We start from the raw sequence: 53,593 nt of genomic DNA on the forward strand, positions 1-53,593 counted from the left end.
CCAGGGACCCAATGATTAACAGTCATTTGCTCTACCGACTGAGCTATCGCGGAACAACGATGCGTATCCTACTGTTTACAAAGGGGAAGTCAACCCCGTGGAAGCGCTTCGATGACCTCGACGATCGCATTGGTCACGTGGTCGAGGTTGTGCTGATTCAGCGCCGCGACGCAGATCCGGCCGGTGCCGATCGCGTAGACGCCGAAATCGGTACGCAGACGCTCGACCTGCTCGGCGCTCAGGCCGGAGTAGGAGAACATGCCGCGCTGCGCACTGACGAAACCGAATTCCTGCAGGGCGCCCTTGGCACGCAGCTGCTCGACCATGGCCAGGCGCATCTTCTGGATGCGGCTGCGCATTTCGCCCAGTTCCTGTTCCCAGAGCGCGCGCAGCTCGGGGCTGCTCAATACGCTCGCGACCACGGTGGCGCCGTGGGTCGGCGGGTTGGAATAGTTGGTGCGAATCACCCGCTTGACCTGTGAAAGCACGCGCGAGGCTTCTTCGCGGTTGTCGGTGACCAGCGACAGCGCGCCGACGCGCTCGCCGTACAGTGAGAAGGACTTGGAGAAGGAGCTGGAGACCAGGAACGGCACGCCGGCGTCTGCGAACAGGCGCACCGCGGCTGCGTCTTCCTCGATGCTGTCGCCGAATCCCTGGTAGGCGATGTCCAGGAAGGGCACATGGCCGCGCGCCTTGATCACCTCGAGCACCTGCTCCCAGTCCGCGAGGTCGAGGTCGACCCCGGTGGGGTTGTGGCAGCAGGCGTGCAGCACCACGATCGAACGGGGCTGGAGCGCGTTGAGGTCCTCGAGCAGGCCCGGCAGATCGATGCCATGGCTGGCCGCCGCGTAGTAGCGGTAGTTCTTCACCGGGAAGCCGGCCGACTCGAACAGGGCGCGGTGGTTTTCCCAGCTGGGGTCGCTGATGGCGACGGTCGCATCCGGCAGCAGCCGCTTGAGGAAGTCGGCACCGACCTTCAGTGCACCGGTGCCGCCCAGGGCCTGGGTGGTGACGACGCGGCCTTCGGCCAGCAGCGGCGAGTCTTCGCCGAAGATCAGCTTCTGCACGAGGGCGTCGTAGGAGGCGATGCCGTCGATGGGCAGGTAGCCGCGCGGGGCCTGTACCGCCAGGCGTGCCTTCTCCGCTTCGGCGACGGCCCGCAGCAGGGGAATCCGACCTTCCTCGTTGTAGTAGACGCCCACCCCGAGATTGACCTTGTTCGGCCGTGTATCGGCATTGAAGGCTTCGTTGAGGCCCAGGATCGGGTCGCGCGGCGCCATTTCGACAGCAGAGAACAAACTCATGGTGGGAGGGCTCGAAGAGAAGAGGAAAGGTGACGGAGCAGCACCCTCGCTTCGGCGCTAGGGCGGTGCGCAAACGGGGCGGTATTATAGCGATCAAGTTCGCCCGCCGCGACATGCCGCCGGCGATTATCTGATCGATTGGGGCCTGGCCGGGGGCGGCTGTGCTTCTCGTTCGTCGCCATGTGTCTTGCCCGCTGCGTCGCTGATTCCTGGCGCGGTGTGGCCATCTCAACGAGGTCGATATGTCCCAGTTCGAACTGGTCACGCGTTTCAAGCCGGCCGGCGATCAGCCGGAAGCCATCCGGCAGATGATCGAAGGTATCGAGGCCGGTCTGTCCCACCAGACGTTGCTGGGGGTAACCGGCTCGGGCAAGACCTTCAGCATCGCCAACGTCATCGCGCACGTGCAGCGGCCGACGCTGGTGCTGGCGCCAAACAAGACGCTCGCCGCGCAGCTCTACGGCGAGTTCAAGGCATTCTTCCCGAACAATGCGGTCGAGTACTTCGTTTCCTACTACGACTACTACCAGCCGGAAGCCTACGTACCCTCGTCGGACACCTTCATCGAGAAGGACGCCTCGATCAACGATCACATCGAGCAGATGCGCCTGTCGGCGACCAAGGCGCTGCTGGAGCGGCCGGACGCGATCATCGTCACCACCGTGTCGTGCATCTACGGCCTGGGCAGCCCCGAGACGTACCTGAAAATGGTGCTGCACATCGACCGCGGCGATCGTCTCGACCAGCGCGCGCTGCTGCGGCGGCTCACCGACCTGCAGTACACCCGCAACGAGATGGATTTCGCCCGCGCCACCTTCCGGGTGCGGGGCGACGTGATCGACGTGTATCCGGCCGAATCGGACCTGGAAGCGATCCGCATCGAGCTGTTCGACGATGAAGTGGAGAGCCTGTCGGCCTTCGATCCGCTCACCGGCGAAGTGATCCGCAAGCTGCCGCGCTACACCTTCTACCCCAAGAGCCATTACGTGACGCCGCGTGAGACGCTGCTCGACGCCGTCGAGCGGATCAAGGAAGAGCTCAAGGGGCGGCTCGAATACCTGCGCTCGAACAACAAGCTGGTCGAGGCCCAGCGGCTCGAGCAGCGCACCCGTTTCGATCTGGAAATGATCATGGAACTGGGTTACTGCAACGGCATCGAGAACTACTCGCGCTACCTGTCGGGGCGCGAGCCCGGGCAGGCACCGCCGACCCTGTACGACTACCTGCCGGCCGATGCGCTGCTGGTGATCGACGAGTCGCACGTGAGCGTTCCCCAGGTCGGCGCCATGTACAAGGGCGACCGGTCGCGCAAGGAGACGCTGGTGGAGTACGGCTTCCGTCTGCCCTCGGCGCTGGACAACCGGCCCATGCGCTTCGACGAGTGGGAGGCGGTCAGCCCGCAGACGATCTTCGTCTCGGCGACCCCGGGGCCCTACGAGGCCGAGCACGCGGGACGGGTGGTCGAGCAGGTCGTGCGCCCCACCGGTCTGGTCGATCCGCAGATCGAGGTGCGCCCGGCGCTGACCCAGGTCGACGACCTGCTGTCGGAGATCCGCAAGTGCGTTGCCAACGAGGAACGCGTGCTGGTCACGACCCTGACCAAGCGGATGGCCGAGGATCTGACCGACTACCTGGGCGATCACGATGTACGCGTGCGCTATCTGCATTCGGACATCGACACCGTCGAGCGCGTCGAGATCATCCGTGACCTGCGGCTCGGCACCTTCGATGTGCTGGTGGGGATCAACCTGTTGCGCGAAGGTCTGGACATGCCCGAGGTGTCGCTGGTGGCGATTCTCGATGCCGACAAGGAAGGCTTCCTGCGCTCGGAGCGTTCGCTGATCCAGACCATCGGGCGGGCGGCCCGGAACCTGAAGGGGCGGGCGATCCTCTACGCCGACAACATGACCGGGTCGATGCAGCGTGCCATCGACGAGACCGAACGACGCCGCGCCAAGCAGATCGCCTTCAACGAGGCCCATGGCATCACGCCCCAGGGCGTGACCAAGGATGTGCGCGACATCCTCGAGGGCGCCACGGTGCCCGGTTCGCGCAGCAAGAAGCGGCGCGGCGAGGCCAAGGCGGCGGAGGAGAGCGCGCGCTACGAGAACGAGCTGCGCTCGCCGAGCGAGATCACCAGGCGCATTCGCCAGCTCGAGGAAAAGATGCTCTCGCTGGCGCGCGATCTCGAGTTCGAGGCCGCGGCCCAGGCCCGCGACGAGATCCACAAGCTGCGTGAGCGGCTGTTGCAGGTCTAGGGCGCCTGTGGAGCGAGCGGGCGGGTGCCTGTTACCATCGCGGCTTTACGGCGCCGCCGACGGGGCGGTGCCTTCCCGCTGTCGATCCAGAGAATCCAATGACCACCGTTCGTACCCGCATCGCGCCTTCGCCCACCGGTGACCCCCACGTCGGCACGGCCTACATCGCCTTGTTCAACCTCTGTTTCGCCCGTCAGCACGGCGGGCAGTTCATCCTGCGCATCGAGGATACCGATCAGCTGCGCTCGACCCGTGAGTCGGAGCAGCAGATCTATGACGCCCTCCGCTGGCTGGGTATCGAATGGGACGAGGGCCCGGACGTCGGTGGGCCGCACGGGCCGTACCGGCAGAGTGAGCGGGGCGAGATCTACAAGCGCTACTCGGACGAACTGGTCGCCAAGGGTCATGCCTTTCCCTGCTTCTGCAGCGCCGAGCGTCTCGACCAGGTGCGTGCCGAGCAGATGGCCAACAAGGAAACCCCGCGCTACGACGGCCATTGCATGCACCTGGCGCCGTCCGAGGCGCAGCGCCGCATCGCGGCCGGCGAATCCCATGTCATCCGCATGAAGGTGCCGAGCGAAGGCGTCTGCCAGGTCCAGGACATGCTGCGCGGCACCGTCGAGATCGGCTGGGACCGCATGGACATGCAGGTGCTGATGAAGGCCGACGGGCTGCCCACCTACTTCCTCGCCAACGTGGTCGACGATCATCTGATGGGCATCACCCACGTCCTGCGCGGCGAGGAGTGGCTGCCGTCGGCGCCCAAGCTGATCAAGCTGTACGAATACTTCGGCTGGGAGCAGCCGCAGCTGTGCTACATGCCGCTGCTGCGCAACCCGGACAAGAGCAAGCTTTCCAAGCGCAAGAACCCGACCTCGGTGACCTTCTACGAGCGGATGGGCTTCCTGCCCCAGGCGATGCTCAACTACCTGGGGCGCATGGGCTGGTCGATGCCGGACGAGCGGGAGAAGTTCACCCTGGACGAGATGATCGAGCATTTCGACATCAATCGCGTCTCGCTGGGCGGGCCGATCTTCGACATGGAAAAACTCTCCTGGCTGAACGGCCAGTGGATTCGCGAGCTGAGCGTCGAGGCCTTTGCCGGCGAAGTGCAGAAGTGGGCGCTCAACCCCGACTACCTGATGAAGATCGCCCCCCACGTGCAGGGCAGGGTGGAGACGTTCAGCCAGATCGCGCCGCTGGCCGGGTTCTTCTTTGCCGGGGCACTGCCCCTGGACGCCTCGCTGTTCGAGCACAAGAAGCTCGATGCCACCCAGGTGCGCCAGCTCATGCAGCTGACGCTGTGGAAGCTGGAAGCGCTGCGCCAGTGGGACAAGGAGTGCATTACCGGCTCGATCCAGGCGGTGGCCGAGCACCTGCAGCTCAAGCTGCGCGACGTCATGCCGCTGATGTTCGCTGCCATCACCGGCCAGGCGAGTTCGGTGTCGGTGCTCGATGCGATGGAAATCCTCGGGCCGGACCTGACGCGTTTCCGGCTGCGTCAGGCGCTGGAGCTGCTCGGCAGCGCATCGAAGAAAGAAACCAAGGAGTGGGAAAAGCTCTTCGCCTCCATCGCGTGAGCGACGAGCGGTCGGTTCGCTGGAAATCACCGCTGAGGTGCCGGGCGTTTCGTTAAGTATTTGTTCTGCTGCCAAAAATCTTTTGCGCGTTGGAAAAAATATCATTGACACTGCCCGGGTCCGACCCTAATATGCGCCCCGTCCTTGAGATGGGGCTATAGCTCAGCTGGGAGAGCGCTTGCATGGCATGCAAGAGGTCGACGGTTCGATCCCGTCTAGCTCCACCAAATCTCGGATAACGAATTGCCACCAACCCGCCTGCCGGCGGGTTGCGTTTCAGAAGGGATTGCGTCCCCTTCGTCTAGTGGCCTAGGACACCGCCCTTTCACGGCGGTAACAGGGGTTCGAGTCCCCTAGGGGACGCCACTTTTCGCAGTGCTTGCACTGCACGTCGAGAGACGTAAATTCGGGGCTATAGCTCAGCTGGGAGAGCGCTTGCATGGCATGCAAGAGGTCGACGGTTCGATCCCGTCTAGCTCCACCAATTCCACGGTGCGTCCGGCGGTAATGGATGCATCTCGAAGGTTTCGTCCCCTTCGTCTAGTGGCCTAGGACACCGCCCTTTCACGGCGGTAACAGGGGTTCGAGTCCCCTAGGGGACGCCAGTTTTATTTGCCCGTTTTGGGTGCCAAAGGGTCATTTCTCACGAGATGGCCCTTTTTGTTTTGCCTGCGATTCAGGCGGTCGAGGGTGTCAGGTATTCGCTGCCTTTATCGACGGCCCTCGGACGCTGCGGGTTTGCTAGGGTAGGCCGATCGGGCGGGACATCGCCGGGGCGCGCGGTCTGTTCCGTGGCGCTCTCGCGCCGCTTCCGACGCCACGACCGCTCACATATCTGCACGCGAGGTTCGCATGATCTTTCAGAAGGCCGACGGGTTCATCATCGACATCGAAGTCGGCGCCGAGCATATCGATGGGCTGGGACATGCCAACAACGCGGTCTACGTGTCATGGCTCGAACGCTGCGCCTGGGAGCATTCCCAGCATCTGGGGCTGGGGCTGGACGATTACCGGCGCCTCGACCGGGCCATGGCGGTGCTTCGCCATGAGATCGACTACCTGGCGGCAGCCTATGAAGGGGACCGGTTGCAGCTGGCGACCTGGATCGTGGATTCGGATCAGCGCTTGAAGATGAAGCGCAGCTTCCAGCTGGTTCGCCCGTCGGACGATGTGACGCTGGTCAGCGCGCTGACCACCTTCGTCTGCATCGAGCTCTCCAGCGGCAGGCCAAGGCGGATGCCACCGGAGTTCGTCGAGGGATACGGCAAGGCGCTGGTCCAGCCCTATCCGCTGGAGTTGTGAAGCGCTAGCCGCCACCCTGTTCGGGGCGCTTCGCGTCGCTCTCGCGGCGCTGCTGGGCATCCTCGCGCCAGTCCTCCTGGACCTCGTTGCGCATCTTGGTGCTCACCCCGTCGGGGTCGCGGTCATGGACGTCGACATCGCGGTCGGTGTGGGTTTCCTGCATAGCGCTGCCCTGGGTCTGGGTGCCGCTGCCCTGCTGAGCGAGCAGCTCGCTGGAAAAAGAGGCCGCTAGGACAAGCGCGCCAAGCTTTATCATGTTCATGGTCGATCTCCTGACGCGGTGACGAAGAGGACGCGTCTATTTAACCGACCCGGGCAGTCAGAAATTGTTCGTTCCACCCGATCAGGTCTTGCGCAAGCTTCGATGACGCAGCGAAAAATCATTCACGTCGATTGCGATTGCTTCTACGCGGCGATCGAGATGCGCGACGACCCGAGCCTGGCGCAGCGCCCGCTGGCCGTGGGCGGCTCGGCCGACCGGCGTGGGGTGATCTCGACCTGCAACTACGAGGCACGCGCCTTTGGCGTGCGTTCGGCCATGGCCTCGGCGCATGCCCTGAAGTTGTGTCCTGACCTGTTGATCATCAAGCCTCGCTTCGAGGCCTACCGGGAAGCCTCGCAGGAAATCCACACGATCTTTCGCACCTATACCGACCAGATCGAGCCGCTGTCGCTGGACGAAGCCTTTCTCGACGTCAGCGGATGCGAGCATTTTTCCGGCAGTGCGACACGCATCGCCCAGGACATTCGCCGACGGGTCTGGCAGCAGTTGCGCATCACGGTGTCGGCGGGCGTGGCGCCGAACAAGTTTCTCGCCAAGATCGCCAGTGACTGGAAAAAGCCCGACGGCCTGTTCGTCATCACGCCCGATCAGGTGGACGATTTCGTGCGCGTGCTGCCGGTGGCCAAGCTGCACGGCGTGGGCAAGGTGACGGCGGAAAAACTGTCGAGGCTGGGAATTCGGGACTGCGGCGATCTACGCGAGTGGAAACGGCTGGACCTGGTACGCGAGTTCGGCGCCTTCGGCGAACGGCTCTGGGGGCTGGCGCGGGGGATCGACGAGCGTCCCGTTCAGGTCGAGAGCCGGCGCCAGTCGGTGAGCGTCGAGCAGACCTACGATCGCGACCTGCCCGACCTCAACGCCTGCCTGATGCGCCTTCCCGAGCTGCTGGGCGATCTGGAGAAGCGTCTGGCGCGGCTGGACAGCGGTTACCGGCCGGGCAAGCCGTTCGTCAAGGTGAAGTTCCACGACTTCACCCAGACCACGCTGGAGCAGAGCGGGGCGGGGCTCGCGCTCGAAGACTACGCCTCGCTGATGGCCACCGCCTTCGCGCGCGGCGGCAAGCCGGTGAGGCTGCTGGGGGTCGGGGTTCGGCTGGTCGATCTGCGTGATCGCTTCGAGCAGCTGCGGCTGTTTTGAGCGGGAACGAAAAGGGCCGCATCGAGCGGCCCTTTCGCATTGCGATAAAAGAGGGGAATCCCCGGCCTGCCTGTACCAAGGTCCCCGAAACTGGTTACAGGTCCTAATGCAGGGGTTGTGCCAGTTTCGTTCGGATGGGGAATCAATCGAGCCTTGAGGCCTGTGGATCGTCCGCAGGCCCCGGCGTTTGGCGTTTGCCCCTGTCCGGGCGGCGACTGAGCGGTGCTCGCGAGCCGACATGGGCAGGGATGGCGCTTCGTCCAGCGGCTTTCAGGGGGCTTGCTGAGGCGCCTGGATGGCGCAGCGGCTCATGGGAATGCGCGAGAATGGCGCACGTCACTCCTCGGCCGGCCACAGGCGGATGGGGGCGCCCTGGGCGGGCCACAGGCGCAGCTGGTCGAGGTTGGAGATGTCCCAGCGCTGGACCTGGCCGAGGGTGTCGAGGAAGCGTCGCTCCTGCGCCATGATCGCTTCGCCGCAGGCGCGGCGCGTGCTGCCCAGTTCGCTGAAGCGAAGCTGCTCGCCGTCACGCACGTAGCTGCCGAACCAGTGGTTGCAGCCGCCGTTGCCATACGCGCGGCCTTCGGACAGGACCAGCGTGAGCTGGGTCCGGCCGATCACCGGTTCGTCACCGATCCATTCGGCGGCGTAGGTGAGGTTCTCCTGCAGCGACGTGGGCTCGGTTGCGCAGCCGCCCAGTCCGAACACCAGCGGTGAAAGCGCGAGGGCCACCGATCTCATGACTGCTGCGTCCGGCACGTGCCGCACAGGTGCTTGCCTTGCGCGACGCTCGCCCAGCCGAGCTCGGCGATGCGCGCTTCGGCGGCCGGTTTGCGGGCGGCTTCGCCCAAGGCCGCATCGACCGCGAATTCGAAGTCCAGGCGCTTCCCGCAGCTGTCGCAGTCGACCTGCCAGTTGAGGATTTCCAGTTCGCGGAACACCGGGCCCTTGGCGACCGCCAGCCATTGGCCGGGTGGATTGATCAGGTGGCGGACCTTCTCGACGGTCAGGCGCTGCGAGAGTTCGCGGCTGCCCTTGAGGGTGACCAGCAGGGTGTCGCCGGCGCGAACGGAGCCGCCGGTTCCGGTGACCTGGTAGCGTCCAGGCGCCAGTGCGCGGCATTCACTCAAGGTATGGGCGGGGTTGAGCAGGGTGTAGCGGAAATCGTGTTCGGCCATTTCGATCGACTAGCAAGCAGCAACGACTGCGGGGTTCGTCATGCTAGCACGGCGAACCCCGTCACGCTGCGGCGGCCGGGCCGCGGGCGGCGGCTCGGCCGGCGGCGCTCAAAGGCGCTTGCTGGCGAAGGTGGTCTCGAAGAAGCGCTGCATATCGGCCCAGGAGCGCTCGTCGGCCTGCTTGTCGTAGCCCAGGTCCAGGCCGTGGCCGGCATGGGCGTCGGCGTTCGGGTTGCTGAAGCCGTGCTTGGCGCCGGGCAGGCTGACGAACTGGAAGTCGGCGCCGGCCTTGACCATCTCGGTGGCGAGCGCGCCGATGTCGTCTTCGCTCACCATGCTGTCTTCGCTGCCGTGCTCGACCAATACCCGCGCCTTCACGCTACCCGGAGCGGCCCGCGTGGCGGTGGCGAGGGCGCCGTGGAAGCTGACCACGCCATCGAGCGGAACGCCCTGGCGCGCCATGTCCAGCACTACCTTGCCGCCGAAGCAGTAGCCGATGGCACCGAGCCGGGACGCGTCGGTCTGCGGCTGTGCCTTGAGCAGTTCGAGGCCCGCGTTGAAGCGGCCCTTGGCGGCGTCGGCATTGGCCAGCGCGGCTTCCATGAAGCCCATCGCGTCCTTGGGATGCTCGGTGTTCTTGCCTTCGCCGTACATGTCGATAGCCAGGGCGCTGTAGCCCAGTTCGGCCAGGTCCCGCGCGCGGCGCTTGGAATAGTCGTTCAGGCCCCACCATTCGTGGACCACGACGATGCCGGGGCGCGCGCCTTCGATGGCGTCGTCATAGGCGTAATAGCCGATCATCCGCGTGCCGTCGGCCGCCGTGTAGGGGATTTCCTGGGTCTGGATCTCGGCGTGGGCGAGCGCGCTGAAGGTCATCAGCAGGCTGAGCAGGCGTAGGCGCATCGAAGTGTCTCCCTTGGGTCATGGCCCGCCCGGGCAGGGCGGGCCGCTGTTGGACTGTTGCCGGTGGCGCGGGTTTCGGCCAAGGGATGAGTTTATGCGACGGTGGTCGGTGGTGTGGCGCGGTCCTTCGCAGGGGCAGGTGTCCGGCAAGTCATTGGCGCGATCGCACCGCACATGCCACCTGCGGTGCGGTCTGTGGTAGGTTGCGCGCGTTTTTTTGCCTGCTCGACGGAGACCGGACGCCCATGGCAACTCCCACTGACACGACCCACCTCAGGCAGGGCACGGCAGCCTATCGGCGGGCGACGCTGGCGTTGTTCTGTGCAGGTTTCGCCACCTTCGCGCTGCTGTACTGCGTGCAGCCCCTGTTGCCGTCCCTCGCTTCGGCGTTCCGGGTGTCGGCGGCCAGCAGCAGTCTGGTGTTGTCGCTGAGCACGCTCAGTCTCGCGGTCAGCCTGCTGGTCGCCGGCGCGCTGGGCGAAGCCTGGGGGCGCAAGCCGGTGATGGCCGCCGCGCTGGGACTTTCATGCCTGCTCGGGCTGGCCTGCGTGCTGGTCGAGTCCTGGCAGCTGCTGCTGATCCTGCGCACGCTGCTCGGGGTGGCGCTGAGCGGGTTGCCGGCGCTGGCGATGGCTTACGTCGGCGAGGAATTCGAGCCCGCATCGCTGCCCGCGGCGATGGGTCTGTACATCGGTGGGACGGCGCTGGGCGGGTTGCTCGGTCGGCTCCTGGCCGGCCTGCTCAGCGATATCGGTGGCTGGAAACTGGCGTTGGGTGGCATCGCCGCAATGGCCCTGCTGTCGCTTGCACTGTTCTTCTGGCTGCTGCCGGCTTCCCGGCATTTCAAGGCCCAGCCGCTGTCGCTGCGCGGGCTGGCCGGCAACTTCGCCGCTCACCTGCGCAGCCCCATACTGCGCCGGCTGTTTCTGCTCGGCTTCCTGCTGATGGGCGGCTTCGTCGCCCTGTTCAACTACATCGGCTTTCGCCTGGCGGGGGACCCGTTCAGGTTGTCTTCCACCGTCATCGGTCTGCTGTTCACCGTCTACCTGGCGGGCATCCTCAGTGCCGGCTGGGCAGGGCGGCTGGTGCCGCGGTTCGGCGCGCGACAGGTGTTGCTGCTGGGGGTCGCGCTGATGCTGGTCGGCGTCGGTCTCTGCGCGACGCCGTGGCTGGCGGCCATCATCCTCGGGCTGGGGTTGTTCACCCTGGGATTCTTCGCGGCCCATGCGGTGGCCAGCGGGCAGGTGGGCTATCACGCCCAGGGCGCCAAGGCGCAGGCTTCGGCGCTCTATCTGTTCGCCTATTACCTGGGGTCGAGCCTGGTGGGCTACCTGGGTGGCTACATCTGGGAGCATGCCGGCTGGCTGGCGCTGGTCGCCGCGCTGGCGGGCCTGTTCGTGCTCGCTGGTGGACTGGCGCGACGCTTGCCATAGCGCCACGCGGGCTCATTCCTCGCGTTGCCGTCCGCTGAAGGTCAGCGTGGCCCGGCAGCGCCGGCAGATGTAGCGCCGTCCCTTGGCCACCAGCGCGTGGCGCTGCGCGGTGAAGGCGAACTCCTGTTCGGCGCAGTCGCAGCGGTAAAGGTAGCGGGTGCCGCGCCGGCGGGGCACTTCGTAGGTGTGGCAGCGGTCGGGGGGCAGCTCGTACACACCGCGCATGATCAGCTGCCATTCTTCCCCGTGGGGCCTGATGTGCGGGCCGAACAGCTGGTGGGCGACCAGGTGGGCGACTTCGTGCGCCACCGTCTGGTGCAGGAAATGCTCGCGGTTCTGTTCGTAGAGCTGGGCGTTGAAGCGCAGCAGGTTTTGCTGCAGATGCGCGACGCCGGCCTTCTGCCCGCGCAGCTTGAGGCTGACCTCGGGGCGGGCAAAGGGCTGTTTGAAAAAGGCCTCGGCGAGCTGATAGCAGCTCTCCACACGGGCCAGCAGGCGTTCGGGCATGATCGGGGCTCCAGGCAGGCCGCGATTATGCCAAAAGCGGGCAGCCCTTACAGACCGCCTGGCTCTTCCTGGGGTCGCTCGTCCTGGGTGCCGTAGCTCTGGGCTTCCTGGACGGTGCGCTCGTAGGTGGGGTCGAGGGCCAGCACCCAGAACAGGATCATCGGCACCTTGAGGTTGACCAGCACCAGCAAGCCGATGCCCCAGGTGCAGGCGCCGTAGAAGAAGGTCTTGCGCTTGTCGATGTGCATGAACCTGGGCAGGCCGATGAACAGCAGGTAGGTCGAATAGGCGCCGGCGGCGAGCAGCACGAAGATGGCCATCCAGCGCGTCGGATAGAGCGCGCCCAGCCCGGCGATCAGGAAGGGGCTGATGATGTAGGCCACGAAGCCCACGCACTGGTTGAAGGTCGCGCGGGATTCGAAGTGGCGCGACAGCCAGCGCAGCAGCAGGCCCATGATGAAGGTGCCGAGGATGATGGTGATGTAGATCAGCCCGCTCAGCAGCAGTGCGCTGCGGGTATCGAGGCGGATGCGCTCCGCATCGACCAGGCTCCAGCCGACGTAGCGGGTACCGATGAACATGCAGATCGCCGGCAGCAGGGTGAACAGCAGCAGGTGGGGAATGTACTTCGAGCTGTTCTTCGCCTCGTCGCGGCGAATGTCCGCCCAGGCCTTTTCAGGCTTGGTCATCAGGGTAAACAGGTGCGGGATCATTGGACTCTCCATCTGCCTTCGGGAGCCGTCATGCGATTCGGTTCGCAGGCCGGTGATGCTGTTTAGAACGGCAGATGAAGCGAGGGTTTCGTTGCCGGTGCGGGTGCGACAATGAAACGGGCCGCGCAAGGCGGCCCGTTGGCGGGATCATGGCGGTCAGCGCACGTAGACCGGGCCGATCCCCATGCCCCAGGTGATGACCGACACGGCGATGATGGCCACCAGCACGACCAGCCCCACCGCCAGCACCGAACTGGAGAACAGGAAGCCCTCGTCGGACGGAATGTTCATGAAGGTCGGCATGCCCACGTAGAGCAGGTACACCGTGTAGCAGATCGAGGCGGTGCCCACCAGCATGCCCAGCCACAGGTGCGGGTAGAGCGCCGCGAGGCCACCGATGAACAGGGGCGTTGCCGTGTAGGCGGCGAACACCACGCACTGGGAGAAGGTCGGGTTGGAATCGTAGGTGCGCGACATCCAGTGGATGAAGGCGCCCATCACCGCAACGCCGGCGAGCATGCACAGGTAGGACATCAGCGTGAGCTGGAAGGCGCTCGATTCGGTGAGCTTCACCGGTGTGCCGCCGCCGATGCTCCAGCCCATCTGCGTTGTGCCGATGTAGGCGGAAACGGCCGGAATCGCGGCCAGTATCAGCACATGGGTCAGGTACATGTGGCTGATGGTCTCTTCTTCCCCGCGAATCTGTTGCCACTCTTGGCCCGGATGCGTGAACAGGCCCCATACATGATTGATCATGCAGACTCTCCTCTTGGTAGGAGGTCGCGCGCGTAACCAATCGTCCCCGGCGTGCGACCTTGTGTCGCAGTATAGGAAGCCGGGCACGCCGCGTGCGGCGTGGGTTAGAGCGTTTCGAAGCTAGCGGTTCAGCGGTAATAGCGCTGCAATATTTCCATCGCCAGGTTGATCGACTGCAGGCGCGTGGTGCTGCCGCCTCGGTCGGGATGATGCAGGCTGACCAGCTGCCGGTAGCGCAGCTTGATGGCCGCGAGGGTCAGCGGCTGCGGCGCCGCGTCGAGTTCGAACAGTTCCAGCGCCGCACGCTTTTCGTCGCCGCCCTGCATGCGCGTCCAGAAGCTTTCGAGCAGCTTCTCGACGTCTTCCTCGCGGGTGTCGCGCAGGTTGCTCAGGTCCAGGTAGTACGTGCGCAGCGGGTCCTGGAGCGCCACCTCGTCGCTGCCTTCGGCGTAGGGCAGCAGCTGGATGCACAGCGGGGAGATCGACAGCTGCGCCGAGCGTTCGGCCAGCAGGCGGTCTCGCAGCAGGTAGAGGGCGTTGAACACCAGGAAGTGCGTACGGAACAGCACCAGCTTGTCCGTCAGCGGAAGGTTCGGGATGCGCGTGCTGTGACGGCTCTTGAGCTGCTGGATGAGCTGGTATTCGCCGCAGCCCTGGGGCTGCTCGCGCAGGAGTATCAGCAACTGGTCGGGGAGCTCCAGCTCCGGGGGTAGGTCCTTGTTCATCGATGCAGCCTAGCACGGGCGGCGCGGCAGCGGACGGTCGGCCAGTCGATGGGGTAGGGGCGCGGCACGTTTGTGCGTAAAATGCGCGCCTTTCGCACTATTCCCGGATTCCTGAGCACCATGGGCACCCTTTCGGTCAACCAGAACAAACTGCAGAAACGCATCCGTCGTCTCGCCGGCGAAGCCGTCACCGATTTCAACATGATCGAGGACGGCGACAAGGTGATGGTCTGCCTGTCCGGCGGCAAGGATAGCTACACCATGCTCGACGTGCTGCTCTATCTGCAGAAGGTGGCCCCGATCCGCTTCGAGATCGTCGCGGTGAACATGGACCAGAAACAGCCCGGCTTCCCCGAGCACGTGCTGCCGCAGTACCTGGAATCGGTAGGGGTGCCGTACCACATCATCGAGAAGGACACCTACTCGGTGGTCAAGGAGAAGATCCCCGAGGGCAAGACCACCTGCTCGCTGTGTTCGCGCCTGCGCCGCGGGACGCTGTACACCTACGCCGACGAGATCGGCGCGACCAAGATGGCCCTCGGGCACCATCGCGACGACATCCTCGAGACCTTCTTCCTCAACATGTTCTACGGCGGCACCCTGAAGGCCATGCCGCCCAAGCTGCTGTCCGACGACGGGCGCAACGTGGTGATTCGCCCCCTGGCCTACTGCAACGAGGCCGATATCGAAGCCTACGCGCGGATCCGGGAGTTCCCGATCATCCCGTGCAACCTCTGCGGCTCGCAGGAAAACCTGCAGCGCCAGGTGGTCAAGGAGATGTTGCAGGAGTGGGAGCGCAAGAGCCCCGGACGCACCGAGATCATGTTCCGCGCCTTGCAGAACGTGGTGCCCTCGCAGCTGGCCGATCGCAACCTCTTCGACTTCCAGAGCCTCAGGATCGACGACAGCGCGACGCCGCGCTTCCTCGACGTGATGAGTCTGTAAGGCAGGCCGATGCGCGACTATAAATGGCTGCATGAGTACTGCCTGAACCGCTTCGGCTCGGCCGCGGCGCTGGAGGCGCGTCTGCCGCAGCCGCTGACCCCCGAGCAGCTCAGGGCCATCCCCGACGACCGTTACCTGTCGCAACTGAGCCTGCGCATCTTCCGTGCCGGACTCAAGCACAGCCTGGTGGATGCCAAGTGGCCGGCCTTCGAGCAGGCGTTCTTCGGTTTCGATCCGCACAAGGCGGTGCTGATGGGCGGCGAGCACATCGAGCGGCTGATGCAGGACGCCCGGCTGATCCGCCACCTGGGCAAGCTCAAGAGCGTGCCGCGCAACGCGCAGCTCATCCTCGACGTGCAGCGGGAGCGGGGCAGCTTCGCCGCGCTGATCGCCGACTGGCCCGTGACCGACATCGTCGGGCTCTGGCGCTACCTGGCGAAGCACGGCAACCAGATGGGCGGGCTGTCGGCGCCGCGCTTTCTGCGCATGGTCGGCAAGGACACCTTCGTCACTACTCAGGACGTGGTGGCGGCGCTGAGCGCCCAGGGGATCATCGACAAGGCGGCGACCAGTCAGCGCGACCTCGCCGCGGTCCAGGCCGCCTTCAACGAATGGCAGACCCAGAGCGGGCGCCCGCTCTGCCAGCTATCGTTCATGCTGGCGCACACGGTCAACCACTGAGCGGTCGGCGTGCGCTCTTCACCCGAAGGAGCCGCCATGGAGCGGAACATTGCACGCCTGGTCGAGGCCCTTGGCCAGGCCGAACGCACGCTGATCATCACCGGCGCGGGCCTTTCGGCCGATTCGGGGCTGCCGACCTATCGCGGGCTGGGTGGTCTGTACAACGGTCATACGGCCGAAGGCCTGCCCATCGAGGCCGCGCTGTCCGGGCCGATGCTGGCCCGCGACCCGGCGCTGTGCTGGAAGTACCTGGCCGAACTGGGCAAGGCTTGCCTGGGGGCGAGGCCGAACGCCGGCCATCACGCCATCGCCGATTACCAGCGACGTGCGCCCGGCTGCTGGGTCCTGACCCAGAACATCGATGGTTATCACCGCGCCGCCGGTAGCCCGCCCGAGCGGCTGATCGAGATCCACGGCGAGCTGCAGCCCTTGTTCTGCCAGCGCTGCGGTAGCCCGGACCCCGAGCTCGACGCCCATCTGGGCCGGCCGCTGCCGCCACGCTGCGCGCAGTGTGGCGGGGTGCTGCGACCGCCGGTGGTGCTCTTCGAGGAGATGCTGCCGGCGCAGGCGCTCGAGACGCTGCAGCGTGAAGTCGTGCGGGGCTTCGATGTGGTACTGGCGGTGGGCACCACGGCGAGCTTTCCCTACATCGTCGAGCCGATCCTGCGAACCCGCCAGCAGGGCGGCTTCACCGCCGAGATCAACCCGGCCGAAACGGAGCTCTCGGGCATTTTCGACGTACGTCTCGCCGCGAGCGCGGCAGACGTTTTGCCGCACGCACTTGGTCACATTTCCCGTGATAGAAATTGATCATCGACCCCATTGAAGGCATAGTCGCGCCACCTTCAATTTCCCAGACACGGTCGTGCCCATGCTCAAACGCTTCGCACCCCTCGTGCCTTTCGCACTCTTTGCTCTGCTGGGCGCCTGCGCGACGGCGCCCCAGACCCCCGACAGCGGTGCCACCGCCCAACCGATCCGCGCCGCGGTCGGTCCGGCCAAGCTCAAGCTTTCCGAACTGCCCGAAGCGCCTGCCGAGGTGCAGGTCGGCGATTTCGACCAAGACCATGACTACAGGCTGCCGCAGCTGGCCGACAGCGTTCTCGAGCGCGGCTTCGGCCTGGTGGGCACGCCTTACCGCTACGGCGGCCGTTCGGTGAAGACCGGCTTCGACTGCAGCGGCTTCGTCGGTTTCGTGTTCCGCAAGGAGACCGGGATCGAGCTGCCTCGCTCCACCGGCGAGATGATCAAGCTGGACGCCCCCAGGATACGCCGCGATCAGCTCGTCCCCGGCGACATCGTCTTCTTCAACAACCGTGGTCGCGGTCGTGTCAGCCATGCGGGCATCTACATCGGCGACGACCAGTTCATCCATTCGGCCAGCCGCCGCAGCGGCGGCGTTCGTGTCGACAGCCTGGACGATGCCTACTGGCGCGCCAGCTTCATGGAAGCCAAGCGCATCCTCGCGTCGGCGCCGTCGAGCCAGGTGATCGCGCGGCATCCGTAATCTTCTGTAATCACGGCGGTGCTCTGCGCCGCTGCTCCTGGTCTTTCGCGGGTTGCGTTCCGGCAGGCATGGCGGCAGAGTGACAGCTTTCCGTCCGGACCGCCTGCCATGCCTGTTACGGCTCGCCTCTGCGTCATTTCCCTGCTTGCCCTGTTGGCCGCATGCGCCAGCCAGCCGCCATCGGCTCCGCCGGTCGCGCCGCAGATCGTCGCACCTGCCGGAAGCTTTCCCCGCGCCGCCGAAGACGTGCTGTTCCGCGCCCTGGGCCTGGTCGGCACGCCCTATCGCTACGGCGGCAACACCCCCGAAGGCGGTTTCGACTGCAGTGGCCTGATCGGCTACGTCTACCGCGATGCGGCGGGCGTCGCGCTGCCGCGCACCACCCAGGAACTCAGCCGCATGCGCGCTTCCTCGGTGCGCGCCGATGCGCTGGGCCCGGGCGACCTGGTGTTCTTCGCCACCAGTGGCGGCAGCCGTGTCAGCCATGCCGGCATCTACGTGGGCGAGGGGCGCTTCGTCCATGCCCCGTCGACGGGCGGAACGGTGCGCCTGGACAGCCTCTCCAATGGCTACTGGAAGAACAGTTTCCTGAGCGCCAAGCGCGTGCTCGACAACGAGCGCCTGGCCCACAATCCCTAGCCGGCCACATCCGCGCCGGCCGCCTGACCGGAGACCGCAATGACCGCGCGCACCCTTCAGCTCGACGACGCCCTCCATCGCTACCTGCTCGACGTATCGCTGCGCGAATCCGCGCTGCTGCGTCGTCTGCGCGAGGAAACCCAGGCCCTGCCCCGGGCGAGCTGGCAGATATCGCCGGAGCAGGGCCAGTTCATGAACCTGCTGGTGCGCCTGATCGGTGCCCGGCGGATCGTCGAGGTCGGCACCTTCACCGGCTACAGCGCGCTGTGCATGGCCGAGGCGATGGGGGAGCAGGGCCGGCTGATCTGCTGTGACCTGCCGGGTGACTACCATGCGATCGCCCGGCGTTTCTGGGAGGAGGCGGGTGTCGCCCCGCGCATCGACCTTCGCCCGGGGCCGGCGCTCGACACCCTGGCCACGCTGCGCGAGGAGGTTGCCCCCGGGCATTTCGACCTGATCTTCATCGACGCCGACAAGGCCAACTATCCGCAGTATCTGGAGCACGCCCTGGTGCTGGTGCGCGAGGGCGGGCTGATTCTCTTCGACAACACCCTGTGGAGCGGCCGGGTCCTCGAAACCGAACCGGCGAGCGCCGATACCCGGGCGATCCAGGCGCTCAACCTGGCCTTGCGCGACGACGAGCGCGTCGACCTTTCGCTGCTGCCGCTCGGCGACGGGCTGACGATCTGCCGCAAGCGTTGAGCCATGGCGCAGACGATCCGGTTGCCGCCCCAGCCGCAGGCCTGCGAGCTGTGCGGACGCGAGGCCGTCCTGACGCGCCACCACCTGATCCCAAAATCCCTGCACGACAAGCCCTACGTGCGCAAGCGCCACGGGCGCCTGGAGCGCATCACCGCCACGCTGTGGGTCTGCCGGCCCTGCCATGACCAGATCCACAAGGTGCTGAGCGAGAAAGAGCTGGCACTCCTCTACAACACCCGCGAAGCGCTGCTGGCGCATCCGCGGATTCAGACTTTCGTCCAATGGCTTTCGCGCAAACCGGCCGGATTCATGCCGCGGCACTAGTGCTGCGGGGCATTGCCGCGCTGTCGGTCAGAAAATCGCCCGATACGCCTCATCTATTTCCGGATGTTTCCGATAGCCGATGAGGCTACTATCTGGGCCCCTTTTCTGGCTGCGCGCCATGCGCGTGAACGTCCCCCTTTCCGGTACTCCGCAATGCTGTCCTCGATTCTGATAGGCCTGGCCCTGATCGCGCTGCTCGGCGTGATATTCGAAGAAAAAACCCACGTGAACAAAGCCAAGGTGACCCTGTTCTTCGGCACCCTGTCCTGGGTGCTGCTGTTCGTGTTCTCCTCGCCCGGCGAAGAGCGGGGCCTGGTGATCGAAAGCCTCAACGAAAACATCGCCGACATCGCCGGGCTGTGGATCTTCCTGGTCGCGGCCATGACCTTCGTCGCCTACCTGAACAAGAAGGGCATGATCGAGACGCTGATCTACCTAGTCCTGCCGGCGCGGATCAGCGAGCGCGCCTTGCTGTTCCTCACCGCGCTGTTCTGCTTCGTGTTCTCGTCGCTGGCCGACAACATCACCGCCACGCTGGTGTCGATCACCCTGATCCTGTCGCTGCGACTGGATGCGGCCAAGACCATCAAGTTCGCGACCCTGGTGGTGTTCGCGGTTAACTCCGGTGGCGTGGCGCTGATCACCGGCGATGTCACCACCCTGATGATCTTCCTCGCCGGCAAGGTCAAGATTCTCCAGTTGCTGGCCCTGGCGCTGCCCGCGTTCGCCGCCGTGATGCTGCTCGCCTTCATGCTCTCGATTGGCATGAGCGGCGAGGTGACGGTGACCAAGAAGCGCACCGAGGTACGTGGCGTGGACGTGGCCATTGCGCTGATCTTCCTGGGCACCATCCTCTCGACCATCGCCGGCAATTTCTTCTTCCAGATCCCGCCGGTGCTGACCTTCCTGACTGGCCTGTCGATCATGTTTCTGGTGGCCCGCTTCTTCAACGAGGACAACGACACCGATCCGATCCTGGAGTACGTGCGTCAGGTCGAGTTCGAAACCCTGTTCTTCTTCCTCGGCATCCTGCTGCTGGTCGGCATGCTCAAGGAAATCCAGGTGCTCGACGGGCTGGTGCGTGTCTACGACATGATCCCGGCCGTGGCCGCGAACTACCTGATGGGCGTGCTCTCGGCCGCGATCGACAACGTGCCGCTGACCGCCGCGCTGCTCAAGTCCGGGCTGGTCATGGGCACGGCCGAATGGATGGTGCTGACCTATGCGGTGGGGGTGGGCGGCTCGCTGCTGGTCATCGGCTCGGCGGCCGGCATCGTCGCGATGAGCAAGGTGCCCGGCCTGACCTTCGGCAGCTACCTCAAGTATTTCCTGTTCCTGTTCATCGCCTTCAACTGCGGTTTCGCCGGGGTTTACCTGCTGGGCCAGCTGATGGCTGCCGGGTAGCTGCGGGTGGCGCGCGCCATCGCGCAGATGTTTCCTGATCCTTCGCAACGGAATTTCCCTGCACAACGAAGGGTCTAGCCCCCTGAGCCTGGCGGCAAACCGACGCCAGCCGGAGTGAAGGAAGGGGTGCGATGGCGATCAGCCGACCCGGTCGTTGGAGCGCCGGCCTTGCCGGTTTCGTGTTGATCGTGGCGAACACGCTGTGCGCCGCGGCCACGCCGCAGGACGACGACTCGCTCGCCCGCGGCGAATACCTGGCCCGCGCGGGCAACTGCCTGAGCTGCCACACCCGCGAGGGCGGGGCGCCGTTCGCCGGCGGCGTGCCGTTCGAAACGCCGTTCGGCACGCTCTATTCCACCAACATCACCCCGGATCGCGACACCGGCCTCGGCCAGTGGAGCGACGAGGACTTCGTGCGCGCCCTGCACGAAGGCATCGGCCGCCGGGGCGAACACCTCTATCCGGCCTTTCCCTACACCGCCTATACCAAGATGAGCCGCGACGACGTCCTGGCCATCAAGCAGTACCTGGACGGCCTCGAGCCGGTCGCCTACCAGCCGCCGGAGAACCGGCTGCGCTTTCCGTTCAACCAGCGCGCCACGCTGGCAGCCTGGAAGCTGGTGAATTTCGAGGCCGGGCGGTTCCAGCCCGATCCGAACGCCAGCGACGAGGTCAACCGCGGCGCCTACCTCAGCGATGCCGTCGGCCACTGCGGCGAGTGCCATACCCCGCGGACCTTCACCCAGGGGCTCGACAAGCAGCGGCATTACGCCGGGGCGACGCAGCAGGGCTGGACGGCATGGAACATCACCAGCCATGCGCGCGGTATCGGCGACTGGTCGCAGGACAAGCTGGTTCGCTACCTGTCGACCGGCCACCAGCGTGGCGAGGCGGTCGCCGGAGGGCCGATGGCCGAAGTGGTCAGCGACAGCCTGAGCTGGCTCAGCGACGAGGACATCCGGGCGATCGCGAGCTACCTCAAGCAACTGCCCGCCCGCGAGGGCACGGTGCCGGCGCGCAGCGAAATCGAACCGGCCGGACCCGATCCGGACGATCCGATCCACGGGCTTTTCGTGGCGGCCTGCGAGAGCTGCCACTACCCGGACGATCGGGGCGCCGGCGGTCCTTATCCCTCGTCCTTTCCCAATTATTCGGCCGTGCGCGACCCGGCCGGCACCAACCTGATCCGGGTGATGCTCGACGGTCTGGTGCGCGGCGGTCGCGCCAATCCGGCCTTCATGCCGGCCTATCGCGACCTGCTCACCGACGAACAGATCGCCGAGCTGGCCACCTACATCGGCCAGCGGTTCGGCGGCCACGACACCACTTTCAGCGCGGACGACGTTGCCGCGCTGCGCGACTGACAGGAGCGTCCCATGGCCCTTTCTCTGCACGTCAATGGCCAGGTTCACCCGGTGTCGGCCGACGCCGATACGCCGTTGCTCTATGTGCTGCGCAACGAGCTCGGCCTGAAGGGGCCCAAGTTCGGTTGCGGGCTGGGCGAATGCGGCGCCTGCACCGTGCTGGTCGAGGGCTCGCCGGTCCGCTCGTGCGTGTTGCCGGTGGCGTCGTTCGCCGAGCGCGAGGTGACCACCCTCGAAGGGCTGGGGAACGCCGACAATCCCCATCCGCTGCAACAGGCCTTCATCGACGAGCAGGCCGCCCAGTGCGCCTACTGCATCCCGGGCATGATCATGTCCGCCCAGGCGCTGCTCGCCCGGGTGCCGGAGCCCAGCGAGGCGCAGATCAGGCAGGCGTTGATGGCCAACCTCTGCGGCTGCGGCACCCACGTGCGGATCCTGCGCGCGGTGCAGCGGGCGGCCCGCGCCATGGCCGGGGAGCGCCGGGTATGAGCGGATTTTCCCGGCGTCGATTCCTGCAGGGCTGCTCGGCGGCGCTGGTGGTGGGGTTCAGCCTGATTCGTCCGGTCTCGACCCTGGCGGCCCAGGCGCTGGCGGCCGACGCGCCGGACAAGCCCATCGATGGCGAGCAGCTCGACGCCTGGCTGGTGGTTCGCGACGACGGCCACGTGGTGGTCTACAGCGGCAAGGTGGAGCTGGGCACCGGTATCGAGACGGCGCTGCGGCAGATCGTGGCCGAGGAGCTGGGCGTCGCCTTCGCCGCGACCTCGCTGGTTCAGGGCGATACGCAGCTGACGCCGAACCAGGGCGTCACGGCGGGCAGCAAGACGATCCAGGTCGGTGGCCGGCAGTTGCGCCGCGCGGCCGCCACGGCCCGCGAGGCCCTGCGCCAGCGTGCGGCCGAGGCGCTCGGGGTACCGGGCGATGCGTTGCAGCTGCAGGACGGCCGGGCCAGCGTGCGGGAGCGGACGGAGCAGGCCGTCAGCTACGCCGAGCTGATCGGTGGACGGCCCTTCGCCCAGCCGGTCGACCGCTCGGCGCCGCTGCTCGCGCCGGCGAGCTACCGCCTGGTCGGCACCTCGGTGCCGCGGGTGGACATACCGCCCAAGCTGTTCGGCGAGTTCAGCTTCGTCCAGGACATCCGCCTGCCGGGCATGCTCCACGGCCGGGTGATACGTCCGCCCATCACCGGCGTCAGCGCCCTGGAGGCGAAGATCGAGTCGCTCGACGACAGCGCCTTGCCCGACGGCGTGCAGGTGGTGCGCCGGGGCGCCTTTCTGGGCGTGGTGGCGCAGAGCGAGTGGGCCGCGATCCAGGCGGCGCGATCACTGAAGGTGCAGTGGTCGCACGACGTGGCGCTGCCGGAGATGGAACGGCTGTACGACTACCTCGAGGCGCTGCCGGCCAGCACGTCGCGCATCGTCGACCGGGGCGAACTGCACCCGCAGTTCGAGGCGGCCGCCCGGGTGCTGGAGGCGCGGTACGAATGGCCTTACCAGAACCATGACTCCATAGGCCCGTCCTGTGCGGTGGCCGATGTGCGTGATGGGGACATCACCGTCTGGTCCGGCACCCAGGGGCCGCACCAGTTGCGCGAGGTGCTGGCGGCCCTGGCCGAACGGCCGAAGGAGTCGATCCGGGTGATCTACGCCGAAGCTTCGGGTTGCTACGGCCACAACGGTGCCGACGATGTCGCCGGCGATGCGTTGCTGCTGTCCCAGGCGGTCGGCCGACCGGTGCGGGTGCAGTGGTCGCGTGAGGACGAACATGGCTGGAACCCCAAGGGCCCGGCGATGCGGATGCGCATGCGGGGCGCGCTGAACGATGCGGGGGAGGTGCGGGGCTGGCACTTTCGCAACTGGACGCCGACGCACTCGACGCGCCCGGGTCCGGATGCCGGCGACCGTGCCCTGCTGGCAGGCATGCTGATCCACGGCATGCCGGAATTCAGCCGCCACGTGGGCGGCGATCGCAACGCGCCGGTCGACTATCGCTTCGAGCACTGCCGGGTCGAGGTGAACTGGCTGAAGGTCGCCGACACGCCGCTGCGCCCATCGGCCTTGCGCGGCCTGGGCGCGGTGCAGAACTGTTTCGCCAACGAGAGCTTCTTCGACGAACTGGCCCATGCGGCCGGCCGCGATCCGCTCCAGATGCGGCTGCAGTATCTGGACGACCCGCGTGCACGCGCGGTGCTCGAGGCGGCGGCCGAGCGTGCCGGCTGGCAGACGCCACGGCGGGGCGAGCGACGCTGGCGCGAAGGTACCGTCAGCGGTCGCGGGCTGGCCTATGCGCGCTACGAGAATGAAAACGCCTATGTCGCGGTGGTCGCCGATGTCGAGGTGAGCGAGCGGGGCGTGCGGGTCACACGGGTCACCGTGGGCCATGACTGCGGGCTGATCATCAACCCCGACGGGGTGCGCAACCAGGTCGAAGGCAACGTGGTACAGGCGATCAGCCGTACCCTGAAGGAGCAGGTGATCTTCGGCCGCGAAGGGGTGACCAGCCTGGAGTGGGGCGCCTATCCGCTGATCACCTTCGCCGAGGTGCCGGAGGTCGACATCGTGTTGATCGACCGCCCCGGCGAGCCTTCGGTGGGCGCCGGCGAGGCGGCCAGCGCGCCGATACCGGCGGCCATCGGCAACGCGATCTTCGATGCGACCGGCTTGCGCCTGCGTCAGGCGCCCTTCACCCGGCAGCGCCTGCTGGCGGCGCGCGACGCCTGAATCACCAGTGCAGGTTGAAGTGCGAACCGAGCACGAAATGCCCGTCGAGCAGATCCCAGCGCTCCACGCACACGGCTTTCCGGCCTTCGGTACGCAGGCGCAGTCGATTGAACGAGTTGGGCGAGGTGCCGCGCACCCGGGAGGAGAGGGTGGTGCCGGCCTGCACCATCCAGATCTCCCGTGACAGGCTCTGGTACTGCTTGGACAGTGGCAGCACGTAGGGCAGGTGGATATGCCCGCCCATGACCATGTCCAGGCCGGCCTCGGCCCAGCGTTCGAGGGCGGGTTGCGCGCCGTGCTGCAGGTTTCTCAGGTCGCTCGGCACCATCGCGCCGAACGGCTGGTGGGCGACCACGATGCTGACCTTGCGCCGGTCGCTGCGCTCGAGCTTGCGGCACACCGCGTCGACCTGTTCGGGCGTCACCAGGCCGTCCTTGTGCCGTTTCGGCGCCGTGGTGTTGAGGCCGATGATCAGCGCATCCTCGTTCTCGAAGGTCGGCTCCAGGTCGTCGCCGAAATGTTTGCGGTACTGGCCGTAGGGGCTGAGGAAGCGGCGCACTAGGTTGTACAGCGGAATGTCGTGGTTGCCGGGGATCACCAGGCTGTCGGGAATGCCGTGGCCTTCGAGGCGCTGCATGAAGGCACGGGCCGCGGCGAACTGGGCCGGGCGGGCGCGCTGGGTGATGTCGCCGGACAGGATCAGCAGATCGGCTCCATGCTCCACCACGTGCCGTTCCATGGCGTCGAGAACCGCCGGCTGTTCCGTGCCGAAGTGGGTGTCGGAGATCTGCAGGATATGGGTCATGGGGCTCGGGCATCCTTCTTGTCGTGAGCGATGAGCATTGCTCATTCGAAGCTCGAGCGCGCCGGGCGTTCCGATGGGCGCGCAACGAGATGCAACAGCGCGGCGCAGGTGGGTGCGTCGGTTGCGCTCGGCAGGGCCTTACTCTAACCTGCGCCGCTTGCCTCAGGTGTCCGCTGGCCAAGCCAGACGGGTGAAACAGGGAAGCCGGTCCATTCTCGCGAAGATTCCGGCGCTGCCCCCGCAACGGTAGGCGAGTCGAGAACCCTAACATGCCCGAGACGCACGCGTCGCACGGCAAGGGTTGCAACAGATGCGTGGCGGCCCTTGCGGCCCGCGCGGTCTCGCTCGCAAGCCCGGAGACCGGCCTGTCGCAGTCCATGGCATGCCGCGCGTGCCTGTCGGGCGCATTGCCGCGTCCCTCGGGTGATCGCCTGCCTTTGCATGAGTCGTGCGGGTGGCACGACGGAGACCCGACCGTGTTGCGCACACCGCTTTGCCTGCCGTCGACTTCGCCTCGACCGGCCGTTTTGCTTCGGTCCTCCCTCGCCGGGCTTTCGCCTCGTCCCGCCGCCGATTACCGCGTCCGCCACCTTGCGTCATGCAGGGGTCCGTCGCGGGCGAATCCGAGGAGTGACACCCCATGAGTGAGTCAGACGAGCGCGACGCCCGCCACCGGGTGCGCATGCTGCGCAAGAAGGCCGTGATCGACGGCAGGATCGCCCAGGCCCGGGACGAATACGGCCTGCTGCTGGTGCATACCGGCAACGGCAAGGGCAAGAGCAGCTCCGCCTTCGGCATGGTCGCGCGCGCCCTGGGGCACGGCATCAGGGTGGGCGTGGTGCAGTTCATCAAGGGCGCGGCGAGCACCGGCGAGGAAGCGTTTTTCCGGCGCTTTCCCGACGAGGTGCGCTACCACGTGATGGGCGAGGGCTTCACCTGGGAAACCCAGGATCGCCAGCGCGACCGGCTAAAGGCCGCCGAGGCCTGGCAGGTGGCCGTCTCCCTGCTGCGCGATCCGGCCATCGGCCTGGTGGTGCTCGATGAACTCAACATCGCCCTCAAGCACGGTTACCTCGACCTGGAGCAGGTGCTGGCCGACATCGAGTCGCGGCCGCTGCTGCAGCATGTGGTGGTGACGGGGCGTGGCGCGCCGGACGAACTGATTGCGGCGGCCGATACCGTGACCGAGATGAGCCTGGTCAAGCACGCCTTCAAGGCCGGGGTGAAGGCGCAGAAGGGGGTCGAATACTGATGCCCGCCTGCACGCCTCGGCGCCGCGCGCCATGAACGATCGCCACTGCCCGGCGCTGCTGATCGCCGCGCCCGCTTCCGGCCAGGGCAAGACCACCGTGACCGCCGCGCTCGCCCGGCTTTACAGCCGTCAGGGCAAGCGGGTGCGGGTGTTCAAGTGCGGCCCGGACTTCCTCGATCCGATGATCCATGCCCGCGCCAGCGGCCAGCCGGTGTACCAGCTGGATTTGCGCATGGTGGGCGAGGCCGATTGCCGGCGCCTGCTCTGGGACGCGGCGGGCGAGGCCGACCTGATTCTCATCGAAGGGGTGATGGGGCTGTTCGACAGCAGCCCTTCGGCCGCCGATCTGGCGCGCCTGTTCCAGATTCCGGTGCTGGCGGTGATCGACGGCTCGGCCATGGCCCAGACCTTCGGCGCCATGGCCCACGGCATGGCCACCTACCAGCCGGACCTGCCGTTCTCCGGGGTGCTCGGCAATCGCGTTGGCAGCCTGCGCCACGGCGAGATCCTGCGCGCCGCGGTGCCGGACGGGATTCGCTGGTACGGCGCCTTGCCGCGCAGCGCCGAGTTCGAGCTGCCGAGCCGACACCTCGGGCTGGTCCAGGCCGAGGAACTGGCCGATCTCGATGCCCGCCTGGATGCGGCGGCCGATGCCCTGGTGGCCAGTTCGGACGTCAGCCTGCCGCCCCCGGTGCGCTTTGCCGCGAGCGCCGCGCCGACGGTGGAGCGGCTGCTCGACGGCGTGCGCATCGGCGTCGCGCGCGATGCCTCCTTCGCCTTTCTCTACCAGGCCAACCTCGACCTGTTGCACGCGCTGGGCGCCGAGTTGCGCTTCTTCTCGCCGCTCGCCGACGCCCGGCTGCCCGAGGTGGACAGCCTGTACCTGCCCGGCGGCTACCCGGAACTGCACATGCGAACCCTGAGCGCCAACACCGCCATGGCGACCGCGATCGCCGCTCATCATGCGGCCGGCAAACCGATGCTGGCCGAGTGCGGCGGCATGCTCTATCTGCTCGATGCGCTCACCGACCTGTCCGGCGAACGGGTACCGATGCTCGGCCTGCTGACGGGCGAGGCGGTGATGCAGAAGCGCCTCACCGCGCTGGCGCTGCAGGAAGTCGAATTGCCCGAGGGCCATCTGCGCGGGCATACCTTCCACCATTCGCGGCTCGAGAGTCCGCTGCAGCCCGTCGCGCTGGGTGAATGCCCGAATTATCGGCGCACCCGGGAAGCGGTGTTTCGCGATCGCCGCCTGACCGCGTCCTATATCCACTTCTACCTGCCGTCCGATCCCGCCACGGCGGCGGCCCTGTTGCGTCCATGAGCCGGCACGCATACAGCGCCGAGGCGCGCGCGGCCATCTACCGGGTGATCGGCGAGCGCCGCGACATGCGTCATTTCATCCCCGGCGAGGTGGAGCCGGCGCTGCTGGCGCGCCTGCTGGAGGCGGCGCACCAGGGGCCCAGCGTCGGCCTGATGCAACCCTGGCGGTTCGTGCGCATCACCCGTCCGGCCTTGCGCACGGCCATCGGCGAGCTGGTCGAGCAGGAGCGGCTGGCCACGGCCGAGGCGCTGGGCGAACGCGGCGCCCAGTTCATGCGGCTCAAGGTCGAGGGCATCCGCGATTGCGCCGAGCTGCTGGTCGCGGCGCTGATGGAGGGGCGCGAGCCCTACGTGTTCGGCCGCCGCACCCTGCCGCAGATGGATCTGGCATCGCTGGCCTGCGCGATCCAGAATCTCTGGCTGGCGGCGCGCGCCGAGGGGCTGGGGATGGGCTGGGTGTCGCTGTTCGATCCGCTCGCGCTGGGCCGGCTGCTCGGTATGCCCGACGATGCGCAGCCGGTGGCGATCCTCTGCCTGGGGCCGGTCGAGACGTTCTACACGGCGCCGATGCTGGCGCTGGAAGGCTGGGCGCAGCCGCGGCCGCTGCAGGAGCTGCTGTTCGAGAACCAATGGGAGCAACGATGACGAAGGGATCACCCTGCGCCGGCCACAGGCAGGTGCGCGCTTGAGCCTGTTTCTGACGAGCGCCGCCGCGGTGGCGCTCGATGCGCTGCTGGGCGAGCCCCGGCGCGGCCATCCGCTGGTGGCCTTCGGTCGGCTGGCCGAGCGGCTGGAGCGGCGTTTCAACGGCGCGCAGGAGACCGGCGAGGCGGGGCGCGGCTGGCGCAGCCATGGCGTGACCGCCTGGTGCCTGGCGGTGCTGCCGCTGACGCTGCTGGCCTGGCTGCTCAGCCTGTTGCCGGGCATCGGCTGGCTGGTGGAAATCGTTCTGCTGTACCTGGCGCTGGGGCTGCGCAGCCTCGGCGATCACCTGATGCCGGTGGTGGCGGCCTTACGCAGCGGGGATCTGCCGCAGGCGCGTCGTCGCGTGGGTTATATCGTCAGCCGCGATACCCGCGAGCTGGACGAGACCGCGGTGGCGCGCGCGGCCACCGAGTCGGCGCTGGAGAACGGCAGCGACGCGGTGTTCGCCGCGCTGTTCTGGTTCGTTATCGGCGGGGCGCCGGGCGTGGTCCTGTATCGCCTGAGCAACACCCTCGATGCCATGTGGGGTTACCGCACGCCGCGCTTCGAGCGTTTCGGCTGGGCGGCGGCGAAGATCGACGACCTGCTCAATTACATCCCGGCGCGCCTGGTCGCCCTGACCTATGCGCTGCTCGGCCGCTGGGATGGCGCCTGGCGCTGCTGGCGCGAGCAGGCGCGGTACTGGGACAGCCCCAACGCCGGGCCGGTGATGGCCGCGGGGGCCGGCGCCCTGGGCGTTTCGCTGGGCGGCCCGGCGATCTACCAGGGGCAGCTCCACGAGCGCCCGTTGCTGGGCGAGGGGCCTGCGCCACAGGCGCGGGACATCGAACGCGCGCTGGATCTGGTCTGGGCCGGGGTCGGCCTGTGGCTGGTGGTGCTGTTGCTCGGAGACTGGCTGAGTGCTTGAGCATGGAGGACGCCTGCGCGCCGCGGCGGCTCGCCATGGCATACCGCTGGCCGACTGGATCGACCTGTCCACCGGCATCGCCCCCTATGGCTGGACCCTGCCGCCCATCCCGGACAGCGCCTGGATGCGCCTGCCCGAGCCCGACGACGGTCTCGAAGCGGCGGCCCGCGCCTATTACGGCGCCGACGCGGTACTGCCGGTCGCCGGCTCCCAGGCGGCGATCCAGGCCTTGCCCGGGCTGCGCCCGAGGGCGCGGGTCGGGGTTCTCTCGCCCTGTTACGCGGAGCACGCCGAGGCCTGGCGCCAGGGCCATCACCTGCAGGAAATCAGCGAGGGTGCGATCCCGCGTGCGCTGGAGCGGCTCGACGTGCTGGTGGTGGTCAACCCCAACAACCCTACCGGGCGCCTGATTCCGCCGCAGCAACTGCTCGACTGGCATGCGCAACTGGCCGAGCGCGGCGGCTGGCTGATCGTCGACGAGGCGTTCATGGACTGCACGCCGCCGTTCAGCCTGGCCCCGCACAGCCAGTTGCCGGGGCTGATCGTGCTGCGCTCGTTCGGCAAGTTCTTCGGTCTTGCCGGTGCGCGGCTGGGGTTCGTGCTCGCCGAGACGAAACGGCTGCAGGCCTTGTCGGAGCGGCTGGGTCCCTGGACCGTGAGCGGCCCGGCGCGCGTGCTCGGTACTGCGCTGCTGAACGACGGCGAGGGCCAGCAACGGCAGCGCGAGCGCCTGCGTCGGGACGGCCAGCGCCTGGCCATGCTGTTGGCGCATCACGGGCTGCCGGTGACCGGCGGCTGCGCGCTGTTCCAGTGGATCGCCCACGCCGAGGCCCGGCTGCTGTACGAGCTGCTCGCCTGCAACGGCGTTCTTGCCCGGCTGTTCGAACAGCCGCTCAGCCTGCGTTTCGGCCTGCCGTCGCACGAGGCGGCCTGGGCGCGCCTGGAACAGGTACTGGCAGCCTTCGCGGATCAGCACGCATGACCACCTTGATGGTGCAGGGCACCACTTCCGATGCGGGCAAGAGCACCCTGGTGACGGCGCTGTGCCGCTGGCTCAGGCGCCAGGGCGTGGCGGTGGTGCCGTTCAAGCCACAGAACATGGCGCTCAACAGCGCGGTCACCGCCGACGGCGGCGAGATCGGCCGGGCTCAGGCCGTGCAGGCCCAGGCCTGTGGCCTGGCGGCGCACACCGACATGAACCCCGTGCTGCTCAAGCCCAACAGCGACGTCGGCGCCCAGGTCATCATCCACGGGCGGGCGGTCACCAGCATGGATGCGGTCGCCTACCACGAGTACAAGCGCGTGGCCCGCGAGGCGGTGCTGCAATCCCACGCCCGGCTGAGCGAGGCCTATCAGGTGGTGATGGTGGAGGGCGCGGGCTCGCCGGCGGAAATCAACCTGCGCGCCAACGACATCGCCAACATGGGCTTCGCCGAGGCGGTGGACTGCCCGGTGATCCTGGTGGCCGATATCGACAAGGGCGGGGTCTTCGCCCACCTGGTCGGCACCCTGGCGCTGCTCTCGCCCAGCGAGCAGGCGCGGGTGCGGGGCTTCGTCATCAACCGCTTTCGCGGCGACATCGCCTTGCTGCAACCAGGTCTCGACTGGCTGCAAGCGCACACCGGCAAGCCGGTGCTCGGCGTGCTGCCGTATCTCACCGACTTCCACCTCGAGGCCGAGGATGCCATCGACGCGCGGCAGTCGAGCAAGCCCGGCGAAACCCTGAAGGTGGTGGTGCCGGTGCTGCCCCGGATCAGCAACCACACCGATTTCGATCCGCTGCGCCTGCACCCTCAGGTGGATCTGCGCTTCGTCGGCCCCGGCGAGCCGGTTCCGCCGACCGACCTGATCATCCTGCCGGGCTCCAAGAGCGTGCGGGCCGATCTCCAGTTCCTGCGCGCCAACGGCTGGGAGCGGGTCATCGCCCGCCATCTGCGCTACGGCGGCAAGCTGCTCGGCATCTGTGGCGGATTGCAGATGCTCGGCGAGCGCATCGCCGACCCGCTGGGGCTCGAGGGCCCTGCCGGCGAATGCGCCGGGCTCGGCCTGCTGGCGTTCGGCACCGAGCTTAAGGCGCAGAAACAGCTGCGCAACGTCAGCGGTCGGTTGTGCCTGGACGGCGCCCAGGTGAGTGGTTACGAGATACATGCCGGCGTCAGCAGCGGCCCGGCGCTCGAACGGCCGCTGGTCGAACTGGCCGATGGCCGTACGGATGGCGCCTTGAGCGCCGATGGCCAGATCGCCGGCACCTACCTGCACGGCCTGTTCGAGCGACCCTCGGCGAGCGCCGCGCTGCTGCGCTGGGCCGGCGTGGCGCAGGTGCAGGCGGTCGATTACCAGGCGCTGCGCGAGCGCGACATCGAGCGGCTGGCCGATCTGGTCGAGGCGCATCTGGACGTCGTTCGGCTGCGGGCGCTGTGCGGGTTGCCCGGACCTGACGTTCCCATTGCCTGCCCAGGAGGCTCGAAACCCACATGATCGATCTGATTCTCGGCGGCGCCCGTTCCGGTAAGAGCCGCCTGGCCGAAAGCCTGGCCCGGGACAGCGGGCTGCCCGTCACCTACGTGGCCACCAGTGAGCCGCTGGATGGCGAGATGGCCGAGCGCGTGGCCCAGCATCGGGCGCGTCGTCCGTCCAGCTGGACGCTGGTGGAGGAACCGTTGCAGCTGGCCCGCGTGCTGGCCGAACAGGCCGGCGCCGGACGCTGCGTGCTGGTCGATTGCCTGACGCTGTGGCTGACCAACCTGCTGCTCGCCGAGGACAGGACGCGGCTGGCGGCCGAGCGCGATGCGCTGCTGGCGGTGCTCGAGGATGCGCCGGGGCGGATCATCCTGGTCAGCAACGAAACCGGGCTTGGCGTGGTGCCGCTGGGCGAGCTGACCCGGCGTTACGTCGACGAGGCGGGCTGGTTGCACCAGGCCGTGGCCGAGCGCGCCGAACGGGTCATCTTCACCGTGGCCGGCCTTCCCATGATGCTCAAAGGAGCCCTTGCATGACCGATCGATGGTGGAATGCGCCGTGCAGGACGGCGGACGATTCGGTGCGCCGCGCCGCCGAGGCCCGGCAGAACCAGCTGACCAAACCCCGCGGCGCGCTGGGCCGCCTGGAGACGCTGGCCGTCGAGCTGGCGGCCATGCAGGGCCGCGAGCGCCCAGCCGTCGAGCGCGTCTGGGTCAGCGTCTTCGCCGGCGACCATGGTGTGGTGGAAGAGGGCGTGTCGGCCTACCCGCAGGCGGTGACCGGCGAGATGCTGCGCAATTTCGTACGTGGCGGGGCGGCAATCAGCGTCCTGGCCAAGGCCCTCGGTGCGCCGCTGGAAGTCATCGACCTGGGGCTGGCCTGCCCGATCGAACCCCTGCCGGGTGTCCTGCAGGTGGGGCTCGGGCGCGGCACGGCGAACATGACCCGCGAGCCCGCGATGACGGCCGAGCAATGCGCCGGGGCGCTGGCGGCCGGACGCGACAGCGTCGCGCGCGCCCAGGCGGACGGCGCCCGGCTGTTCATCGGCGGTGAAATGGGCATCGGCAACACCACGTCCGCCAGTGCGCTGGCGGCCGCCTTGCTCGATGCCGCGCCGGCCGACCTGTGCGGCCCCGGCACCGGTCTGGACGCGGCCGGCCTGCGGCGCAAGCGGGCAGTGATCGACGCGGCGCTGGCGTTGCACGGTCCCCTGGCGTCGCCGCCGGTAGAGGCCCTGCGCCGCCTGGGCGGATTCGAGATCGCGGCACTGACCGGCGCCTATCTCGCCTGCGCGCAGCAGGGCGTGCCGGCACTGGTCGACGGCTTCATCTGCAGCGTGGCGGCGCTGTGCGCGGTGCGGCTCAATCCGGCGTGTCGCCCCTGGCTGATCTTTGCCCATCGTTCGGCAGAGCCGGGGCATGTCGCCGTGCTGCGGGCCCTGGAGGCCGAGCCGCTGCTGGAGCTGGGGCTGCGCCTGGGCGAGGGCAGCGGCGCGGCGCTGGCGGTGACGGTGCTGCAGCAGGCCTGCCTGTTGCACGACGGCATGGCGACCTTCGCCGAGGCGGCGGTCTCGGACCGCCCCGCATGAGCATGATCGAGCTGCTGCGCCATGGCGAGACCGAGCGCGGCGGCGGTTTTCGCGGCAGCCTCGATGACGCCCTGACCCCGGCCGGCTGGCAGCAGATGCGGTGTTCCATTCGGAACGCCGGGCCCTGGGATGTGCTGGTGACCTCGCCCTTGCAGCGCTGCGCCGCCTTCGCCCGCGTGCTCGCCGACGAGCGTCGGCTGCCGCTGGAAGTCCATGCCGACCTGCGCGAGCTGCATTTCGGCGAGTGGGAAGGGCGCAGCGCCGTCGAGCTGATGGAGACGGCGGCGGACGACCTGGGGCATTTCTGGCGTGATCCCTACCGTTTCACGCCGCCGGGCGGCGAGCCCCTGGTCGCCTTCGAACGACGTGTCCTGGGCGCCCTGGCCGAACTGCGCGGGCGACATGCGGGCCGGCGACTGCTGCTGATCACCCACGCCGGCGCCATGCGCCTGTTGCTGGCGAGGGCGCAGGGCTTGCCCCGCGAGCGGCTGCTCGAGGTGGTGGTCGGCCATGGCGAGTTGCATCGGCTGGAGGACCGCTTCCATGCACCGGCCTGACCACGTCGGCGGCGTTCGATCGACCGAGGGCATCCCATGCAGGCGTTGCTGATCGCGGTGCAGTTCCTCACCTGCCTGCCGGTTCGCCTGTCCGGCATGCCGACAGCGGACGCCATGGGCCGCTCGTTGTTGTACTACCCGCTGGTCGGCGCGCTGCTTGGCGCTCTGCTGGTCTTCGCCGCCGCGATGCTCGACGGTGCGCCCGCCTTGCTGCAGGCCGCGCTGCTGCTCGCGGTGTGGGTGGCGCTGACCGGCGCGCTGCATCTGGACGGCCTCGCCGACGCCGCCGATGCCTGGCTCGGCGGCTTCGGCGATCGCGAGCGCACCCTGGCGATCATGAAGGATCCGCGCAGCGGTCCCGCGGCCGTGGTCGTGCTGGTCCTGACGCTGCTGCTCAAGTTCGCCGCGCTGGTCACCCTGATCGAGCAACAGCAGTGGGCGGCGCTGCTGCTGGTACCGGTACTCGGCAGAAGCGCGCTGCTCGCGCTCTTTCTCAGCACCCCATACGTGCGGGCCGGTGGGCTCGGGCAGGCGCTGGCCGAACACCTGCCCAAAGGACCTGCCAAGGCGGTGCTGGTGGCCGTCGCGCTGTTCGCCCTGGCGCTTGGCGGCGGGTGGCCGCTGCTGGTCGGTATCGTGCTGTTCATCCTGCTGCGGCACTGGATGATGGCGCGCCTCGGTGGCACCACCGGCGATACCGCCGGCGCGCTGCTGGAGCTGCTCGAATGCGCCCTGCTGGTGAGTCTGGCGCTTGGCTGACGGCGCTGGCCGGCAGGACGACGTTTCCGCCTGATCCGCTGCGACGCGGGCCGCCTTCGAACGGCCGCTTGGCTGAACGCCCCGCCTGCGCTAGCGTTCGCTGCATCTATCGCCGTTCGTGAGTCGACCCATGTCCCGCCATGCCCCTGCGCTGTTGATCATCGACATGCAGAAAGCCATGCAGCAGGTGGCCGCGGGTCCGCGCAACAATCCGCTGGCCGAACGCAACATCGCCGATCTGCTGCACGCCTGGCGCCGCGCCGAGCGCTGGGTCGTGCACGTGCGGCACCTGTCGCGTTCACCGCAGAGCCTGTTCTGGCCGGGGCAGCCCGGCGCCGAATTCCAGGATGAGCTGGTGCCCCTTGCGCATGAACACGTGGTCGACAAGAACGTCCCCGACGCCTTCACCCACAGCGGGCTCGAACGCTGGCTGCGGGTGCGCGACATCGAGGCGCTGGTGATCGTCGGCGTCAGCACCAGCAACTCGGTGGAATCGACCGCCCGAAGCGCCGGAAACCTGGGCTTCCGCACCCAGGTGGTCAGCGACGCCACCTTCGCCTTCGCAAAGACCGACTACTCCGGCGTGCGTCGCACCGCCGAGGACGTCCACGCGATGTCGCTGGCCAACCTGGGCGGCGAGTACGCACAGATCCTCGACACGCGCGAGGCACTGGCGCTGCGCTGAGCGATTCACCCCCACGACAGGCGACAGGGATGCGAACCATGAACGATGTGAGGATTGGCCTGATCGGCGATTACTGCACCGAGGTTTCCGCAGGCCTCCTGGGGGCCTGCAGCCTGTGTTGCCATTGTCGTTTCAGTTCTGGCGGCGTAGCGTGGCCATCATCCGAGTCGAGGGAAAATCCATGAAAGCCGTCCTGCTTGCCGTTGCACTCTGGGCCATCGCCGGTTCCCCGGCCTATGCCGAAAGTTGCCCCGCGATGCTGCAGCATGAGCTGCCGGCCCTGCGTTCGAAGGAGACGCTGGATCTGTGCGAGCGTTTCGCGGGCAAGGCGCTGGTGGTGGTGAATACCGCGAGTCATTGCGGTTTCGCGCCGCAATTCGAGGGGCTCGAGGCGCTTTACCAGCGCTACAAGGGACAAGGTCTGGAGGTATTGGGCGTGCCGTCGGACGATTTCTTCCAGGAGTCCGACGATCCGGAGGAGACGGCCAAGGTCTGCTACGTCAACTATGGCGTGACCTTCGCCATGGCTGCGACCCAGCCGGTGCGCGGCAGCGATGCGACGCCGCTGTTCCGCGGGCTGGCCGAGCAGGCCGGACAGGCGCCGCGCTGGAATTTCTACAAATACGTGGTCGACCGCCACGGCAAGGTGGTCGCGTATTTCCCCAGCAAGGTGAAGCCCGATGACCCCGAGCTTCTCGCCGCGGTCGAAAGGGCATTGCGGCCCTGAAAGAAAAAGCCCCGGCGGACCGGGGCTTTTTTGCATCAGAAGCGGTAGCTCAATGCAGCGCCAAAGCCGTGGGCGCTGTTCTCGTAGGTAGCGTTGTAAACACCGCGCGTCGGGCTTTCGCGGCGAACCTTGGTGTCTTCTTCCCAGAGATACGAGTAGGCCAGGTCGACCGTCACGTCGTCGGTGGGGTTCCAGGCCAGGCCAAAGCTAACGGCCGTACGGTCACCGCTCGGAATGCGCGGCGAACGGTGGACGTTGTTGGTCGGGCTCTGATCGAACGCCAGGCCGGTCCGCAGCGTCCATTCGCGGTTCAGCTTGTAGGCTGCGCCGACTGCGTAGGACCAGGTGTCATGCCAATCCTGCTCTTCGATGATGGTGTGCAGGCTGCTTGGCAGTGCTGCCGACATCCCCTCGTTCTCGATCACGATGGCTTCGAAGCGGCTCCAGCGAGTCCACATCGCCCCGGCATAAAGCGTCCAGTCGTCGTTCAACTCGTGGGTCAGCGAGATATCCACTGATTCGGGAGTGGTCACATCCAGCGAGGCATCATACTTGGTGCCGGAGAGTTGGCCGAAGCCCACGCCGGTAATCCTCGTGTCGCCTTCTAGTTTGTATTCCACTTTCGAATGGTAGGTCACGCCCATCCGGGTATGCGGGGTGAACTCGTACAGTACGCCGAGATTGAAACCCAGGGCCGTATCGTCGCCCTTGACCTTCACCCGGCCATCGTTCAGCCCTGGAGTGGTCTGGTTGAGGGTCGCGCTCTGCAATTCGCCATCGATACGGTTGATGGTCGGGCCGAAACCAACCGACAGTTGCTCGTTGAAGCGATAACTTACCGTCGGCTGTACGGTGATAACGCGTACTTCGCTGTAGTCGCCGAAGTAGCGGCCTTCGAAGCCGCCCTCATAGTCGGTGATCATGCCGAACGGTACGTAGACACCTACGCCCAGAGCCCACTTGTCGTCGATCGGCCTGACGTAGTAGCCCATCGGGACGGCAGTGAATGGGACCATATCGCCGTCGTTGGAGCCATTGCCGGGCAGACCGCTGGTGTTCTTGATATCGGTCTTGGCATGAATCGCCGCCATGCCGAAGCTGACTTCCTCGCGCTTGAGGCGCGACATGCCGGCCGGGTTGCCGAACAGGGTCGTGGCGTCGTCGGCGGACGAGGAGCGTCCGGCGAACGAAGTACCCATGCTGCTGATGCTTTGCTCGTTCAGCGCAAAACCCGCTGCCAGCGCCTGCCCGGACAAGGCTCCGATGGCAAGCGCGAGGGTGGTTTTGAACCATGTTGTTTTTTTCATTTGGTACTACTCCTGTAGGAATGCGGGCTGGACCCCGTGGCGTTCGTGGTCCTTGCGCTTGAGCCGACTCATCGCCGAAAAAGGGCTGACGAAGCCGAAACGTGCGCAATTTTAGAGTCTTTCGAGCAGAAACTGCTCGGGCGGTTCGTGACCGTTCGGCCACTAAACCTCAATCAAACCGGCGCTCGGGCGACGAGCGCGTTCGATTCGTTCCGGTCATGCAATCGGTCGCTGGGGATTGGTGATCCATTCGCTCCAGGACCCCGCATAGAGCCGGGGCAGGCCAAGGCCGGCAAGGCTGATGGCGAACGCATTATGACAGGCAGTCACGCCCGATCCGCAATACACGACCGTCTGTTGCGCGGGTTTGTCGGCCAGTACCGCCTCGAAACGCTGGCGAAGTCGCTCCGGCGGCAGGAACCGGCCGTTCGCGTCCAGGTTGTCGGTGAACGGCATGCAGGATGCGCCGGGGATGTGTCCGGCCACCGGGTCTATCGGCTCGACCTCGCCCAGGTAGCGTGGCAGGGCGCGCGCGTCGAGCAGGGCCAGTTGCTGGTCGTCGAGGCGCCGCGCGAGGGTGTCGGCGTCGATCAGCAGGTCGGGATCGGGACGGCCGGTGAATTGCCCGGCGCCGGATTCGGGTGTTTGTGCATCCACGGGCAGGCCGGCTTCGCACCAGGCCTTGAAACCACCGTCCAGCAGGTACAGCCCGTCACGCTTGCCGAGCCAGAGCAGCAACCACCAGGCGCGAGCGGCAAAGGCGCCGGGACCGTCGTCGTAGAAGACGATCTGGCTGCCCTGATCGATGCCCCAGCGGCGCAGCGTGGCCTGCAGCGCGTGCGGGTCCGGCAGCGGATGGCGTCCGGTGATGCCCGGCTTCACGGGCGCGGAAAGGTCCTGCTCGAGGTCGGCGAAAACGGCTCCCGGAATATGTCCCTGGGCGTGGCTGCGGCGGCCGTAGTCGGGGTCGTCCAGGGCGAAGCGGCAATCGAGGACGACCAGACCCGGCTGGTCCAGGCGCTCGGCGAGCCGATCGGGCGTCATCAGTTGGGCAAGGGGCATGGCACTCATCTCCGGCGGACGGGGCTGCCATCATAAGCCCGGGCGCGAGCCGGGCAAGGTCGCGCCGGCCCAGGCGATGCGCGCCGATGCGCTCGCGCCTGGCAGCGGGACGCATGGCTGCAATGGTCAGGCCGGCATCAATGCCCCGTTGATCGTTCCGCTCGATATATACTTCCGGGTTCGTTCGGCCGCGCGCCGATCTTCAGCCGAAGAGGAGGCCGTGTGGCCAATGAAGTTCGATGGGTACGCGAGGATGCGCACCTGGCCAGTCTGTCCGCCGAATGGCGCGCCTTGCCCTATGTGGCGGTCGATACCGAATTCATGCGGGTCGACACCTTCTATCCCATCGCCGGCCTGGTGCAGGTCGGCGACGGTCGGTGCGCCTACCTGATCGATCCGCTGACCATCAGCGACTGGACGCCGTTCGCGCAATTGCTCGAAGACACCTCGGTGGTCAAGGTGCTGCACGCCTGCAGCGAGGATCTCGAGGTGCTGCTGCGCCTGACCGGCAGCCTGCCGGCTCCCTTGTTCGATACCCAGCTGGCCGCCGGCTACCTCAACATCGGTTTCTCGATGGGCTATTCGCGGCTGGTGCAGAGCGTGCTCGGCCTCGAGCTGCCCAAGGGCGAGACCCGTTCGGACTGGCTGCAGCGCCCGTTGAGCGAGATGCAGGTGCGCTACGCCGCCGAGGATGCGCAGCACCTGGCCGAACTCTACGAGGCGTTGCTGGCGAAACTGCCGGACGACAAACGCGCCTGGGTCCTGGAAGACGGCGCCGAGCTGGTCGCCAACCTGCAGCGCGAGGTCGATCCCGACGAGCTCTACCGGGAGGCCAAGCTGGGCTGGCGCCTGAATCGCCAGCAGCTGGCCGTGCTGCGTGCCCTGACCGCCTGGCGCGAGCGTCAGGCGCGCGAGCGCAACCAGCCCCGCAATCGCATCCTGCGCGAACACAGCCTCTGGCCGCTGGCGCGCTATCAGCCGACGGACCTGACCGCCCTGGCGCGTATCGACGACATGCATCCGCGAACCATCCGTCAGGATGGCGAGACCCTGCTGGCGCTGATTCGCGAGGCCGCGGCGACGCCTGCGTCGCAGTGGCCCGAAGCGCTCCCCGAACCCTTGCCGCTGGAAGCCTCCTCGGCGTTGAAGAAACTGCGCGCCGTAGGCCAGCGCGAGGCCGAGCGACTCGGCATCGCGCCGGAGCTGATGCTGCGCAAGAAGGTTCTCGAAAGCCTGCTCAAGAGCGGCTTTCCCAACGGTCCCTACCGTCTGCCCGACTCGCTCAAAGGCTGGCGACGCGAGAAGATGGGCCAGGCCCTGCTCGATGCACTGGAGACCTCGGCATGAAACGTATCTGTTCGATCTACAAGAGCCCGCGCAAGAGCGGCATGTACCTCTACGTGGACAAGCGCGAGGCCCTGGCCCGCGTGCCGGAAGCCTTGCTGGCGGCGTTCGGTGCGCCACAGCTGGCCTTCGAGATGGTGCTCACGCCCGAGCGCAAGCTCGCCCGGGAGGACATCGCCAAGGTCCTGGCCAACCTGGAGAGCCAGGGCTTCCATCTGCAGATGCCGCCTCCGGAGGAGGAATACATCGAGCATCTGCCCGAAGAACTGCTGCGCCTGAACGACCCGCTCTGACGCCGCCTGGCGGCGTTCGCTTGGAGCGCCGCCGGACAGCGACTAGACTGCGTGCCCCTTTTTCGATGTTCTGTTCTGCCATGGCCGCCAAAGTCGAACCCTTCTGGAAGCGCAAGACCCTGTCCGAGATGGACCGGGACGAGTGGGAGTCGCTCTGCGATGGCTGTGGCCTGTGCTGCCTGCAGAAACTCGAGGACGAAGACGACGGCAGCGTCTACTACACGCGCATCGCCTGCAAGCTGCTGGATCTCGATACCTGCCGGTGCAGCGACTACCCGAACCGCCGGGCCAGCGTCCCCGATTGCATCCAGTTGACCGCGGACGATGCGAGCCAGTATCGCTGGTTGCCGCCGACCTGCGGTTACCGGCTGGTCGCCGAGGGCAAGGACCTGCCGCTCTGGCATCATCTGGTCTGCGGTGATCCCGATGCCGTACATGCCGAGCGCATTTCCCAGGCCGGACGCATGCTCGCCGAAGGCAGCGTCGCCGAGGAAGACTGGGAAGATCACCTGATTTTTCGGGCCGGTTGAATCAAGCGCATCGGCCACCGTCCAAGCATGCATCCATTTTCTTCATGGAGCCCGTGATGGCTGTGCGTTCGCTTTCCGTTGGCATTCTCCTGGTACTGACGCTGCTCAGTACGCTGAGCCACGCCGCCCGGCGTGTCGATCTCGATTATCACGTGCGGCTGCTGCCCGAGCAGGACCAGGCCGAGGTGCAGATCATCCTGGCCGATGGCGCCGCGGTGCGGGGCTTCGACTTCAACCTGGGCCAGCGCGAGGCCTACAGCGACTTCGAGGCGGACGGCGAATGGATTCAGGAGACGCCTGGTCGCGGCACCTGGCGTCCGGCCCCGGGCAAGGCCCGGCTGGCCTACCGGGTGAAGATCAGCCGCGAGCGCAAGGACGGGCGCTACGACGCGCGCATGACCGACAAATGGGCGCTGTTTCGGGGTGACAACCTGGTTCCGGCGGCCAATCTGGACAACGTCGACGGCATCGATCTGGTGTCCCGCCTGACCTTCGAGCTGCCCGAGGGCTGGAAGAGCGTCGAGACCGGCTGGCCGCGCATCGGCAAGAATCGCTTCCGCATCGACAATCCCTCGCGCCTGTTCGACCGCCCTACGGGCTGGATGCTGGCCGGGCAACTCGGGACGCGGCGGGTCAAGCTGGGCGAGACCCAGGTGACCATTGCCGCACCGGTAGGCGAGGGCGTGCGGCGGATGGACATGCTGACCCTGCTCACCTTCGTCTGGCCGCAGGTGCAGAACGTGTTCCTGCGTGACCCGGCCAAAGTGCTGGTGGTCAGCGCCGGAGACCCGATGTGGCGCGGCGGGCTGTCGGCGGCCAATTCGCTGTACATGCATGCCGACCGGCCCCTGGTGAGCGAGAACGGCACCAGTTCGCTGGTGCACGAGCTGGTCCACGTCTTCAGCCGGATCCGCGATACCGATCGCAGCGACTGGATCACCGAAGGCCTGGCCGAGTATTACGCCATCGAACTCGTGCGGCGCGCCGGTGGCATGACCGAACCGCGCTACCTGCAGCTGCGCGAGCGGCTGATCAAGTGGAGTCGCTCGGTGGACAGCCTGCGCACCGAGGACTCCACCGGCAAGGTCACGGCCCGCGCCGTCATCCTGCTGCAGGACCTGGATCGCGAGATCCGCAACCGGACCAAGGGCAATCACTCCCTGGACGACATCAGCCGCGGGCTGATGCGCCTGGACCGGGTCAGCACCCAGGACTTCATCGAAATCACCGAGACCCTGCTGGGCGGTGCTTCGAAGACCCTCGATACCAAGCTGCTGCGTTGATCGCCGCCACGCACCGGCTCCGGTCGGTGCGTCCGAGGCGCTCGCGGGCCTCGGGCCGCCCCTGCTAGGCTAGCGGACCCAGCCATGAGGAGCCCCGCCATGCCCGCCATCGACCTGCGCAGCGATACCGTCACCCAGCCCACCGTCGCCATGCGCGAGGCGATGATGGCCGCCCCGCTGGGCGACGACGTCTACGGCGAAGATCCGACCGTCACCCGTCTGGAACAGACCCTGGCGGCCCGCCTGGGTCTGGCGGCCGGATTGTTCGTGCCCAGCGGGACGATGAGCAACCTGCTGGGGCTGATGGCCCATTGCGAGCGCGGCGACGAGTACATCGTCGGCCAGCTCTCGCACACCTATAAGTACGAGGGCGGCGGCGCGGCGGTGCTCGGCTCTATCCAGCCGCAGCCGATCGAGATGGAGCCCGACGGCTCCCTGGACCTGGAACGCGTCGCCTCGGTGATCAAGCCCGACGATTTCCACTTCGCCCGGACCCGTCTGCTGGCGCTGGAAAACACCATGCACGGCAAGGTGCTGCCGCTGGACTACCTGGCCGCCGCCCACGCGTTCACCCGGGCGCGCGGGCTGGCGCTGCATCTCGATGGCGCGCGGCTGTTCAACGCGGTGGTCAAGCTCGGATGCGACCCGAAGGACATCTGCCGGCACTTCGACTCGGTATCGGTCTGCCTGTCCAAGGGGCTCGGCGCGCCTGTCGGTTCCGTGCTCTGTGGCAGCGAAGCGCTGATCGCCAAGGCCAGGCGCTGGCGCAAGATGGTCGGCGGTGGCATGCGCCAGGCCGGGGTCCTGGCCGCGGCAGGCCTGTACGCCCTGGATCATCAGGTGCAGCGTCTGGCCGACGACCATGCCCGCGCGGCGCGTATCGGTGCGGCGCTGGCCGAACTCGGCTACGAGGTCGAGCCGGTGCAGACCAACATGGTCTACGTGCGCATGGATGACCGGGCCGACGCGTTCAAGGCGTTCTGCGCGCAGCGGGGCATCCTGATCAGCGCGGCGTCGCGCCTGCGCCTGGTGACCCACCTCGATGTGCTCGACGAGCATGTCGAGGCGGTGATCGAAGCCTTTGCCGCCTTCGCCGGACGCTGGCCGAACCGCACCGGCAAATAGCTGGGCTCAATATCACATATCCCCTATACCAGGCGCGTAACGCCGATATAATGCGGGCTTTTGCCGGCTGTCCCTTTGGATAGTTGCGAAACGGTTCCGGGCTGCCTGCCTTGCCGTGTCGTTTAGCAGCCGCCCGGCCGCAGTCCTCTGGAAGAACCTATGAAAAGCGCAGAAATCCGTGAAGCCTTCCTCCGCTTCTTCGAAGAGAAGGGACATACCCGCGTCGCCTCCAGCTCGCTGATCCCGGCGAACGACCCGACACTGCTGTTCACCAACGCCGGGATGAACCAGTTCAAGGACTGCTTCCTCGGGCTCGAGAAGCGCGCCTATACCCGCGCCGTCAGCAGCCAGAAGTGCGTACGCGCCGGCGGCAAGCACAACGACCTGGAAAACGTCGGCTATACCGCCCGTCATCACACCTTCTTCGAGATGCTGGGCAACTTCAGCTTCGGCGACTACTTCAAGCGCGACGCCATTCATTACGCCTGGGAATTCCTGACCTCGGAAAAATGGCTTGGCCTGCCTAAGGAAAAGCTCTGGGTCACGGTCTATGCCAGCGACGACGAGGCCTACGACCTGTGGACCAAGGAAGTCGGCGTCCCCGCCGAGCGCATGGTGCGCATCGGCGACAACAAGGGCGCGCCCTATGCCTCGGACAACTTCTGGGCGATGGGCGATACCGGCCCGTGCGGTCCCTGCACCGAGATCTTCTACGATCACGGTCCGGACATCTGGGGCGGCCCGCCTGGCAGTCCGGAAGAGGATGGCGACCGCTACATCGAGATCTGGAACAACGTCTTCATGCAGTTCAATCGCACCGCCGACGGTGTGATGCATCCGCTGCCGGCGCCGAGCGTCGACACCGGCATGGGCCTGGAGCGCATCAGCGCCGTGCTGCAGCACGTTCACGCCAACTATGAGATCGACCTGTTCCAGAGCCTGCTGGCCGCTTCGGCCGAAGCCATCGGCTGCGCCAACGACGGCGCGCCTTCGCTCAAGGTCGTGGCCGACCACATCCGTTCGTGCAGCTTCCTCATCGCCGACGGCGTGCTGCCGTCCAACGAAGGTCGCGGCTACGTACTGCGGCGCATCATTCGCCGCGCCTGCCGTCACGGCAACAAGCTCGGCGCCAGGGGCAGCTTCTTCCACAAGATCGTGGCGGCGCTGGTCGCCGAGATGGGCGATGCCTTCCCCGAGCTCAAGCAGCAGCAGGCGCACATCGAGCGCGTGCTCAAGACCGAGGAAGAGCAGTTCGCCAAGACCCTGGAACAGGGCCTCAGGATTCTCGAGCAGGACCTGGCCGAACTCAGCGGCACGGTCATTCCGGGTGCGGTGATCTTCAAGCTGTACGACACCTACGGCTTCCCGATGGACCTCACCGGCGACATCGCCCGTGAGCGCGAGCTGACGCTGGACGAGGAGGGCTTCGAGCGTGAGATGGAGGCCCAGCGCGAGCGCGCCCGCGCCGCCAGCGCCTTCGGCATGGACTACAACAGCTTGGTGAAGGTGGAAGGCGAGACCCGCTTCCTCGGCTACGAAGGCACCCGCGGCACCGGCAAGGTGCTGGCCCTGTTCAAGGAGGGCATGGCGGTGCCTGCGCTCAGCGCGGGCGACGAGGGGGTCGTGGTGCTCGACCAGACTCCGTTCTATGCCGAGTCCGGTGGCCAGATCGGCGATTGCGGCTTCTTCAGCGCCGAAGGTCTGCGCTTCGACGTGCGCGACACCAGCAAGGCGGGCGGTGCGTTCCTGCATCACGGTGTGCTGGACAGCGGACGCCTGGAAGTCGGCTCCACGGTCGAGGCGATCGTCGATCACTCGGTCCGCCAGGCCACTGCGCTGAACCATTCGGCCACCCACCTGCTGCATGCGGCGCTGCGCGAGATCCTCGGCGAGCACGTGGCCCAGAAGGGCTCGCTGGTCGACAGCCAGCGCCTGCGCTTCGACTTCAGTCACTTCGAGGCGATCACCCCGGCCCAGATCCGCGCGCTCGAGGACAGGGTCAACGAAGAGATTCGCCGCAACACCGCGGTGGAGATCGAGGAAACCGATATCGACACCGCCAAGGCCAAGGGCGCGATGGCGCTGTTCGGCGAGAAATATGGCGACCAGGTACGCGTGCTGACAATGGGTGGCGGCTTCTCCGTCGAACTCTGCGGCGGGACCCACGTGTCGCGCACCGGTGACATCGGCCTGTTCAAGATCACCAGCGAAGGTGGCGTTGCCGCTGGCGTACGGCGTATCGAGGCGGTTACCGGCGCGGCGGCACTGGCGTATCTCAACAGCGCCGAGGAGCAACTCAAGGAAGCCGCTCAGCTGGTCAAGGGCAGCCGCGACACGCTGCTCGATAAGCTGTCCGGCGTGCTCGAGCGCAACCGCCAGCTGGAAAAGGAACTCGAGCAGCTCAAGGCCAAGGCCGCCAGCGCGGCGGGCGACGACCTTGCCGGGTCGGCGATCGAGATCAAGGGCGTCAAGGTGCTGGCGGCGCGACTCGACGGCCAGGACGGCAAGGTGCTGCTGGCGCTGGTCGATCAGCTCAAGAACAAGCTGGGACGGGCGTTGATCCTGCTCGGCTCCGAGCTCGACGGCAAGGTCGTGCTGGTGGCCGGCGTGACCGCCGACCTGGCCGGTCAGCTGAAGGCCGGCGAGCTGATGAAGCAGGCCGCCGCGGCGGTCGGTGGAAAGGGCGGCGGTCGTCCGGACATGGCGCAAGGGGGTGGTACCGAGCCCGCGAAGCTGGACGCGGCGCTGGCGCTGGCCTCGGCCTACGTCGAGCAAAGTCTTTAACTGGCGGCCGCTGGCCAGCCCTGAAGGCCAGCGAGCGGTCCGCCACGGCAGGCTGGTGCCGTGGCTTGGATGAATGACTAACGGGGCCCTCGACGGGCTTGGGCGATTTTGAAATGGCTTTGATCGTACAGAAGTTTGGTGGCACGTCGGTGGGCTCGGTGGAGCGTATCGAGCAGGTGGCCGAGAAGGTCAGGAAATTCCGCGAGAAGGGCGATGACATCGTCGTCGTGGTTTCGGCGATGAGTGGCGAGACCAACCGCCTTATCGATCTGGCCAGGCAGATCAGCGAGCAGCCGGTGGCGCGCGAGCTGGACGTGATGGTTTCCACGGGCGAGCAGGTGACCATCGCGCTGCTGGCGATGGCGCTGATCAAGCGCGGCGTGCCGGCGGTGTCCTATACCGGCAACCAGGTCCGCATCCTCACCGACAGCGCCTTTACCAAGGCGCGGATCCTGCACATCGACGCGCAGAAGATCCAGGGCGACCTGAAGGCCGGTCGCGTCGTGGTCGTGGCGGGTTTCCAGGGTGTCGACGAGCAGGGCAACATCACCACCCTGGGTCGTGGCGGCTCCGACACCACGGGCGTTGCCCTGGCCGCCGCGCTGAAGGCTGACGAATGCCAGATCTACACCGACGTCGACGGCGTCTACACGACCGACCCACGGGTAGTGGCCAAGGCGCAGCGCCTGGACAAGATCACCTTCGAGGAAATGCTGGAAATGGCCAGCCTGGGCTCCAAGGTCCTGCAGATCCGTGCCGTCGAGTTCGCCGGCAAGTACAGCGTACCGCTGCGTGTATTGCACAGCTTCCAGGAGGGTCCGGGCACCCTCATTACACTTGATGAAGAGGAATCCATGGAACAGCCAATCATTTCCGGCATCGCCTTCAATCGCGACGAGGCCAAGCTGACCATCCGTGGTGTGCCGGATACGCCCGGCGTCGCTTTCAAGATCCTGGGCCCCATCAGCGCGGCCAACGTCGAGGTCGACATGATCGTGCAGAACGTGGCGCACGATAACACCACCGACTTCACCTTCACGGTTCACCGCAACGACTACAACAACGCCCTGAACGTGCTGCAGGGCATCGCCAGCGAGATGGGCGCGCGCGAAGTGATCGGCGATACCAATATCGCCAAGGTGTCCATCGTGGGCGTCGGCATGCGTTCTCACGCCGGTGTGGCGAGCCGCATGTTCGAAGCGCTGGCCAAGGAAAACATCAACATCCAGATGATTTCGACGTCGGAGATCAAGGTCTCGGTGGTGATCGAAGAGAAGTATCTGGAACTGGCAGTACGTGCGCTCCATACGGCGTTCGAGCTGGACGCTCCCGCTGGCAAGGGGGAGTAAGCAGGCCGCCAGAGACGGTCTGGCTCGCGCCTTCTGTCGAAATGAGCAGTACGGAAGGAACTTTAGGCTCCACCAAGCTGGTCAATAGCTGGTGAATGCCTTAGGGCTAAGGTTTTTCACGGAACCGTGTCCGTTTTTTATTTGCAGACTGTTTTCTGTACTGAATCCGTTAAGGAGAAAGGAATGCTGATTCTGACTCGCCGGGTCGGAGAGACCCTGATGGTGGGTGACGACGTCACAGTCACTGTACTGGGTGTGAAGGGTAACCAGGTGCGCATTGGCGTCAATGCACCCAAAGAGGTGGCAGTGCATCGCGAGGAGATTTACCAACGGATCCAGAAGGAGAAGGACCAGGAACCAAGCCACTAATTTTTAAATAAATTTTGTCTTTGCAAGCGGGGTAAAGATGAGTATCATGCGCCCCGTGTTGCGGAGAGGTGGCCGAGTGGCCGAAGGCGCTCCCCTGCTAAGGGAGTACACCTCAAAAGGGTGTCGGGGGTTCGAATCCCCCCCTCTCCGCCATTGCATTAAAGGGTTGACCGCTGTTTTCTTCTCCCTATAATGCGCACGCTCGACGCACTCATAGCTCAGCTGGATAGAGTACCCGGCTACGAACCGGGCGGTCGGAGGTTCGAATCCTCCTGAGTGCGCCATATCTCGAATGGCTTGCAGCGATGCAAGCCATTTGTTTTAACCAGGGGTGAACTGGTCTAACAAGCGCCAACGCACTCATAGCTCAGCTGGATAGAGTACCCGGCTACGAACCGGGCGGTCGGAGGTTCGAATCCTCCTGAGTGCGCCATACGAGAGGGCCTGCAGCGATGCAGGCCCTTTTTCTTTGCCTAGCGTTTTCGCACGCAGCCGTTTTCGTCGAAATTGACCGAGCGGGTCTTTCCCTTGCCGTCGCGGTAGCTGTAACGCGTCAGGCCGTTGCTGGTCGAGGTTTTCGTCGGCTTCCCCAGGGCGCTCTCGACGTCGGCCATGCTCATGCCTGCCTTGGCCTGCTTGCGCAGGATCGCAATGCGCCGTTCCTGGCTCGTCAACTGATTGCCGCAGCCATCATCCGTCCCGCCCACGACCAGCAGCGCATCGGTGTCTTTCCTGGGCGAACGGCTGGAAGCGGCCGGCTTGGCCATGGGCACCGGCTTGCCGCTGCCAGGCGTGGCGTTGAACGCTCGCTGGGTGTCGCTTTCCTGGTCTTGTGCGCAGCCGTGGCGAGTGAAGGTGACTCGGCCCTCGTGATCCACGCAGCGATAGACATTGGCGGCGGTTGCGGCCGGGCTGGCCAGGGCAAGAATCAGAAACAGGGCGGGGTAGGGCAATGTTTTCATAGCGGCGTCCTCCTTGACGTCTCGCACCAAGCCTAACAAAAAACGTCGAGCGTGCCGTGTCCCGTGCCGCGCTGGTGGCGTCGATAAGTGGGCGGCCTCGTGTCCTGTGCTCGAGACACTGCGCGACGATGCTGCGCAGGCGCACAGATTTCTCGTGCAAGCTGCTGATTTAGCGGATTTTCTGGGCCTTCCGAACGGCTGCGATGTTATGATTGCGCCCATCTGCCCGTTGGGCTTGTGGAATACCACCATGGACTTACCCAGTAGTTGCTCGACCTTTTTGCTTGCCCTATCTGATATCGACTGATTGATCCCTGGCGTGCTCCTCGGCCGGGGTGGAGTGCGCCATGACCGAAGTAGAAGCCAAAAAGCCGCAGGAAAGCCTTCAGGATCGCCTGGCGCAGGTGGTCGAACTGCTGCATCGCCACAAGCTCGTCGAGGACCTGGCCCACCGCCAGGAAGGGCATAACCAGGATCTGGTCGAGGGCCTGGTACACCGGCAGAACCTTGCCGAGCTGCAGCGCAAGCTGGACGAACTGCACCCGGCAGACGTCGCTCATATCCTCGAAGCACTGCCGCCCGAAGATCGCCTGACGATCTGGCAGCTGGTGCGCTCCGAGCGCGACGGCGACATCCTCCTCGAAGTGTCCGATGCGGTCCGCGAGACCCTGATCGCCGACATGGATGATCAGGAGCTGCTCGCCGCGGCCAAGGAAATGGACGCCGACGAGCTTGCAGACCTGGCGCCCGAACTTCCGCGCGACGTGGTCCACGAGCTGATGGAGACGCTCGATGCGCAGCAGCGCGAGCGGGTTCGCTCGGCGTTGTCCTACGAAGAAGACCAGATCGGCGCGCTGATGGACTTCGAGATGGTCACCATCCGCGAGGACGTCAGCCTCGAAGTCGTTCTGCGCTACCTGCGCCGCCTCAAGGAACTTCCCGGTCACACCGACAAGCTCTTCGTGGTCGACTATGACGGCGTGCTCAAGGGCGTTCTGCCCATCAAGCGGCTGCTGGTCAACGATCCGGAGAAGCAGGTGGCCGAGGTCATGGCCAACGATCCGGTGGCCTTTCACCCCGACGAGGATGCCTACGATGCCGCCCAGGCGTTCGAGCGCTACGACCTCGTCTCCTCGCCGGTGGTGGACAAGAACGGCAAGCTGATAGGCCGTCTGACCATCGACGAGATGGTCGACCTCATCCGTGAGGAGAGCGAGAGCGAAGTCCTGAGCATGGCCGGTCTTCGCGAGGAAGAAGACATCTTCGCCTCGGTCTGGAAGTCGGTCCGCAACCGCTGGGCCTGGCTGGCGATCAACCTGGTCACGGCCTTTCTCGCCTCGCGGGTGATCGGCCTGTTCGAAGGGTCGATCGAGAAACTGGTGGCCCTGGCCGCGCTGATGCCGATCGTCGCAGGTATTGGCGGCAACTCCGGCAATCAGACCATCACCATGATCGTGCGGGCGATGGCGCTGGGGCAGGTCAGCATCGGTAACACGGCACGTCTGCTGCGAAAGGAGCTGGGCGTTTCGCTGGTCAACGGCCTGGTCTGGGGTGGGGTGATCGGCGCGGTGGCCCAGGCGCTCTACGGGTCCTGGTCACTGGGCGTGGTGATGACCGCGGCGATGACCCTGAACCTGCTGTTGGCGGCGCTGATGGGGGTGCTGATTCCCATGACCCTGGCGCGTCTGGGCCGCGATCCCGCGATGGGCGCTAGCGTGATGATTACCGCCATGACCGACAGCGGCGGGTTTTTCATCTTCCTCGGGCTTGCCACGCTATTTTTGCTGTGAATGGGGCGGGCGGATCCGGCAATCGGGTTTGCCTCGCTCAGGCCTTCGGGCTAATGTTCGTCAGCTTCGCTCATGGCTCAGCCTCTCTGAGTCCTTCATTCGAATAAAAGAAGCGGCCCCGAGTCGCGCTTGGAAGGAACTCCCATGACCTCCAGTCAACTGTTGCTCGAGGGCGTCGAGCTCATGCTGTTCGGCATGGGATTCGTCTTCGTCTTTCTGCTCGTGCTGATCGCCTCGATCCGCGTCATGTCCTACGTCATCGGTCACTTCGCCATCGCTCCGGCCGCCCAGCCTGCCGTTGCGGCGCCGGCGCCTGCCACCGAGATCGACGCCGATACGCTTGCCGCCATCCGGGGCGCCATCCAACAACACCGAGCCCGCCGCGGCTGATCCAGGAAGGGAGTTCCCCGCATGACCTCTGCCAAACGACCGCTCGGTATTACCGATGTGGTGCTGCGCGACGCCCATCAATCCATTCTTGCGACCCGGGTTCGCCTCGAGGATATGCTGCCGATCGCGCCCAAGCTCGATCAGGTCGGTTTCTGGTCGGTTGAGTCCTGGGGAGGCGCCACTTTCGATGCCTGCATTCGCTACCTGGGCGAAGACCCCTGGGAGCGTATCCGGGAACTGAAGAAGGCGATGCCCAACACGAGGCAGCAGATGTTGCTGCGGGGGCAGAACCTCTTGGGTTATCGGCACTACGCCGACGACGTGGTGGAGCGGTTCGTCGAGCGCGCGGCGGTCAACGGGGTCGACGTGTTCCGCGTGTTCGACGCGATGAACGATCCGCGCAATCTGAAGACGGCGCTCGAGGCGGTACGCGCCCAGGGCAAGCATGCCCAGGGGACCATCTCCTACACCACCAGCCCGGTGCATACCCTGCAGATGTGGGTGGACCTGGCCAAACAGATCGAGGACATGGGCGCGGATTCGATCGCGATCAAGGACATGGCCGGAATCCTGACGCCCTATACCGCCTTCGAGCTGGTTTCGCGGCTGAAGGCGAGCCTGTCCATCCCGATCCACATGCAGTGCCACGCCACCGCCGGGCTTTCCACCGCGGCGATCCTGAAGGCGGCCGAGGCCGGGATCGACAATGTCGACAGCGCGATCTCGTCGCTGTCGATGACCTACGGGCACTCGCCGACCGAATCGGTGGTGGCGATCTTCCAGGGGACGGATCGCGATACCGGCCTTGATCTGGCGCTGCTCGAAGAGATCGCCGCGTACTTTCGCGAGGTTCGCAAGAAATACGCGAAATTCGAGGGCAATCTCAAGGGTGTCGATTCCCGCATCCTGGTCGCGCAGGTACCGGGCGGCATGCTGACCAACATGGAAAGCCAGCTCAAGGAGCAGGGCGCGCTCGACAAGTTCGATCAGGTGCTGGCCGAAATCCCTCGCGTTCGTGAGGACCTGGGTTTCATTCCGCTGGTCACGCCAACGTCCCAGATCGTGGGCACCCAGTCAGTGATCAATATCCTGACGGGTGAGCGCTACAAATCGATCACCAAGGAAACCGCCGGCATTCTCAAGGGCGAGTACGGCAGTGCGCCGGCGCCGTTCAATGCCGAGCTGCAGGCACGCGTACTCGATGGGGCGCAGGCAATCGTCTGCCGTCCGGCGGATCTGCTCGAGCCGGAAATGGACAGGCTCACGGCAGAGCTCAAGGGGCTGGCCAAGGAGAAGGGCTTCGCGCTGGCCGACGACGAAATCGACGATGTGCTGACCTATGCGCTCTTCCCTCAGATCGGCCTGAAGTTCCTGGAGAACCGCGGCAATCCGGCGGCCTTCGAGCCGGCGCCGACCGGCAAGGAGCCCGTGGCGCGTGAGGCTGGCAAGCCCGAGGTGTATACCGTCGAGGTGAACGGAAAGTCGTTCGTGGTGCAGGTCAGCGAAGGCGGCGATATAGAAGGGATCAAGCCGCTGTCGGCTCCGGGGGATGGGGCGGCGTCGCTGCCGTCTGCGTCGGTTCCGTCCGGTGGCGAGCCTCAGCCGGCGCCTCTGGCGGGCAACATCTTCAAGGTGCTGGTGCAACCCGGTCAGGCGGTCAACGAAGGGGACGTCATCATCATCCTCGAGGCGATGAAGATGGAAACCGAAATTCGCGCCTCCCGCAGCGGCACGGTCGGCAGCGTGAACGTCAAAGTGGGCGATGCGGTGGCGGTCGGCGATAGCCTGCTGACCATCGGCTAAGGGAGCAACTTCATGGAAAAGCTGCTCAAGCTCTGGCACAGCACCGGCCTTTATCATCTGGAGCCCGGCCAGGCGCTGATGATCGCCGTGTGCCTGGCGTTGATCTTTCTCGCTATCCGCAAGGGGTTCGAGCCCCTGTTGCTGATCCCGATCGGCTTCGGTGGGCTCCTGGCCAACCTTCCGCTGGCCAACATGGGGGAAGGCGGCGGGATCCTTCATCTGTTCTATGAGGTGGGGCTGCCCACCAGCGTGTTCCCGCTGCTGATCTTCATGGGCGTGGGGGCGATGACCGATTTCGGTCCCATGCTCGCCAACCCCAAGACGCTGCTGCTCGGGGCCGCCGCTCAGTTCGGCATCTTCGCGACGCTGCTCGGCGCACTGGCGCTGACCGCCGCCGGGATACCAGGAATGGAATTCACGCTTCGCGAGGCGGCGTCGGTGGCGATCATCGGCGGGGCGGATGGCCCGACCTCGATCTTCGTGACGTCGAAACTGGCGCCCGACCTGCTCGGGCCGATTGCCGTGGCGGCCTATTCCTATATGGCGCTGGTGCCGCTCATTCAGCCACCCATCATGCGCGCCCTGACCACCAAGGCAGAGCGAGCGATCGTCATGCAGCAATTGCGGCCGGTCAGTCAGGCGGAAAAGATCGTGTTTCCCCTGGTGCTGTGCCTGCTCGTAGGCCTGATGCTGCCGGATGCGGCGCCCCTGATCGGCATGTTCGCCTTCGGCAACCTGCTCCGTGAGTGCGGTGTCGTCGAGCGCCTTGCCGATACGTCACGCAATGCGTTGATCAACATCGTCACCATAGGGCTCGGCCTGACCGTCGGCTCCAAGCTCTCCGCCGAGGCCTTCCTGCAGCTGAAGACGCTGGGGATTCTACTGTTGGGGATGGTGGCCTTCTGCGGCGGCACGGCCGCGGGGGTGTTGATGGCCAAGGTGATGAACCTGTTCAGCAGCAACAAGATCAACCCGCTGATCGGTTCGGCCGGTGTGTCGGCGGTGCCCATGGCGGCGCGCGTGTCGAACCGGGTAGGGCTGGAAGCCAACCCCCACAACTTCCTGCTGA

53 protein-coding genes, 7 tRNA genes and 1 riboswitch (1 of these 61 cut by a window edge) are annotated in these 53,593 nt (G+C 66.4%); of the genes, 47 read left to right on the forward strand and 13 right to left on the reverse strand.

The window, feature by feature from the left end:
- Nucleotides 1-89: 89 nt before the first annotated feature.
- A complete protein-coding gene (locus DN824_RS04075) occupies nt 90-1,304 on the reverse strand; it encodes an amino acid aminotransferase (RefSeq protein WP_138407071.1) in 1,215 nt (404 codons plus the stop codon).
- Between the two features lie 242 nt (nt 1,305-1,546).
- Here DN824_RS04075 and uvrB point away from each other — a divergent pair, with 242 nt between their 5' ends.
- The 7 genes from uvrB (at nt 1,547) to DN824_RS04110 (ending at nt 6,444) form a co-directional block, all read left to right on the forward strand.
- Nucleotides 1,547-3,562, forward strand: a complete 2,016-nt coding sequence (gene uvrB / locus DN824_RS04080; protein WP_138407072.1) for an excinuclease ABC subunit UvrB — start codon at nt 1,547-1,549, stop codon at nt 3,560-3,562.
- 98 nt (nt 3,563-3,660) lie between these two features.
- The gene (gltX, locus tag DN824_RS04085) at nt 3,661-5,142 is read left to right on the forward strand and encodes a glutamate--tRNA ligase (protein ID WP_138407073.1); all 1,482 of its coding nucleotides are present in this window, start codon (nt 3,661-3,663) and stop codon (nt 5,140-5,142) included.
- Nucleotides 5,143-5,293: 151 nt separating this feature from the next.
- Nucleotides 5,294-5,369, forward strand: a tRNA-Ala gene (locus tag DN824_RS04090).
- Nucleotides 5,370-5,432: 63 nt separating this feature from the next.
- A tRNA-Glu gene (locus DN824_RS04095) sits at nt 5,433-5,508 on the forward strand.
- 42 nt (nt 5,509-5,550) lie between these two features.
- Nucleotides 5,551-5,626, forward strand: a tRNA-Ala gene (locus DN824_RS04100).
- A gap of 45 nt (nt 5,627-5,671) precedes the next feature.
- Nucleotides 5,672-5,747, forward strand: a tRNA-Glu gene (locus tag DN824_RS04105).
- 247 nt (nt 5,748-5,994) lie between these two features.
- Nucleotides 5,995-6,444: an acyl-CoA thioesterase gene (locus tag DN824_RS04110; protein ID WP_138407074.1), complete on the forward strand. Its 450-nt coding sequence runs from the start codon at nt 5,995-5,997 to the stop codon at nt 6,442-6,444.
- Between the two features lie 4 nt (nt 6,445-6,448).
- On the opposite strand, the gene DN824_RS04115 is transcribed toward DN824_RS04110, so the two are convergent.
- A complete protein-coding gene (locus DN824_RS04115) occupies nt 6,449-6,706 on the reverse strand; it encodes a hypothetical protein (RefSeq protein WP_138407075.1) in 258 nt (85 codons plus the stop codon).
- 102 nt (nt 6,707-6,808) lie between these two features.
- Here DN824_RS04115 and dinB point away from each other — a divergent pair, with 102 nt between their 5' ends.
- Nucleotides 6,809-7,864 (forward strand): DNA polymerase IV, encoded by a 1,056-nt coding sequence (dinB, locus tag DN824_RS04120; protein ID WP_138407076.1) that lies wholly within the window; start codon nt 6,809-6,811, stop codon nt 7,862-7,864.
- Between the two features lie 336 nt (nt 7,865-8,200).
- Here dinB and DN824_RS04130 read toward each other — a convergent pair whose 3' ends face one another.
- From DN824_RS04130 to DN824_RS04140, 3 genes are all read right to left on the reverse strand, one after another.
- On the reverse strand, nt 8,201-8,605 hold the full coding sequence (locus tag DN824_RS04130; RefSeq protein ID WP_414718349.1) for an META domain-containing protein: 405 nt from the start codon (nt 8,603-8,605) through the stop codon (nt 8,201-8,203).
- Nucleotides 8,602-9,042, reverse strand: a complete 441-nt coding sequence (locus DN824_RS04135; RefSeq protein WP_138407078.1) for a hypothetical protein — start codon at nt 9,040-9,042, stop codon at nt 8,602-8,604. Before DN824_RS04135 ends, DN824_RS04130 begins: the two co-directional genes overlap by 4 nt.
- Nucleotides 9,043-9,150: 108 nt before the next feature.
- Nucleotides 9,151-9,945, reverse strand: a complete 795-nt coding sequence (locus DN824_RS04140) for a dienelactone hydrolase family protein (RefSeq protein ID WP_138407079.1) — start codon at nt 9,943-9,945, stop codon at nt 9,151-9,153.
- A 245-nt stretch (nt 9,946-10,190) separates the two neighbouring features.
- Between DN824_RS04140 and DN824_RS04145 the strand changes: the two genes are divergently transcribed.
- Nucleotides 10,191-11,378: an MFS transporter gene (locus DN824_RS04145; protein WP_138407080.1), complete on the forward strand. Its 1,188-nt coding sequence runs from the start codon at nt 10,191-10,193 to the stop codon at nt 11,376-11,378.
- A 12-nt stretch (nt 11,379-11,390) separates the two neighbouring features.
- Here the strand turns inward: DN824_RS04145 and DN824_RS04150 are convergent, their stop codons facing one another.
- The 4 genes from DN824_RS04150 to DN824_RS04165 all read right to left on the reverse strand — a co-directional run bounded on the left by DN824_RS04150 (nt 11,391) and on the right by DN824_RS04165 (nt 14,079).
- The gene (locus DN824_RS04150) at nt 11,391-11,885 is read right to left on the reverse strand and encodes a SprT family zinc-dependent metalloprotease (protein WP_138407081.1); all 495 of its coding nucleotides are present in this window, start codon (nt 11,883-11,885) and stop codon (nt 11,391-11,393) included.
- 47 nt (nt 11,886-11,932) lie between these two features.
- Nucleotides 11,933-12,598, reverse strand: a complete 666-nt coding sequence (locus DN824_RS04155) for a Yip1 family protein (RefSeq protein ID WP_138407082.1) — start codon at nt 12,596-12,598, stop codon at nt 11,933-11,935.
- 156 nt (nt 12,599-12,754) lie between these two features.
- Entirely contained in the window at nt 12,755-13,354 is a 600-nt protein-coding gene (locus tag DN824_RS04160; RefSeq protein ID WP_138407083.1) for a Yip1 family protein, read from the reverse strand.
- Nucleotides 13,355-13,482: 128 nt separating this feature from the next.
- The gene (locus DN824_RS04165) at nt 13,483-14,079 is read right to left on the reverse strand and encodes a DNA-J related domain-containing protein (protein ID WP_138407084.1); all 597 of its coding nucleotides are present in this window, start codon (nt 14,077-14,079) and stop codon (nt 13,483-13,485) included.
- Between the two features lie 120 nt (nt 14,080-14,199).
- Here DN824_RS04165 and ttcA point away from each other — a divergent pair, with 120 nt between their 5' ends.
- The 11 genes from ttcA (at nt 14,200) to DN824_RS04220 (ending at nt 24,365) form a co-directional block, all read left to right on the forward strand.
- Entirely contained in the window at nt 14,200-15,024 is an 825-nt protein-coding gene (gene ttcA, locus DN824_RS04170) for a tRNA 2-thiocytidine(32) synthetase TtcA (RefSeq protein WP_138407085.1), read from the forward strand.
- 9 nt (nt 15,025-15,033) lie between these two features.
- Entirely contained in the window at nt 15,034-15,705 is a 672-nt protein-coding gene (locus DN824_RS04175) for a DNA-3-methyladenine glycosylase I (protein ID WP_138407086.1), read from the forward strand.
- Between the two features lie 36 nt (nt 15,706-15,741).
- A complete protein-coding gene (locus DN824_RS04180; RefSeq protein ID WP_138407087.1) occupies nt 15,742-16,515 on the forward strand; it encodes an NAD-dependent deacylase in 774 nt (257 codons plus the stop codon).
- Between the two features lie 61 nt (nt 16,516-16,576).
- A complete protein-coding gene (locus DN824_RS04185; protein ID WP_138407088.1) occupies nt 16,577-17,212 on the forward strand; it encodes a C40 family peptidase in 636 nt (211 codons plus the stop codon).
- A 108-nt stretch (nt 17,213-17,320) separates the two neighbouring features.
- Nucleotides 17,321-17,851, forward strand: a complete 531-nt coding sequence (locus DN824_RS04190) for a C40 family peptidase (RefSeq protein ID WP_138407089.1) — start codon at nt 17,321-17,323, stop codon at nt 17,849-17,851.
- A gap of 39 nt (nt 17,852-17,890) precedes the next feature.
- Nucleotides 17,891-18,553 (forward strand): O-methyltransferase, encoded by a 663-nt coding sequence (locus DN824_RS04195; protein ID WP_138407090.1) that lies wholly within the window; start codon nt 17,891-17,893, stop codon nt 18,551-18,553.
- Between the two features lie 3 nt (nt 18,554-18,556).
- Nucleotides 18,557-18,877: a hypothetical protein gene (locus DN824_RS04200; RefSeq protein ID WP_138407091.1), complete on the forward strand. Its 321-nt coding sequence runs from the start codon at nt 18,557-18,559 to the stop codon at nt 18,875-18,877.
- A gap of 153 nt (nt 18,878-19,030) precedes the next feature.
- The gene (gene nhaD, locus DN824_RS04205) at nt 19,031-20,281 is read left to right on the forward strand and encodes a sodium:proton antiporter NhaD (protein ID WP_138407092.1); all 1,251 of its coding nucleotides are present in this window, start codon (nt 19,031-19,033) and stop codon (nt 20,279-20,281) included.
- Nucleotides 20,282-20,412: 131 nt separating this feature from the next.
- Nucleotides 20,413-21,645, forward strand: coding sequence for a c-type cytochrome (locus DN824_RS04210; protein WP_138407093.1), 1,233 nt, complete (start codon nt 20,413-20,415; stop codon nt 21,643-21,645).
- A 12-nt stretch (nt 21,646-21,657) separates the two neighbouring features.
- Nucleotides 21,658-22,134, forward strand: coding sequence for a (2Fe-2S)-binding protein (locus tag DN824_RS04215; protein WP_138407094.1), 477 nt, complete (start codon nt 21,658-21,660; stop codon nt 22,132-22,134).
- On the forward strand, nt 22,131-24,365 hold the full coding sequence (locus DN824_RS04220; RefSeq protein ID WP_138407095.1) for a xanthine dehydrogenase family protein molybdopterin-binding subunit: 2,235 nt from the start codon (nt 22,131-22,133) through the stop codon (nt 24,363-24,365). Before DN824_RS04215 ends, DN824_RS04220 begins: the two co-directional genes overlap by 4 nt.
- Nucleotide 24,366: 1 nt before the next feature.
- On the opposite strand, the gene DN824_RS04225 is transcribed toward DN824_RS04220, so the two are convergent.
- A complete protein-coding gene (locus tag DN824_RS04225; protein WP_138407096.1) occupies nt 24,367-25,170 on the reverse strand; it encodes a metallophosphoesterase family protein in 804 nt (267 codons plus the stop codon).
- A gap of 147 nt (nt 25,171-25,317) precedes the next feature.
- Nucleotides 25,318-25,553, forward strand: a riboswitch (cobalamin riboswitch).
- 257 nt (nt 25,554-25,810) lie between these two features.
- Here DN824_RS04225 and cobO point away from each other — a divergent pair.
- The 12 genes from cobO (at nt 25,811) to DN824_RS04285 (ending at nt 36,133) form a co-directional block, all read left to right on the forward strand.
- On the forward strand, nt 25,811-26,422 hold the full coding sequence (gene cobO, locus DN824_RS04230; RefSeq protein WP_138407097.1) for a cob(I)yrinic acid a,c-diamide adenosyltransferase: 612 nt from the start codon (nt 25,811-25,813) through the stop codon (nt 26,420-26,422).
- Nucleotides 26,423-26,453: 31 nt separating this feature from the next.
- Nucleotides 26,454-27,746 carry a cobyrinic acid a,c-diamide synthase CobB gene (locus DN824_RS04235; RefSeq protein ID WP_138407098.1) on the forward strand — a complete coding sequence of 431 codons (1,293 nt, stop codon included), beginning with the start codon at nt 26,454-26,456 and terminating at the stop codon, nt 27,744-27,746.
- Nucleotides 27,743-28,390, forward strand: coding sequence for a 5,6-dimethylbenzimidazole synthase (bluB, locus tag DN824_RS04240; protein WP_138407099.1), 648 nt, complete (start codon nt 27,743-27,745; stop codon nt 28,388-28,390). Before DN824_RS04235 ends, bluB begins: the two co-directional genes overlap by 4 nt.
- Nucleotides 28,391-28,430: 40 nt before the next feature.
- Nucleotides 28,431-29,357 carry an adenosylcobinamide-phosphate synthase CbiB gene (gene cbiB / locus DN824_RS04245; RefSeq protein WP_138407100.1) on the forward strand — a complete coding sequence of 309 codons (927 nt, stop codon included), beginning with the start codon at nt 28,431-28,433 and terminating at the stop codon, nt 29,355-29,357.
- Nucleotides 29,350-30,339, forward strand: coding sequence for a threonine-phosphate decarboxylase CobD (gene cobD / locus DN824_RS04250; protein WP_138407101.1), 990 nt, complete (start codon nt 29,350-29,352; stop codon nt 30,337-30,339). The genes cbiB and cobD overlap by 8 nt, the downstream gene beginning before the upstream one ends.
- The gene (locus DN824_RS04255) at nt 30,336-31,835 is read left to right on the forward strand and encodes a cobyric acid synthase (RefSeq protein WP_138407102.1); all 1,500 of its coding nucleotides are present in this window, start codon (nt 30,336-30,338) and stop codon (nt 31,833-31,835) included. Before cobD ends, DN824_RS04255 begins: the two co-directional genes overlap by 4 nt.
- The gene (cobU, locus tag DN824_RS04260; protein WP_138407103.1) at nt 31,832-32,353 is read left to right on the forward strand and encodes a bifunctional adenosylcobinamide kinase/adenosylcobinamide-phosphate guanylyltransferase; all 522 of its coding nucleotides are present in this window, start codon (nt 31,832-31,834) and stop codon (nt 32,351-32,353) included. The genes DN824_RS04255 and cobU overlap by 4 nt, the downstream gene beginning before the upstream one ends.
- The gene (cobT, locus tag DN824_RS04265) at nt 32,350-33,405 is read left to right on the forward strand and encodes a nicotinate-nucleotide--dimethylbenzimidazole phosphoribosyltransferase (RefSeq protein ID WP_138407104.1); all 1,056 of its coding nucleotides are present in this window, start codon (nt 32,350-32,352) and stop codon (nt 33,403-33,405) included. The genes cobU and cobT overlap by 4 nt, the downstream gene beginning before the upstream one ends.
- A complete protein-coding gene (locus DN824_RS04270) occupies nt 33,402-33,962 on the forward strand; it encodes a histidine phosphatase family protein (RefSeq protein WP_138407105.1) in 561 nt (186 codons plus the stop codon). The genes cobT and DN824_RS04270 overlap by 4 nt, the downstream gene beginning before the upstream one ends.
- A 36-nt stretch (nt 33,963-33,998) precedes the next feature.
- The gene (locus DN824_RS04275; protein ID WP_138407106.1) at nt 33,999-34,721 is read left to right on the forward strand and encodes an adenosylcobinamide-GDP ribazoletransferase; all 723 of its coding nucleotides are present in this window, start codon (nt 33,999-34,001) and stop codon (nt 34,719-34,721) included.
- 130 nt (nt 34,722-34,851) lie between these two features.
- Nucleotides 34,852-35,406 (forward strand): cysteine hydrolase family protein, encoded by a 555-nt coding sequence (locus DN824_RS04280; protein WP_138407107.1) that lies wholly within the window; start codon nt 34,852-34,854, stop codon nt 35,404-35,406.
- A 181-nt stretch (nt 35,407-35,587) separates the two neighbouring features.
- Nucleotides 35,588-36,133 (forward strand): glutathione peroxidase, encoded by a 546-nt coding sequence (locus DN824_RS04285; RefSeq protein WP_138407108.1) that lies wholly within the window; start codon nt 35,588-35,590, stop codon nt 36,131-36,133.
- Between the two features lie 35 nt (nt 36,134-36,168).
- On the opposite strand, the gene DN824_RS04290 is transcribed toward DN824_RS04285, so the two are convergent.
- Nucleotides 36,169-37,440: an OmpP1/FadL family transporter gene (locus DN824_RS04290; protein ID WP_138407109.1), complete on the reverse strand. Its 1,272-nt coding sequence runs from the start codon at nt 37,438-37,440 to the stop codon at nt 36,169-36,171.
- Between the two features lie 216 nt (nt 37,441-37,656).
- Nucleotides 37,657-38,502 (reverse strand): sulfurtransferase, encoded by an 846-nt coding sequence (locus DN824_RS04295; protein WP_138407110.1) that lies wholly within the window; start codon nt 38,500-38,502, stop codon nt 37,657-37,659.
- 222 nt (nt 38,503-38,724) lie between these two features.
- Here DN824_RS04295 and rnd point away from each other — a divergent pair, with 222 nt between their 5' ends.
- From rnd to DN824_RS04350, 11 genes are all read left to right on the forward strand, one after another.
- Nucleotides 38,725-39,849 carry a ribonuclease D gene (rnd, locus tag DN824_RS04300; RefSeq protein ID WP_138407111.1) on the forward strand — a complete coding sequence of 375 codons (1,125 nt, stop codon included), beginning with the start codon at nt 38,725-38,727 and terminating at the stop codon, nt 39,847-39,849.
- Nucleotides 39,846-40,139 carry a YcgL domain-containing protein gene (locus tag DN824_RS04305; protein WP_138407112.1) on the forward strand — a complete coding sequence of 98 codons (294 nt, stop codon included), beginning with the start codon at nt 39,846-39,848 and terminating at the stop codon, nt 40,137-40,139. The genes rnd and DN824_RS04305 overlap by 4 nt, the downstream gene beginning before the upstream one ends.
- A gap of 80 nt (nt 40,140-40,219) precedes the next feature.
- Complete coding sequence (locus DN824_RS04310) at nt 40,220-40,669, forward strand: YcgN family cysteine cluster protein (protein WP_138407113.1); 450 nt, start codon at nt 40,220-40,222, stop codon at nt 40,667-40,669.
- A 56-nt stretch (nt 40,670-40,725) separates the two neighbouring features.
- Entirely contained in the window at nt 40,726-41,952 is a 1,227-nt protein-coding gene (locus DN824_RS04315; RefSeq protein WP_138407114.1) for a hypothetical protein, read from the forward strand.
- A gap of 99 nt (nt 41,953-42,051) precedes the next feature.
- A complete protein-coding gene (gene ltaE / locus DN824_RS04320) occupies nt 42,052-43,077 on the forward strand; it encodes a low-specificity L-threonine aldolase (RefSeq protein WP_138407115.1) in 1,026 nt (341 codons plus the stop codon).
- A 159-nt stretch (nt 43,078-43,236) separates the two neighbouring features.
- On the forward strand, nt 43,237-45,861 hold the full coding sequence (gene alaS / locus DN824_RS04325; RefSeq protein ID WP_138407116.1) for an alanine--tRNA ligase: 2,625 nt from the start codon (nt 43,237-43,239) through the stop codon (nt 45,859-45,861).
- Nucleotides 45,862-45,974: 113 nt separating this feature from the next.
- Nucleotides 45,975-47,210, forward strand: a complete 1,236-nt coding sequence (locus DN824_RS04330) for an aspartate kinase (RefSeq protein ID WP_138407117.1) — start codon at nt 45,975-45,977, stop codon at nt 47,208-47,210.
- 183 nt (nt 47,211-47,393) lie between these two features.
- Complete coding sequence (csrA, locus tag DN824_RS04335; RefSeq protein ID WP_003283978.1) at nt 47,394-47,579, forward strand: carbon storage regulator CsrA; 186 nt, start codon at nt 47,394-47,396, stop codon at nt 47,577-47,579.
- Between the two features lie 62 nt (nt 47,580-47,641).
- Nucleotides 47,642-47,732 (forward strand) — tRNA-Ser (locus DN824_RS04340).
- 54 nt (nt 47,733-47,786) lie between these two features.
- Nucleotides 47,787-47,863 (forward strand) — tRNA-Arg (locus DN824_RS04345).
- A gap of 72 nt (nt 47,864-47,935) precedes the next feature.
- Nucleotides 47,936-48,012: transfer RNA gene (locus DN824_RS04350), tRNA-Arg, on the forward strand.
- A 40-nt stretch (nt 48,013-48,052) separates the two neighbouring features.
- Here the strand turns inward: DN824_RS04350 and DN824_RS04355 are convergent.
- Nucleotides 48,053-48,541, reverse strand: coding sequence for a DUF4124 domain-containing protein (locus DN824_RS04355; protein WP_138407118.1), 489 nt, complete (start codon nt 48,539-48,541; stop codon nt 48,053-48,055).
- A 347-nt stretch (nt 48,542-48,888) separates the two neighbouring features.
- On the opposite strand from DN824_RS04355, the gene mgtE reads away from it, so the two are divergent.
- From mgtE to DN824_RS04375, 4 genes are all read left to right on the forward strand, one after another.
- Nucleotides 48,889-50,331 (forward strand): magnesium transporter, encoded by a 1,443-nt coding sequence (gene mgtE / locus DN824_RS04360; RefSeq protein ID WP_138407119.1) that lies wholly within the window; start codon nt 48,889-48,891, stop codon nt 50,329-50,331.
- 144 nt (nt 50,332-50,475) lie between these two features.
- Nucleotides 50,476-50,721: an OadG family protein gene (locus tag DN824_RS04365; protein WP_138407120.1), complete on the forward strand. Its 246-nt coding sequence runs from the start codon at nt 50,476-50,478 to the stop codon at nt 50,719-50,721.
- Between the two features lie 21 nt (nt 50,722-50,742).
- Nucleotides 50,743-52,524: a sodium-extruding oxaloacetate decarboxylase subunit alpha gene (gene oadA / locus DN824_RS04370; protein WP_138407121.1), complete on the forward strand. Its 1,782-nt coding sequence runs from the start codon at nt 50,743-50,745 to the stop codon at nt 52,522-52,524.
- A 12-nt stretch (nt 52,525-52,536) separates the two neighbouring features.
- A protein-coding gene (locus DN824_RS04375) for a sodium ion-translocating decarboxylase subunit beta (protein ID WP_138407122.1) crosses the window boundary here: on the forward strand, nt 52,537-53,593 show its 5' portion. Its footprint extends 80 nt past the window's final position; the window shows 1,057 of its 1,137 coding nt (coding positions 1-1,057); it begins with the start codon at nt 52,537-52,539; the stop codon falls past the right edge of the window.

Source organism: Stutzerimonas nosocomialis, assembly GCF_005876855.1.
Lineage (GTDB): Bacteria > Pseudomonadota > Gammaproteobacteria > Pseudomonadales > Pseudomonadaceae > Stutzerimonas > Stutzerimonas nosocomialis.

What these genes read in the sequence shown, in the direction of transcription:
- DN824_RS04075 (WP_138407071.1), bottom strand. Translation starts at nt 1,304, where the DNA reads ATGAGTTTGTTCTCTGCTGTCGAAATGGCGCCGCGCGACCCGATCCTG.
- uvrB (WP_138407072.1), top strand. Translation starts at nt 1,547, where the DNA reads ATGTCCCAGTTCGAACTGGTCACGCGTTTCAAGCCGGCCGGCGATCAG.
- gltX (WP_138407073.1), top strand. Translation starts at nt 3,661, where the DNA reads ATGACCACCGTTCGTACCCGCATCGCGCCTTCGCCCACCGGTGACCCC.
- DN824_RS04110 (WP_138407074.1), top strand. Translation starts at nt 5,995, where the DNA reads ATGATCTTTCAGAAGGCCGACGGGTTCATCATCGACATCGAAGTCGGC.
- DN824_RS04115 (WP_138407075.1), bottom strand. Translation starts at nt 6,706, where the DNA reads ATGAACATGATAAAGCTTGGCGCGCTTGTCCTAGCGGCCTCTTTTTCC.
- dinB (WP_138407076.1), top strand. Translation starts at nt 6,809, where the DNA reads ATGACGCAGCGAAAAATCATTCACGTCGATTGCGATTGCTTCTACGCG.
- DN824_RS04130 (WP_414718349.1), bottom strand. Translation starts at nt 8,605, where the DNA reads ATGAGATCGGTGGCCCTCGCGCTTTCACCGCTGGTGTTCGGACTGGGC.
- DN824_RS04135 (WP_138407078.1), bottom strand. Translation starts at nt 9,042, where the DNA reads ATGGCCGAACACGATTTCCGCTACACCCTGCTCAACCCCGCCCATACC.
- DN824_RS04140 (WP_138407079.1), bottom strand. Translation starts at nt 9,945, where the DNA reads ATGCGCCTACGCCTGCTCAGCCTGCTGATGACCTTCAGCGCGCTCGCC.
- DN824_RS04145 (WP_138407080.1), top strand. Translation starts at nt 10,191, where the DNA reads ATGGCAACTCCCACTGACACGACCCACCTCAGGCAGGGCACGGCAGCC.
- DN824_RS04150 (WP_138407081.1), bottom strand. Translation starts at nt 11,885, where the DNA reads ATGCCCGAACGCCTGCTGGCCCGTGTGGAGAGCTGCTATCAGCTCGCC.
- DN824_RS04155 (WP_138407082.1), bottom strand. Translation starts at nt 12,598, where the DNA reads ATGATCCCGCACCTGTTTACCCTGATGACCAAGCCTGAAAAGGCCTGG.
- DN824_RS04160 (WP_138407083.1), bottom strand. Translation starts at nt 13,354, where the DNA reads ATGATCAATCATGTATGGGGCCTGTTCACGCATCCGGGCCAAGAGTGG.
- DN824_RS04165 (WP_138407084.1), bottom strand. Translation starts at nt 14,079, where the DNA reads ATGAACAAGGACCTACCCCCGGAGCTGGAGCTCCCCGACCAGTTGCTG.
- ttcA (WP_138407085.1), top strand. Translation starts at nt 14,200, where the DNA reads ATGGGCACCCTTTCGGTCAACCAGAACAAACTGCAGAAACGCATCCGT.
- DN824_RS04175 (WP_138407086.1), top strand. Translation starts at nt 15,034, where the DNA reads ATGCGCGACTATAAATGGCTGCATGAGTACTGCCTGAACCGCTTCGGC.
- DN824_RS04180 (WP_138407087.1), top strand. Translation starts at nt 15,742, where the DNA reads ATGGAGCGGAACATTGCACGCCTGGTCGAGGCCCTTGGCCAGGCCGAA.
- DN824_RS04185 (WP_138407088.1), top strand. Translation starts at nt 16,577, where the DNA reads ATGCTCAAACGCTTCGCACCCCTCGTGCCTTTCGCACTCTTTGCTCTG.
- DN824_RS04190 (WP_138407089.1), top strand. Translation starts at nt 17,321, where the DNA reads ATGCCTGTTACGGCTCGCCTCTGCGTCATTTCCCTGCTTGCCCTGTTG.
- DN824_RS04195 (WP_138407090.1), top strand. Translation starts at nt 17,891, where the DNA reads ATGACCGCGCGCACCCTTCAGCTCGACGACGCCCTCCATCGCTACCTG.
- DN824_RS04200 (WP_138407091.1), top strand. Translation starts at nt 18,557, where the DNA reads ATGGCGCAGACGATCCGGTTGCCGCCCCAGCCGCAGGCCTGCGAGCTG.
- nhaD (WP_138407092.1), top strand. Translation starts at nt 19,031, where the DNA reads ATGCTGTCCTCGATTCTGATAGGCCTGGCCCTGATCGCGCTGCTCGGC.
- DN824_RS04210 (WP_138407093.1), top strand. Translation starts at nt 20,413, where the DNA reads ATGGCGATCAGCCGACCCGGTCGTTGGAGCGCCGGCCTTGCCGGTTTC.
- DN824_RS04215 (WP_138407094.1), top strand. Translation starts at nt 21,658, where the DNA reads ATGGCCCTTTCTCTGCACGTCAATGGCCAGGTTCACCCGGTGTCGGCC.
- DN824_RS04220 (WP_138407095.1), top strand. Translation starts at nt 22,131, where the DNA reads ATGAGCGGATTTTCCCGGCGTCGATTCCTGCAGGGCTGCTCGGCGGCG.
- DN824_RS04225 (WP_138407096.1), bottom strand. Translation starts at nt 25,170, where the DNA reads ATGACCCATATCCTGCAGATCTCCGACACCCACTTCGGCACGGAACAG.
- cobO (WP_138407097.1), top strand. Translation starts at nt 25,811, where the DNA reads ATGAGTGAGTCAGACGAGCGCGACGCCCGCCACCGGGTGCGCATGCTG.
- DN824_RS04235 (WP_138407098.1), top strand. Translation starts at nt 26,454, where the DNA reads ATGAACGATCGCCACTGCCCGGCGCTGCTGATCGCCGCGCCCGCTTCC.
- bluB (WP_138407099.1), top strand. Translation starts at nt 27,743, where the DNA reads ATGAGCCGGCACGCATACAGCGCCGAGGCGCGCGCGGCCATCTACCGG.
- DN824_RS04255 (WP_138407102.1), top strand. Translation starts at nt 30,336, where the DNA reads ATGACCACCTTGATGGTGCAGGGCACCACTTCCGATGCGGGCAAGAGC.
- cobU (WP_138407103.1), top strand. Translation starts at nt 31,832, where the DNA reads ATGATCGATCTGATTCTCGGCGGCGCCCGTTCCGGTAAGAGCCGCCTG.
- cobT (WP_138407104.1), top strand. Translation starts at nt 32,350, where the DNA reads ATGACCGATCGATGGTGGAATGCGCCGTGCAGGACGGCGGACGATTCG.
- DN824_RS04270 (WP_138407105.1), top strand. Translation starts at nt 33,402, where the DNA reads ATGAGCATGATCGAGCTGCTGCGCCATGGCGAGACCGAGCGCGGCGGC.
- DN824_RS04275 (WP_138407106.1), top strand. Translation starts at nt 33,999, where the DNA reads ATGCAGGCGTTGCTGATCGCGGTGCAGTTCCTCACCTGCCTGCCGGTT.
- DN824_RS04280 (WP_138407107.1), top strand. Translation starts at nt 34,852, where the DNA reads ATGTCCCGCCATGCCCCTGCGCTGTTGATCATCGACATGCAGAAAGCC.
- DN824_RS04285 (WP_138407108.1), top strand. Translation starts at nt 35,588, where the DNA reads ATGAAAGCCGTCCTGCTTGCCGTTGCACTCTGGGCCATCGCCGGTTCC.
- DN824_RS04290 (WP_138407109.1), bottom strand. Translation starts at nt 37,440, where the DNA reads ATGAAAAAAACAACATGGTTCAAAACCACCCTCGCGCTTGCCATCGGA.
- DN824_RS04295 (WP_138407110.1), bottom strand. Translation starts at nt 38,502, where the DNA reads ATGCCCCTTGCCCAACTGATGACGCCCGATCGGCTCGCCGAGCGCCTG.
- DN824_RS04305 (WP_138407112.1), top strand. Translation starts at nt 39,846, where the DNA reads ATGAAACGTATCTGTTCGATCTACAAGAGCCCGCGCAAGAGCGGCATG.
- DN824_RS04310 (WP_138407113.1), top strand. Translation starts at nt 40,220, where the DNA reads ATGGCCGCCAAAGTCGAACCCTTCTGGAAGCGCAAGACCCTGTCCGAG.
- DN824_RS04315 (WP_138407114.1), top strand. Translation starts at nt 40,726, where the DNA reads ATGGCTGTGCGTTCGCTTTCCGTTGGCATTCTCCTGGTACTGACGCTG.
- ltaE (WP_138407115.1), top strand. Translation starts at nt 42,052, where the DNA reads ATGCCCGCCATCGACCTGCGCAGCGATACCGTCACCCAGCCCACCGTC.
- alaS (WP_138407116.1), top strand. Translation starts at nt 43,237, where the DNA reads ATGAAAAGCGCAGAAATCCGTGAAGCCTTCCTCCGCTTCTTCGAAGAG.
- DN824_RS04330 (WP_138407117.1), top strand. Translation starts at nt 45,975, where the DNA reads ATGGCTTTGATCGTACAGAAGTTTGGTGGCACGTCGGTGGGCTCGGTG.
- csrA (WP_003283978.1), top strand. Translation starts at nt 47,394, where the DNA reads ATGCTGATTCTGACTCGCCGGGTCGGAGAGACCCTGATGGTGGGTGAC.
- DN824_RS04355 (WP_138407118.1), bottom strand. Translation starts at nt 48,541, where the DNA reads ATGAAAACATTGCCCTACCCCGCCCTGTTTCTGATTCTTGCCCTGGCC.
- mgtE (WP_138407119.1), top strand. Translation starts at nt 48,889, where the DNA reads ATGACCGAAGTAGAAGCCAAAAAGCCGCAGGAAAGCCTTCAGGATCGC.
- DN824_RS04365 (WP_138407120.1), top strand. Translation starts at nt 50,476, where the DNA reads ATGACCTCCAGTCAACTGTTGCTCGAGGGCGTCGAGCTCATGCTGTTC.
- oadA (WP_138407121.1), top strand. Translation starts at nt 50,743, where the DNA reads ATGACCTCTGCCAAACGACCGCTCGGTATTACCGATGTGGTGCTGCGC.